The sequence below is a fragment of the Streptomyces sp. SPB162 genome, from assembly GCF_029504575.1.
Lineage (GTDB): Bacteria > Actinomycetota > Actinomycetes > Streptomycetales > Streptomycetaceae > Actinacidiphila.
The window spans coordinates 5,512,489-5,570,159 of record NZ_JAQFII010000001.1; the positions used below are offsets into that span (position 1 = coordinate 5,512,489).

At 71.3% G+C, this 57,671-nt stretch carries 48 protein-coding genes, 1 pseudogene and 1 riboswitch (2 of these 50 only partly in view); of the genes and pseudogenes, 35 read left to right on the forward strand and 14 right to left on the reverse strand.

Annotated elements, in window-relative coordinates; genetic code table 11:
• Positions 1-2,046, reverse strand: partial view of a glycogen debranching protein GlgX gene (glgX, locus tag M2266_RS25040; protein WP_277440216.1) — the 5' portion only. The gene continues 294 nt to the left of window position 1, outside the view; 2,046 of the gene's 2,340 nt are visible here — the first part of the coding sequence; it begins with the start codon at positions 2,044-2,046; its stop codon lies off the left edge, out of view.
• 282 nt (positions 2,047-2,328) lie between these two features.
• On the opposite strand from glgX, the gene M2266_RS25045 reads away from it, so the two are divergent.
• The 4 genes from M2266_RS25045 to M2266_RS25060 all read left to right on the forward strand — a co-directional run bounded on the left by M2266_RS25045 (position 2,329) and on the right by M2266_RS25060 (position 6,828).
• A complete protein-coding gene (locus tag M2266_RS25045; RefSeq protein WP_277440217.1) occupies positions 2,329-3,573 on the forward strand; it encodes an Ig-like domain-containing protein in 1,245 nt (414 codons plus the stop codon).
• A 421-nt stretch (positions 3,574-3,994) separates the two neighbouring features.
• Positions 3,995-5,170, forward strand: a complete 1,176-nt coding sequence (locus M2266_RS25050; protein WP_277441344.1) for an Ig-like domain-containing protein — start codon at positions 3,995-3,997, stop codon at positions 5,168-5,170.
• Positions 5,171-5,248: 78 nt separating this feature from the next.
• Positions 5,249-6,016 (forward strand): enoyl-CoA hydratase-related protein, encoded by a 768-nt coding sequence (locus tag M2266_RS25055; protein WP_277440218.1) that lies wholly within the window; start codon positions 5,249-5,251, stop codon positions 6,014-6,016.
• Between the two features lie 317 nt (positions 6,017-6,333).
• The gene (locus tag M2266_RS25060) at positions 6,334-6,828 is read left to right on the forward strand and encodes an ATP-binding protein (protein WP_277440219.1); all 495 of its coding nucleotides are present in this window, start codon (positions 6,334-6,336) and stop codon (positions 6,826-6,828) included.
• A gap of 333 nt (positions 6,829-7,161) precedes the next feature.
• On the opposite strand, the gene M2266_RS25065 is transcribed toward M2266_RS25060, so the two are convergent.
• Both M2266_RS25065 and M2266_RS25070 read right to left on the reverse strand, forming a co-directional pair.
• Positions 7,162-7,641 (reverse strand): thioesterase family protein, encoded by a 480-nt coding sequence (locus M2266_RS25065; RefSeq protein WP_277440220.1) that lies wholly within the window; start codon positions 7,639-7,641, stop codon positions 7,162-7,164.
• Between the two features lie 2 nt (positions 7,642-7,643).
• Positions 7,644-8,288: a TetR/AcrR family transcriptional regulator gene (locus M2266_RS25070; RefSeq protein ID WP_277440221.1), complete on the reverse strand. Its 645-nt coding sequence runs from the start codon at positions 8,286-8,288 to the stop codon at positions 7,644-7,646.
• 106 nt (positions 8,289-8,394) lie between these two features.
• On the opposite strand from M2266_RS25070, the gene M2266_RS25075 reads away from it, so the two are divergent.
• Positions 8,395-8,607, forward strand: a complete 213-nt coding sequence (locus M2266_RS25075; protein ID WP_250977832.1) for an EF-hand domain-containing protein — start codon at positions 8,395-8,397, stop codon at positions 8,605-8,607.
• Positions 8,608-8,828: 221 nt separating this feature from the next.
• On the opposite strand, the gene M2266_RS25080 is transcribed toward M2266_RS25075, so the two are convergent.
• The 6 genes from M2266_RS25080 to gcvT form a co-directional block, all read right to left on the reverse strand.
• Positions 8,829-9,566, reverse strand: coding sequence for a GAF and ANTAR domain-containing protein (locus M2266_RS25080; protein ID WP_277440222.1), 738 nt, complete (start codon positions 9,564-9,566; stop codon positions 8,829-8,831).
• Positions 9,567-10,103: 537 nt separating this feature from the next.
• Positions 10,104-10,541: an STAS domain-containing protein gene (locus M2266_RS25085; protein ID WP_277440223.1), complete on the reverse strand. Its 438-nt coding sequence runs from the start codon at positions 10,539-10,541 to the stop codon at positions 10,104-10,106.
• A 233-nt stretch (positions 10,542-10,774) separates the two neighbouring features.
• The gene (locus M2266_RS25090) at positions 10,775-12,142 is read right to left on the reverse strand and encodes an L-serine ammonia-lyase (RefSeq protein ID WP_277440224.1); all 1,368 of its coding nucleotides are present in this window, start codon (positions 12,140-12,142) and stop codon (positions 10,775-10,777) included.
• Between the two features lie 138 nt (positions 12,143-12,280).
• Positions 12,281-13,549 carry a serine hydroxymethyltransferase gene (glyA, locus tag M2266_RS25095; protein WP_277440225.1) on the reverse strand — a complete coding sequence of 423 codons (1,269 nt, stop codon included), beginning with the start codon at positions 13,547-13,549 and terminating at the stop codon, positions 12,281-12,283.
• A gap of 49 nt (positions 13,550-13,598) precedes the next feature.
• Positions 13,599-13,976, reverse strand: a complete 378-nt coding sequence (gene gcvH / locus M2266_RS25100; RefSeq protein ID WP_277440226.1) for a glycine cleavage system protein GcvH — start codon at positions 13,974-13,976, stop codon at positions 13,599-13,601.
• Positions 13,977-14,031: 55 nt separating this feature from the next.
• The gene (gcvT, locus tag M2266_RS25105; protein WP_277440227.1) at positions 14,032-15,162 is read right to left on the reverse strand and encodes a glycine cleavage system aminomethyltransferase GcvT; all 1,131 of its coding nucleotides are present in this window, start codon (positions 15,160-15,162) and stop codon (positions 14,032-14,034) included.
• Positions 15,163-15,347: 185 nt separating this feature from the next.
• Positions 15,348-15,443, reverse strand: a riboswitch (glycine riboswitch).
• 154 nt (positions 15,444-15,597) lie between these two features.
• Between gcvT and M2266_RS25110 the strand changes: the two genes are divergently transcribed.
• The 3 genes from M2266_RS25110 (at position 15,598) to M2266_RS25120 (ending at position 18,004) form a co-directional block, all read left to right on the forward strand.
• Entirely contained in the window at positions 15,598-16,260 is a 663-nt protein-coding gene (locus M2266_RS25110; RefSeq protein ID WP_277440228.1) for an AAA family ATPase, read from the forward strand.
• Positions 16,261-16,331: 71 nt separating this feature from the next.
• A complete protein-coding gene (locus M2266_RS25115; RefSeq protein ID WP_277440229.1) occupies positions 16,332-17,084 on the forward strand; it encodes an enhanced serine sensitivity protein SseB in 753 nt (250 codons plus the stop codon).
• A gap of 158 nt (positions 17,085-17,242) precedes the next feature.
• Positions 17,243-18,004, forward strand: a complete 762-nt coding sequence (locus M2266_RS25120; RefSeq protein WP_277441345.1) for an enhanced serine sensitivity protein SseB C-terminal domain-containing protein — start codon at positions 17,243-17,245, stop codon at positions 18,002-18,004.
• Between the two features lie 21 nt (positions 18,005-18,025).
• Here M2266_RS25120 and M2266_RS25125 read toward each other — a convergent pair whose 3' ends face one another.
• Positions 18,026-19,555: a DUF885 family protein gene (locus M2266_RS25125; RefSeq protein ID WP_277440230.1), complete on the reverse strand. Its 1,530-nt coding sequence runs from the start codon at positions 19,553-19,555 to the stop codon at positions 18,026-18,028.
• A gap of 305 nt (positions 19,556-19,860) precedes the next feature.
• On the opposite strand from M2266_RS25125, the gene M2266_RS25130 reads away from it, so the two are divergent.
• The 7 genes and pseudogenes from M2266_RS25130 (at position 19,861) to M2266_RS25160 (ending at position 28,293) form a co-directional block, all read left to right on the forward strand.
• The gene (locus M2266_RS25130; RefSeq protein WP_277440231.1) at positions 19,861-20,853 is read left to right on the forward strand and encodes an ABC transporter permease; all 993 of its coding nucleotides are present in this window, start codon (positions 19,861-19,863) and stop codon (positions 20,851-20,853) included.
• Between the two features lie 69 nt (positions 20,854-20,922).
• The gene (locus tag M2266_RS25135; protein WP_277440232.1) at positions 20,923-22,734 is read left to right on the forward strand and encodes an ABC transporter substrate-binding protein; all 1,812 of its coding nucleotides are present in this window, start codon (positions 20,923-20,925) and stop codon (positions 22,732-22,734) included.
• Positions 22,735-22,840: 106 nt separating this feature from the next.
• Positions 22,841-23,839, forward strand: coding sequence for an ABC transporter permease (locus M2266_RS25140; RefSeq protein ID WP_277440233.1), 999 nt, complete (start codon positions 22,841-22,843; stop codon positions 23,837-23,839).
• A pseudogene (locus M2266_RS25145) lies at positions 23,836-24,946 on the forward strand (ABC transporter ATP-binding protein). The gene M2266_RS25140 and the pseudogene M2266_RS25145 overlap by 4 nt, the downstream one beginning before the upstream one ends.
• 26 nt (positions 24,947-24,972) lie before the next feature.
• Positions 24,973-26,046 (forward strand): dipeptide ABC transporter ATP-binding protein, encoded by a 1,074-nt coding sequence (locus M2266_RS25150; RefSeq protein WP_277440234.1) that lies wholly within the window; start codon positions 24,973-24,975, stop codon positions 26,044-26,046.
• A 91-nt stretch (positions 26,047-26,137) separates the two neighbouring features.
• Complete coding sequence (locus M2266_RS25155) at positions 26,138-27,556, forward strand: M1 family metallopeptidase (RefSeq protein ID WP_277440235.1); 1,419 nt, start codon at positions 26,138-26,140, stop codon at positions 27,554-27,556.
• Positions 27,557-27,615: 59 nt separating this feature from the next.
• Positions 27,616-28,293, forward strand: a complete 678-nt coding sequence (locus M2266_RS25160) for a trimeric intracellular cation channel family protein (protein WP_277440236.1) — start codon at positions 27,616-27,618, stop codon at positions 28,291-28,293.
• Between the two features lie 24 nt (positions 28,294-28,317).
• Here M2266_RS25160 and M2266_RS25165 read toward each other — a convergent pair whose 3' ends face one another.
• Positions 28,318-29,061 carry an SDR family oxidoreductase gene (locus M2266_RS25165; RefSeq protein ID WP_277440237.1) on the reverse strand — a complete coding sequence of 248 codons (744 nt, stop codon included), beginning with the start codon at positions 29,059-29,061 and terminating at the stop codon, positions 28,318-28,320.
• A gap of 137 nt (positions 29,062-29,198) precedes the next feature.
• On the opposite strand from M2266_RS25165, the gene M2266_RS25170 reads away from it, so the two are divergent.
• The 17 genes from M2266_RS25170 (at position 29,199) to M2266_RS25245 (ending at position 50,121) form a co-directional block, all read left to right on the forward strand.
• Positions 29,199-30,062, forward strand: coding sequence for a thioesterase family protein (locus tag M2266_RS25170; protein ID WP_277440238.1), 864 nt, complete (start codon positions 29,199-29,201; stop codon positions 30,060-30,062).
• A 34-nt stretch (positions 30,063-30,096) separates the two neighbouring features.
• Positions 30,097-31,263, forward strand: coding sequence for a cysteine desulfurase family protein (locus M2266_RS25175; protein ID WP_277440239.1), 1,167 nt, complete (start codon positions 30,097-30,099; stop codon positions 31,261-31,263).
• Positions 31,264-31,452: 189 nt separating this feature from the next.
• Positions 31,453-32,451, forward strand: coding sequence for a tRNA 2-thiouridine(34) synthase MnmA (mnmA, locus tag M2266_RS25180; RefSeq protein ID WP_346780930.1), 999 nt, complete (start codon positions 31,453-31,455; stop codon positions 32,449-32,451).
• Complete coding sequence (locus M2266_RS32455; RefSeq protein ID WP_346780960.1) at positions 32,342-32,593, forward strand: aminomethyltransferase beta-barrel domain-containing protein; 252 nt, start codon at positions 32,342-32,344, stop codon at positions 32,591-32,593. Before mnmA ends, M2266_RS32455 begins: the two co-directional genes overlap by 110 nt.
• A gap of 32 nt (positions 32,594-32,625) precedes the next feature.
• Positions 32,626-33,156 (forward strand): TIGR00730 family Rossman fold protein, encoded by a 531-nt coding sequence (locus M2266_RS25185; protein ID WP_277440240.1) that lies wholly within the window; start codon positions 32,626-32,628, stop codon positions 33,154-33,156.
• Complete coding sequence (locus M2266_RS25190; protein ID WP_277440241.1) at positions 33,153-33,842, forward strand: SDR family oxidoreductase; 690 nt, start codon at positions 33,153-33,155, stop codon at positions 33,840-33,842. Before M2266_RS25185 ends, M2266_RS25190 begins: the two co-directional genes overlap by 4 nt.
• 52 nt (positions 33,843-33,894) lie before the next feature.
• On the forward strand, positions 33,895-34,905 hold the full coding sequence (locus tag M2266_RS25195; protein ID WP_277440242.1) for a methionine synthase: 1,011 nt from the start codon (positions 33,895-33,897) through the stop codon (positions 34,903-34,905).
• A 17-nt stretch (positions 34,906-34,922) separates the two neighbouring features.
• Positions 34,923-37,085 (forward strand): NAD-dependent DNA ligase LigA, encoded by a 2,163-nt coding sequence (gene ligA, locus M2266_RS25200; RefSeq protein WP_277440243.1) that lies wholly within the window; start codon positions 34,923-34,925, stop codon positions 37,083-37,085.
• A gap of 220 nt (positions 37,086-37,305) precedes the next feature.
• Positions 37,306-39,441, forward strand: coding sequence for a bifunctional diguanylate cyclase/phosphodiesterase (locus M2266_RS25205; protein ID WP_277440244.1), 2,136 nt, complete (start codon positions 37,306-37,308; stop codon positions 39,439-39,441).
• Between the two features lie 139 nt (positions 39,442-39,580).
• Positions 39,581-39,877: an Asp-tRNA(Asn)/Glu-tRNA(Gln) amidotransferase subunit GatC gene (gene gatC, locus M2266_RS25210; protein WP_138354932.1), complete on the forward strand. Its 297-nt coding sequence runs from the start codon at positions 39,581-39,583 to the stop codon at positions 39,875-39,877.
• Between the two features lie 5 nt (positions 39,878-39,882).
• Positions 39,883-41,376, forward strand: a complete 1,494-nt coding sequence (gene gatA / locus M2266_RS25215; RefSeq protein ID WP_277440245.1) for an Asp-tRNA(Asn)/Glu-tRNA(Gln) amidotransferase subunit GatA — start codon at positions 39,883-39,885, stop codon at positions 41,374-41,376.
• Entirely contained in the window at positions 41,373-41,612 is a 240-nt protein-coding gene (locus M2266_RS25220) for a hypothetical protein (RefSeq protein WP_277440246.1), read from the forward strand. The genes gatA and M2266_RS25220 overlap by 4 nt, the downstream gene beginning before the upstream one ends.
• Positions 41,613-41,623: 11 nt before the next feature.
• Entirely contained in the window at positions 41,624-43,132 is a 1,509-nt protein-coding gene (gene gatB / locus M2266_RS25225) for an Asp-tRNA(Asn)/Glu-tRNA(Gln) amidotransferase subunit GatB (RefSeq protein ID WP_277440247.1), read from the forward strand.
• Positions 43,133-43,318: 186 nt separating this feature from the next.
• A complete protein-coding gene (locus M2266_RS25230) occupies positions 43,319-45,547 on the forward strand; it encodes an MMPL family transporter (protein WP_277440248.1) in 2,229 nt (742 codons plus the stop codon).
• A gap of 453 nt (positions 45,548-46,000) precedes the next feature.
• Positions 46,001-46,588, forward strand: coding sequence for a hypothetical protein (locus tag M2266_RS25235; RefSeq protein ID WP_277440249.1), 588 nt, complete (start codon positions 46,001-46,003; stop codon positions 46,586-46,588).
• Between the two features lie 185 nt (positions 46,589-46,773).
• The gene (locus M2266_RS25240) at positions 46,774-46,998 is read left to right on the forward strand and encodes a hypothetical protein (RefSeq protein WP_277440250.1); all 225 of its coding nucleotides are present in this window, start codon (positions 46,774-46,776) and stop codon (positions 46,996-46,998) included.
• Positions 46,999-47,034: 36 nt separating this feature from the next.
• Positions 47,035-50,121: a helix-turn-helix transcriptional regulator gene (locus M2266_RS25245; RefSeq protein WP_277440251.1), complete on the forward strand. Its 3,087-nt coding sequence runs from the start codon at positions 47,035-47,037 to the stop codon at positions 50,119-50,121.
• Here the strand turns inward: M2266_RS25245 and M2266_RS25250 are convergent.
• The 3 genes from M2266_RS25250 to M2266_RS25260 form a co-directional block, all read right to left on the reverse strand.
• Positions 50,102-50,263 (reverse strand): DUF6191 domain-containing protein, encoded by a 162-nt coding sequence (locus M2266_RS25250; RefSeq protein WP_277440252.1) that lies wholly within the window; start codon positions 50,261-50,263, stop codon positions 50,102-50,104. The two genes, M2266_RS25245 and M2266_RS25250, sit on opposite strands and share 20 nt — an antisense overlap.
• Positions 50,264-50,280: 17 nt before the next feature.
• Positions 50,281-51,444: a PQQ-dependent sugar dehydrogenase gene (locus M2266_RS25255; protein WP_277441346.1), complete on the reverse strand. Its 1,164-nt coding sequence runs from the start codon at positions 51,442-51,444 to the stop codon at positions 50,281-50,283.
• A 225-nt stretch (positions 51,445-51,669) separates the two neighbouring features.
• Positions 51,670-52,713 (reverse strand): aldo/keto reductase, encoded by a 1,044-nt coding sequence (locus M2266_RS25260; RefSeq protein ID WP_277440253.1) that lies wholly within the window; start codon positions 52,711-52,713, stop codon positions 51,670-51,672.
• 87 nt (positions 52,714-52,800) lie between these two features.
• Here M2266_RS25260 and M2266_RS25265 point away from each other — a divergent pair, with 87 nt between their 5' ends.
• From M2266_RS25265 to M2266_RS25275, 3 genes are all read left to right on the forward strand, one after another.
• Positions 52,801-53,754 carry a 2-hydroxyacid dehydrogenase gene (locus M2266_RS25265; protein WP_277440254.1) on the forward strand — a complete coding sequence of 318 codons (954 nt, stop codon included), beginning with the start codon at positions 52,801-52,803 and terminating at the stop codon, positions 53,752-53,754.
• Positions 53,755-54,031: 277 nt separating this feature from the next.
• Entirely contained in the window at positions 54,032-56,872 is a 2,841-nt protein-coding gene (locus M2266_RS25270) for an EAL domain-containing protein (protein WP_277440255.1), read from the forward strand.
• A gap of 198 nt (positions 56,873-57,070) precedes the next feature.
• Positions 57,071-57,671, forward strand: the start of a protein-coding gene (locus tag M2266_RS25275) for an acetolactate synthase large subunit (RefSeq protein ID WP_277440256.1). Its footprint extends 1,277 nt past the window's final position; the window shows 601 of its 1,878 coding nt (coding positions 1-601); the start codon lies at positions 57,071-57,073; its stop codon lies off the right edge, out of view.

The window sequence follows — 57,671 nt, forward strand, 5'->3', positions numbered from 1 at the left end:
CATGCCGATGGTGTGCGACGGGGCGAACCAGTCGTCGTCGGTCATCTCCCGGCCGTCGGCGGTGAACCAGCTGAGGTCCGGCAGGCCGCCGGGGGTCTGGGAACGGCCGGAGAAGAAGGCGCGGCGGCGCAGCACCGGGTGGGCGCGGCGCAACGCGATGAGGCGGGCGGCCAGGGTGCTCAGGCCCTGCCAGTCGGGGTCGTCCAGGAGTGACCAGTCGATCCAGCTGATCTCGTTGTCCTGGCAGTACGCGTTGTTGTTGCCGCCCTGGGTGCGGCCCATCTCGTCGCCGGCCACCAGCATCGGGACGCCGGTGGACAGCAGCAGCGTCGAGAGCAGGTTGCGCAACTGGCGGCGGCGCAGGGTGTTGATCCCCGGGTCGGTGGTCGGGCCCTCGGCGCCGCAGTTCCAGGAGCGGTTGTCGTGGGTGCCGTCGTTGTTGTCCTCGCCGTTCGCCTCGTTGTGCTTGGACTGGTAGGAGACCAGGTCGCGCAGGGTGAAGCCGTCGTGCGCGGTGATGAAGTTGACCGAGGCGTAGGGGCGCCGGCCGCCCCAGGCGTACAGGTCGCTGGAGCCGGAGAGCCGGTACCCGAGGTCGCGCACGTCATGCTGGGCGCCGCGCCAGAAGTCGCGCACCGCGTCCCGGTAGCGGTCGTTCCACTCCGTCCACAGCGGGGGGAAGGCGCCGACCTGGTAGCCGCCCATCCCGACGTCCCACGGCTCGGCGATCAGCTTCACCCGCCGCAGGACCGGGTCCTGGGCGATGACGGCGAGGAAGGGGGAGAGCATGTCGACGTCGTGCATGGAGCGGGCGAGCGCCGCCGCGAGGTCGAAGCGGAAGCCGTCCACCCCCATCTCCGTGACCCAGTAGCGCAGCGAGTCGGTGATGAGCCGCAGCACGTGCGGCTGCACGACGTGCAGGGTGTTGCCGCAGCCGGTGTAGTCGGCGTAGCGGCGCGGGTCGTCCTGCAGCCGGTAGTAGCCGCGGTTGTCGATCCCGCGCAGCGAGAGCGTGGGGCCCTGCTCACCGCCTTCGGCGGTGTGGTTGTAGACGACGTCCAGGATCACCTCGATACCGGCCGCGTGCAGGGCGCGCACCATCCGCTTGAACTCGCCCACCTGCTCCCCGCGGGTGCCACCGGCCGTGTAGGCGGCGTGCGGGGCGAAGTAGCCGACGGAGTTGTAGCCCCAGTAGTTCTTCAGCCCGGCCCGCTCCAGGTGGTCCTCGTGGGCGAAGTGGTGGACGGGCAGCAGTTCGACGGCGGTGACGCCCAGCCGGGTGAGGTGCTCGATCGCGGCCGGGTGCGCCAGCCCCGCGTAGGTGCCGCGCAGCTCCTCGGGTATGCCGGGATGGCGCTTGGTGAAGCCCTTGACGTGCAGTTCGTAGATGACGGAGTCGGACCACGGCGTCTTGGGGCGGTGGTCGTCGGACCAGTCGTCGTCATCGTGGACGACGACGCCCTTGGGCACGAACGGGGCCGAGTCCCGGTTGTCGCGGACGGTGTCGGCGATCTGTCCCTCCGGCCAGTCGCGGACGTGCGCGTAGACCTCGGGCGGCAGCGTGAACTCCCCGTCCACCGCGCGGGCGTACGGGTCCAGCAGCAGCTTGGCGGGATTCCAGCGAGCCCCGGTCCACGGGTCCCAGCGCCCGCTGACCCGGTAGCCGTAGCGCTGTCCCGGCAGCACGCCGGGCACGAAGCCGTGCCAGATCTCGTGCGTCAGCTCGGTGAGCGGCGCCCTCGTCTCGGTGCCGTCCGCCTCGAACAGGCAGAGCTCGACGGACTCGGCGCCGCCCGCCCACAGCGCGAAATTGGTCCCCGGGCGGCCGTCGGGGCCGGTGTGGAAGCGCGCGCCGAGCGGTTCCGAACTGCCGGGCCAGACCGTACAGGGCGGGGTGGCGCCCTCGACCTCCGGATCGGGGACCGCCCCCACGGGCTGCTCCTGGGCGGGCCCCGGAACCGCCGGCGGAGGTGCCGTCCGCAGGCCGTTCGGCCTGGGGACCGCCTCGACGGCCTCCATGGCCTCGTGCTCGCGTGTCTCTGACACGTGCTCGCCTCCTGCGGCTCGACAGGATCCGGCCCTGCGCGTCCGCGGCCACGGTACGGCGGAACCCCACGCGTCCCACTAAAGCCCTGGCCGGACGCGGCCCTTCCCGGCGTCCCGTGCCGGGTCGGTGCCGTCTCCTCCTCCATTCCTTCCCATCGGGACGTGCGGAGTCACACGCGTGATCGGTGTCGTACCTGTTGCGCGGCGGTTCCCGTACAGGTGGGCGGTGGGACGTTTCCCCGGGGGTGCCCCTCTCGTTGACCCTGTGTGACGAATGTGGTGATGCGCGCCCTGAGCGCCGGGGCGGGACTGGTAGGAGCGGTAGTACTCGGCGGGCTCCTCGCCGGATGCGGGGCGGCGGGTGGCGGCAGCGGCGGCAGCGGTGGCGCGGGCGGTGACGCAGCCCGCCCCAGGGACGTCGTCCCGCAGGTGTCGGAGGCGGTCATCACCGTCACGCCGGAGGACGCCGCGCACGACGTGCTGCCCGACGAGCAGTTGCGCGTGGGGGTGGAGAAGGGCGAGTTGACGCAGGTCAAGGTGGTCGACGGCGAGGGCGTACCGGTCGCCGGCACCCTCGCGGAGGACCGGGGCGGATGGGTGCCCACGGGCAGACTGGCGTTGTCCACCCAGTACACGGTCGACGCCTACGCGGTGGACCGGCAGGGCCGGCGCGCAGCCAAGCACGTCGTGTTCACGACGCTGGTGCCCAAGCACAAGTTCATCGGCTTCTACACGCCCGAGGCCGGATCCACCGTCGGCACCGGCATGATCATCACCGTCAACTTCAACCGGCCGGTCACCGACCGTGCGGCGGTCGAGCGGGCGATCACCGTCCACACGCAACCCGCGGTGGACGTCGCTCCGCACTGGTTCGGCAGCCGGCGCCTCGATCTGCGCCCGAAGAGGCACTGGCGGCCCGGCACCGACGTGACGATGTCGCTGCACCTGCGGGACGTCGAGGGCGCCGAGGGCGTGTACGGCACCCAGGACAAGGACGTCCGGTTCACGATCGGCCGCGACCAGCGGAGCACCGTCGACGCGGAGGCGCACACCCTCACCGTGCGGCGCGGCGGCCAGCTGTTCAAGACGCTGCCGATCTCGGCCGGCAGTCCTGAGCACCCCACCTACCAGGGCACGATGGTGATTGCCGAGAAGTTCGCACTGACGCGGATGAACGGCCAGACCGTCGGCTTCGGCGGGGAGTACGACATCCCCGACGTCCCGCACGCCATGCGCCTCACCCGCTCCGGCACGTTCCTGCACGGCAACTACTGGGCCGCGCCCGGGACCTTCGGCGTCACCAATACGAGCCATGGCTGTGTGGGGCTCGCCGATGTGAAGGGCGGCCGCTCCACGACGCCGGCGGGGTGGCTCTTCGAGCACTCGCTCGTCGGTGACACGGTCGAAGTGATCAACTCCCATGACCGCACGGTCGCGGCGGACAACGGCATGGGCGGCTGGAATCTCAGCTGGTCGCAGTGGCGCGCGGGTGCCGCCCTGCCCCAGGAGGCCGGCTCCTCCTCCTGACGCGGCTCGCTCCGCGCCCCTCTCCGGGCCCGGTCCGCCCCCGGTCGACAGCCGGGTGGAGGGCCGGGCCCGGAGCCCGTTCCGGAAGCGGTTCCGGAGCCGGATCCTGCCTCGCGCCGCGTTCACAGCCGACTGGGACTGAACGGTGACAATCCCGTGTCACCGGCCCTACCTTGCGTGTGATTATCTGTCGTTTGCGTGAGCACTATGCGCGCAGAAGCCCCAGCGGCTCTGCAGCGGCCACGTGCAGGGGGGTCAAGGTCGGATCGGCCGGGCAGAATCGCTACCAGAGTGCCGTAGTCGGGCATTCCGGACGCGTGGGGGCGGCCGTGTGAAGGGGAGCAGAGAGTTGAAGCCGATACAGGCGGCGCCGGGCGCCAGGCAGACGTTGCTGGCACTGGCGCTGGGGGCGGTGCTGTTGATGACCACCGCGTGCGGTGGCGGCGGCAGCGGTACGAACAGCGGTGGCACCGGCGGCACCGGTGGTGCCAAGCCGGCCGGCGCGCAGGCCGGCACGAGCGCGGACACCAAGGCTTCAGCCGCCGTGGTGACCATCACGCCGAAGGACGGCGCGAACAACGTGGCCACCAACGGTGCCCTGAAGGTCACGGCCGCCAGCGGCAAGCTCAGCTCCGTCATCGTCAAGGACGACAAGGGCACGGCCGTCAAGGGCGACATAGCCGCCGACGGCGCCAGCTGGACTCCGGACGGGCACCTGGGCACCTCCACCAAGTACACGGTGGACGCGATCGCCAAGGACAACGACGGCCGCGAGTCCGCCAAGCACGCGGTGTTCACCACGATCACGCCGAAGGATTCCTTCGTGGGCTTCTACACGCCGGAGGACGGCCAAACCGTCGGCGTCGGCATGGAGGTCTCGCTCAACTTCAACCGGGCGATCACCGACAAGAAGGCCGTCGAGGCGGCCGTCCAGGTCACCGCTTCGCCCTCCGTCCCCGTCAAGGGCCACTGGTACGGCAACCAGCGGCTGGACCTGCGCCCCGAGAAGTACTGGGCGGCGGGCACCAAGGTGACGCTGAGCCTGCGGCTGGACGGCGTCGAGGGCGCCCCCGGCGTCTACGGCAAGCAGTCCAAGGACGTGAAGTTCACCGTCGGCCGTAGCCAGGTCAGCGTGGTCGACGCCGCGAAGCACACCATGACCGTCAGCCGCAACGGCTCGGTGATCCGCACTATCCCGATCAGCGCGGGCGCCCCGGCGAACCCCACGTACAACGGCAAGATGGTGATGACCGAGAAGTACGACGTGACCCGGATGAACGGCGACACGGTCGGCTTCGGCGGCGAGTACGACATCAAGGACGTGCCGCACGCGATCCGTCTGACCAACTCGGGCACCTTCATCCACGGCAACTACTGGGCAGCCAAGTCGATCTTCGGCAACTCCAACACCAGCCACGGCTGCGTGGGGCTCTCCGACACCCGCGGCGCCGGTGACCCGTCCACCCCGGCCGCCTGGTTCTACAACCAGTCGATGGTGGGCGACGTCGTCCAGGTGGTCAACTCCAAGGACAAGACCGTGCAGTGGTACAACGGCCTCAATGGCTGGAACCTCTCCTGGAGCGAGTGGACCAGCTGACCGCCGACCCGCTGATGTGACCTCCGTCGCCGGGCGGGCCTGTTCTTCGGGCCCGCCCGGCGAAGTAGTCTCCGAATCATGACTGTGAGCCTCGAAGTCGCCGAAGGCGTCGGCACGATCCGCGTCGACCGCCCGCCGATGAACGCGCTGGACATCGCCACCCAGGACCGGCTGCGGGTGGTCGCGGAGGAGGCGGGGCGGCGCGACGACGTGCGCGCCGTGATCGTCTGGGGCGGGGAGAAGGTGTTCGCCGCCGGCGCGGACATCAAGGAGATGCAGGCCATGTCCTACGAGGACATGGTCGACCGCTCGCGCGCCCTGCAGGAGTCCTTCACCGCGGTCGCCCGGATCCCCAAGCCGGTGGTCGCCGCGGTCACCGGCTACGCACTGGGCGGCGGCTGCGAGCTCGCGCTCTGCGCCGACATCCGCATCGCGGCCTCGAACGCGAAGCTGGGCCAGCCGGAGATCCTGCTCGGTCTGATCCCGGGCGCCGGCGGCACCCAGCGGCTGACGCGCCTGGTGGGCCCCTCCCGGGCCAAGGATCTGATCTTCACCGGCCGGATGGTGAAGGCCGAGGAGGCGCTCGCCATCGGCCTGGTCGACAAGGTCGTTCCCGCGGAGCAGGTCTACGCCGAGGCGCACACCTGGGCCGAACGCCTCGCCCGCGGCCCCGCCTACGCGCTGCGCGCGGCGAAGGAGGCGGTCGACGGCGGCCTGGAGACGGACCTGGAGACCGGACTGACCATCGAACGCGCCCTGTTCGCCGGGCTGTTCGCGACGGCCGACCGCGAGACGGGCATGCGCAGCTTCGTCGAGGACGGGCCGGGCAAGGCGAAGTTCAGGTAGGCGCGCCCCGAAACGGGTCGGGTGCGGGTCCGCCGTGGCCCCGTACCCGACCCGTCGCACCTCTTTCGGGGGCTGTTGGGATTGCGCCGACCGGGTGGCAAGACCTTAAAGCAACCTTAAGCAGGTCTTAAGAAATCCGGACCCGCGGTGCCTCGTAGCTGATCGTCAACAGTCCATCACTGCAGGTCACTGCAGCTTCTGGCGGGCGATGGATGCCTATGGCATATGCCTGAACACGCTTGTGGAGCCCCTCATTCCGGTCGGCCAATTCCGCCGGATCCACCCCGAACCGCCTCTCGTGCGGCCATGATGAACGCATGGCGGGCCGGGGAGCATCCGAGCAACCGCAGCGGGTGAGCATCGCCGCTGCGGAGTGGCCGTCGGTGGTGGCCGACGAGACGGCCGCCAAAGCCCTCGATCTGGTCGGGGACCTGTCCGTGGAAGAGGTCCGGCTGACCTCGCGCCCCGAATCCGCGTCGACCGCGCGCCGGCTCTCCGTCTCGGTGCTGCGCCAGTGGGCACTTCCGCAACTCGCCGACACCGTCGAGTTACTGGTCTCCGAACTGGTCGGCAACGCCGTTCGGCACACCGGCGCCCGCACCTTCGGCATCCGGATGCTGCACCGCCGCGGCTGGATCCGCGTCGAGGTCCGCGACCCTTCGCGGGCGCTGCCCTGCCTGCTGCCGGTCCGCGAACTCGACATCAGCGGCCGCGGCCTCTTCCTCGTCGACAAGCTCTCCGACCGGTGGGGAGTCGACCTCCAGCCACGCGGCAAGACGACATGGTTCGAGTTGCGCGTCCTGGACCGCTGAGAGCCGCTGGGGGCAGCTGGGACCGCCGCGCCCCGTTCTCCGTACCAACGCGAAGAGGCCCTCTGGTGTCGTTGTACGACACCGTGAGGGCCTCTTCGTACCGCCGCGGAGCAAGGGGGGGGTGTGGTCCGCGGCGCTTGAGGAACGGCTCAGCCCGGGTCAGGGGGGCCGTTGGCACCGACTCTGACACAGGGGACGGGCGGCGGGCAAACCCTTATTTAGGACAATAGATAGTATTAGTCACTAATTGCTTGCGTATGAGGGAGTGAACTGTGCCACTTGCCTTGTAAACAGCGAATAAGAAGTAACTCGATCTTGCTTTCGAACGACTCGCTAGGCAACGGGACGTATCGCGTCCGTGTCCATCAGGGGGATCGCGGCCGCGCGCAGCGCGTCGCTCAGCGGGCTGGGGCGCAGGGTGGCCGGGTCGAGCTTGACCTGGGCCCGGCGCCCCGACGCGTGCACGGTCGCGTGGTCGGCGGAGAGCAGGCGGAAGCCGTAGACGATGCTGGTGCGCCCCAGGTGCTCGATCCAGATGTGCACGGCCGCGTCGCCGGCGCCGAGGATCGGCGCGAGGTACTCGATCCGGAACTCGCGGACCGCGAGGAATGTGTCGTCGTACTGGGTGCGCTCGGCTGTGTACGACCAGCCCCGGTCGACCCAGTAGGCGGTGATCGCGCGCTCGACGAAGAGCGCGTAGCGGGCGTTGTGGACCATTCCCAAGGCGTCGAGATCGTCGAAGTGGATCTGGACGGGGAAGATCTGCGCGGTCGGCGCCTGTGCGGTGGCCGGCGGCTGTGCGGTGGTCGTCATGATCAGCTCTCCGGGAGGATCGAAGGGTCGGTGCAGCAGGATCTGAGCCGTTCCAGGACGGCCCGGTGCGCTTGGGGGAAGACGGTGGCCCGGTCCATGAGCCGTGAGCGGGTGACGACGGCCTCGCCGAGCGCGTCGATCTCGAACGTCAGCTGCGCGGCGTCCACGTCCGCCCGCAGCTCGCCCAGGGCGATCGCCTCCTCGACGAGGTCCTGGATGTACCGCACCCACTCGGTGATCGACTGCGCGACGCGGTCGCGCACGGCGCCGGGCCGGTCGTCGAACTCCGTCTGCACGGCGGCGAAGAAGCAGCCGCCGGGCAGCACGTCCTCGGCGTAGAAGGCCAGCCGCGCCTCGTGCAGGGCGAGCAGTCGCCGCACTCCGGCCGGCGCGTCCTGTGCGGGCCGCATCACGAGCGCGGCCCACTGCTTGCGGGCCCGGTCGACCACGTCGAGCTGGAGCTGCTCCTTGTCCCGCCAGTGCGTGAACAGCCCGGACTTGCTCACCCCGAGCGTGCCGGACAGTCGGGCCAGGGAGAGCCCGTCCAGTCCGTCCACGGACGCGAGCGCCACCGCGGTGTCCAGCACGGCGTGCCGCGTCCGCTCGCCGCGTACGCGCCTGCCGTCGGGCCGCTCGCTGTCTGCCATGTCATCACCGTAACAGAAAGACGACCGACCGGTCGCACTTATTGTTCGGTCCGGAAATCCCGATAATCTGAGCTCGTCAATCAGGCACAGAGAAGGGGCGGGTCACGTGGCGGACATCGAGGCAGCGAAGAGGGCTTTCGATCGGTATGACCTCGACAAGGACGGTCAGATCACCGCGGCCGAGTACAAGAAGGTCATGGCCGAGCTCGGGGACTTCTACACCACCGAGTCGGTCGCTCAGGCCGTGATCAACGCCGACGACACCGACGGTGACGGGCAGCTCTCCTGGGACGAGTTCTGGGCCAAGCTGCAGGGCTGACGTCCGTGGGTCCGGGGCTGACGCCCATGAGCGGGGCCCGGCACCTGAGGTGCCGGGCCCCGCTCTTCGTCCCGGCCCGGCGTCGAGGGAGACCGAAGCGCCGGTGAGGTCCGGGAGGTCGACGCACGCCTGGCACAGCCCACATCATCCGCCATGGGTCCGTCCTGCGGACGGGCACGCTCACGACCGTGCGTGTGGCGGCCCCGGGGGAGCTCGCGGGGTCAGCTCCGGCCGTTGGGCAGGGACCCCGTCTCCACCACGAGCTGGGCGAGTTCGGAGAGCCGCTGATGGTGGCTGCGCGCGTGCGCGCGCAGCATGGTGAACGCCTCGTCGGGGCTGGTGCCGTGCTGGACGGCGAGGACCCCCTTCGCCTGCTCGATGATGGTACGGCTGACCAGGGCGGTGCGAAGGTGGACGGATTCGTCCGTGTGGCGGTGCAGCTGATGGCGGAAGTACAGGCCGGACGCGGCCGCGTCCGCGAGTGCCCGTCCGAGACGGATGTCCTCCGGGGCCATGGGCGGGGCGCTCGCCTGCAGGAACAGGACGCTGCCGAGGACGGTGGAGTGGTAGCGCAGGGGCGCGGTGGCCGCGGTGCGGAATCCGGCGGCGCGGGCCAGGCCGACGAAGGTGGGCCAGCGGGGTGTGGGGCCGACCAGCCGGGTGGGGCCGAGGGACTCGGCCGTGCGACAGGTGTCGAGGGCCGGCCCCTGAGTACACGCCGCGCGCAGCAGTTGCCGCGGGGCAGCGGACGGTGAGGACACGGCGGCCGGTGTGAGGAGCGGGCCGGCGGGCTGCGCGCGGAAGACTATGACGCAGTCCGCGTGGAGAAGCTGCTCGCAGCGGGTAGCCATGGCGTGCAGGTAGTCGGATTCATCCAGATCATGGCGGTTCACATCGGCCAGCTCGACGAAGGTCCGCGTCAGCAGCCGCTCGCGCTGTGATTGCTCCCGCTGTGTCATGTATCCCGCCATTCGAGGTCGCCGTCCAGAGTCGTCGCGCCGGAGCCCTGGTGGGGCGGGGGCGGCGAGGCGGATAGTCGCAGGGCGGGCTCCGACAGAAGTCCGGTCGTCCTCCGAGCCTCCGCGCGGCCCGCCGCCGCTTCCGACGGCGGGCCGCGACCGTCCGGAGGCCGGGCTCCCCTTCTGGAGCCCCCGAACGGGATGTCCCTCATCGGTGGTGTCCGCGGAGCCTGCGGGAGGTGGCTCGACACGGGGCCGACACGATGGGGACGTGCCGGATTCTCGCGCTCACCAACAGGCGGGAGGCACCGAACCCGGCAGTCACAGCGGAAGTGGATTCGACGATCCCTGGGGAGACGCCGTCCATCGAAACAACGCCTGCCGGGGTGTGGGGCGGGCCCGTCAACGGCAGCGTAGAACGCCTGGGCGCCGTCAGCAACCGGCGGTTGGCCCTCTGTAGCCACCGTCGAACCGGACGGGCGCGGCACCGCGCGGAGGGGCTCCGCGTGCGCGGCGGCGTGCTTGGGCCGCCTGGCGTCATGGCCCGTCACGGCCCCGGTCGCGGGAGGGGACGGTGGCGATGAGGGCCTGCTGGAGCGTGCCGACGGGAGCCAGGACCGTGGAGAGGTCCGCGGCCGACAGCAGGCGCAGGTGCGACGGGCGCACGCAGATCACGGCGAATCCGCCGCCGCGTTCGAGCGCCCGTCTGCGGGCCCTGAGCAGGACGGACAGGATGCTGCAGTCGAAGAACCGGGTGGACCGCAGATCGATCACGATGCGAGGGCTCCTGGCGGTGGTGGCGATGTCCAGGGTCTGACGGAGAGCGGGCGCGGCGAGAAGGTCGAACTCGCCGCGCAGCGTGATCAGGGTGGGTCCGCCGAGTCGGCGGACGTCGATGTCCGAGGCAGGCGCCTGCGGCCTGTCGGCGAGTCGGGCGGCGACGCATCTCAGGGAGATGTGGTCGAGCTCGTGCATGGCGGACCTCCGGGCGCAGCGGGCCCCGTATCCGAGTACGGGGCATCGCGATCTACACCGGGGTCTTGGGGTGATGTGGTTCAACTCTAAATACGGACAGGTGCGCAGAACCGTACCTGCAGCAGACGTATGACCCGTACGGATGAAGAAGGGTCAAACCGCTTGCATTGCGGCACGACTCACGGTGCTCGTCCCGTCGCTCCGTATCACCGCCGAGGCCGGCCGGCGGCCGGTCAGCACTCGATGACGTTGACCGCGAGGCCGCCGCGCGCCGTCTCCTTGTACTTGACCTTCATGTCGGCGCCGGTCTCCTTCATGGTCTTGATGACCTTGTCGAGGGAGACGTGGTGCCGGCCGTCGCCGCGCATCGCCATCCGGGCGGCCGTGATGGCCTTCACCGCTGCCATGCCGTTGCGCTCGATGCACGGGATCTGGACCAGGCCGCCGACCGGGTCGCAGGTCAGGCCCAGGTTGTGCTCCATGCCGATCTCGGCCGCGTTCTCGACCTGCTCGGGGGAGCCGCCCAGGACCTCGGCGAGGGCGCCGGCCGCCATCGAGCAGGCGGAACCGACCTCGCCCTGGCAGCCGACCTCGGCGCCGGAGATGGAGGCGTTCTCCTTGAAGAGCATGCCGATCGCGCCGGCGGCGAGCAGGAAGCGGACGACGCCCTCCTCGTCGGCGCCGGGCACGAAGTTCATGTAGTAGTGCAGGACGGCCGGGATGATGCCGGCCGCGCCGTTGGTGGGCGCGGTGACGACCCGCCCGCCCGCCGCGTTCTCCTCGTTGACGGCCATCGCGTAGAGGGTGACCCACTCCATCGCGAGCGCCTTCGGGTCGCCCTCCACCCGCAGCTGGCGGGCGGAGTTGGCAGCGCGGCGGCGGACCTTGAGGCCGCCGGGGAGTATGCCCTCGCGGGACATGCCGCGCGCGACGCACGCCTGCATGACGCCCCAGATCTCCAGCAGACCGGTACGGATCTCGGCCTCGCTGCGCCAGGCCTTCTCGTTCTCCAGCATCAGGGCGGCGATCGACAGGCCGGTGTCGCGGGAGAGCCGCAGCAGTTCGTCACCCGTGCGGAAGGGGTGGCGCAGCACGGTGTCGTCGAGCTTGATCCGGTCCTCGCCGACCGCGTCCTCGTCGACGACGAACCCGCCGCCGACCGAGTAGTACGTCTTCTCCAGGAGGGGCGCGCCGTCCGTGTCGTAGGCGAAGAGCGTCATGCCGTTGGCGTGGTACGGCAGGGAGCGGCGGCGGTGCAGGATCAGCTGGGACGAGGCGTCGAAGTCGATCTCGTGGGCACCGAGCAGGTTGAGCCGGCCGCTGGTGCGGATACGTTCCACCTCGTCGTCGACGCTCTCGACGTCGACCGTGCGCGGGGAGTGGCCCTCCAGGCCGAGCAGGACCGCCTTCGGGGTGCCGTGGCCGTGCCCGGTGGCGCCCAGCGAGCCGAAGAGCTCGGCGCGGACGCTCGCGGTGTGGGCGAGCAGGCCCTCGTTCTTGAGCCGGTGGGCGAAGATCCCGGCGGCCCGCATGGGGCCGACGGTGTGCGAGCTGGACGGGCCGATGCCGATCGAGAACAGGTCGAAGACCGAGATGGCCACGGGAAGACTCCTTGATTGCGCAGACGCCGTTGTCTGCCGGGTGGTGCGCGGGACAGGTGGTGCCGGGGGCATGGTGCGGGGCACCGGCTCACGTTCCAGTGTGCGCGGTGCCCCGACCTGACGCGTACGACGGACTGATTACAGTCCGGGGTACAGCGGGTGCTTCGCCGCCAGGGCGGAGACGCGGGCGGACAGGCTCTTGGCCAGGTCCTCGTCGAAGGCCGGCTTGAGGGCCTCGGCGATGATGTCGGCGACCTCGGTGAAGTCCTCGGTGCCGAAACCGCGGGTGGCCAGCGCCGGGGTGCCGATCCGCAGGCCCGAGGTGACCATCGGGGGACGCGGGTCGTTCGGGATGGCGTTGCGGTTGACCGTGATGCCGACCTGGTGGAGCCGGTCCTCGGCCTGCTGCCCGTCGAGCTCGCTGCTGCGCAGGTCGACCAGGACCAGGTGCACGTCGGTGCCGCCGGACAGCACGGAGACGCCGACCTCGGTCAGGTCCGGCCGGACCAGCCGCTCGGCGAGGATCTTGGCGCCTTCGAGGGTACGGACCTGGCGGTCCTTGAACTCGTCGGTGGCCGCGGCCTTGAAGGCCACCGCCTTGGCCGCGATCACGTGCTCCAGCGGGCCGCCCTGCTGGCCGGGGAAGACCGCGGAGTTGATCTTCTTGGCGTACTCGGCCTTGGAGAGGATCACGCCACCGCGCGGGCCGCCGAGGGTCTTGTGGGTCGTGGTGGTGACCACGTCCGCGTACGGCACGGGGGAGGGGTGCAGCCCGGCCGCGACCAGGCCCGCGAAGTGGGCCATGTCGACCATCAGGAGGGCGCCGACCTCGTCCGCGATCCGGCGGAACTCGGCGAAGTCGAGCTGGCGGGGGTAGGCCGACCAGCCCGCGATGATCAGCTGCGGACGGTGCTCCTTGGCGAGGCGCTCGACCTCCTCCATGTCGACGAGGCTGGTCTTCTCGTCGACGTGGTAGGCCGCGACCTTGTAGAGCTTGCCGGAGAAGTTGATCTTCATGCCGTGGGTGAGGTGCCCACCGTGCGCCAGGTCCAGGCCGAGGATGGTGTCGCCCGGCTTGATCAGGGCGAACATCGCGGCCGCGTTGGCCTGGGCGCCCGAGTGCGGCTGCACGTTCGCGGCCTCGGCGCCGAACAGCGCCTTGACCCGCTCGATGGCGAGCGTCTCGATGACGTCGACGTGCTCGCAGCCGCCGTAGTAGCGGCGGCCGGGGTACCCCTCGGCGTACTTGTTGGTGAGGACCGAGCCCTGGGCCTCCAGGACGGCGACCGGCGCGAAGTTCTCCGACGCGATCATCTCGAGGGTGGACTGCTGGCGGTGCAGCTCGGCGTCGACGGCGGCGGCGACGTCCGGGTCGAACTCATGAAGGGAGCTGTTCAGGAGCGACATGGGATCTTCCTGGTCGAGGTCGGGATCACGGAGCGGGGTCCGGGAGGGCTCAGCTGCCGGTGAAGGCGGAGTACTCCTCGGCGGAGAGCAGGTCCGAGGGCTCCTCCGCCGTCTTCACCTTGAACAGCCAGCCACCCTCGAAGGGGGCCGAATTGACGAGGGAGGGGTCGTCGACGACGTCCTGGTTGATCTCCGTGACCTCGCCCGTGACGGGGGAGTACAGGTCGCTGACCGACTTGGTCGACTCCAGCTCGCCGCAGGTCTCGCCGGCGGTGACGACGGCTCCGACCTCCGGGAGCTGGACGAAGACGACGTCGCCGAGCGCGTCGGCGGCGTGCGAGGTGATGCCCACGGCGGACACTCCGGCCTCAGAGGCGGAGAGCCACTCGTGCTCCTTGCTGTAGCGCAGCTGCTGGGGGTTGCTCATAACGGAATTCTCCCGGATGTGAAGGTGTGCTCGCGCAGGGGGTGGGCGGGGTCGGTCAGCGCTGACGCTTGTAGAAGGGCAGCGCAACCACCTTGTGCGGCTCTTGAGCGCCGCGGATGTCGACGGCCACGCCCTCCGTGCCGGGCGCGGCGTACTCCGCGTCGACGTAGGCGATGGCGATCGGCTGTCCGAGGGTCGGGGAGGGCGCGCCGGAGGTGACCTCGCCGATCACGGTGCCGTCTGCGGCGGTGACCGGGTACCCGGCGCGCGGTACCCGACGGCCCTCGGCGACCAGTCCGACCAGCTTGCGCGGCGGCTGCTCGGCCGCCCGCTCGGCGGCGGCGGTGAGCGCGGCGCGGCCGACGAAGTCGCCCGGCTTGTCGAACTTCACGACGCGGCCGAGGCCGGCGTCGAACGGCGTGGTGGCGGTGGTCAGCTCGTGCCCGTAGAGCGGCATGCCGGCCTCCAGGCGCAGCGTGTCGCGGCAGGACAGGCCGCACGGGATGAGGCCGACGCCGGCGCCCGCCGCGGTGATCGCCTTCCACAGCGACTCGGCGTGCTCGGGGGCCACGAAGAGCTCGAAGCCGTCCTCGCCGGTGTAGCCGGTACGGGCGATCAGCGCGGGGACGCCCGCGACCGTACCGGGCAGCCCGGCGTAGTACTTGAGCCCGTCCAGGTCGGCGTCGGTGAGGCCCTTCATGATGCCGGGCGACGCGGGGCCCTGGACGGCGATCAGCGCGTACGCGTCGCGGTCGTCGCGGACCGTGGCGTCGAACGCCGCGGCGCGCTCGGTGACGGCGTCCAGCACGACCTGGGCGTTGCCCGCGTTGGCGACGACCATGAACTCCTCGTCGCCCAGGCGGTAGACGATCAGGTCGTCGACGATCCCGCCGTCCGCGGCGCAGATCATCGTGTAGCGGGCCCGGCCGACGGCCAGTGCCGAGATGTGGCCGACGAGGGCGTGGTCCAGCGCCTCGCCCGCCTGCGGTCCTGTGACGGTGATCTCGCCCATGTGCGAGAGGTCGAACAGGCCGGCGCGGGTGCGGACGGCGGTGTGCTCGTCCCGCTCGCTGGCGTAGCGCAGCGGCATGTCCCAGCCGGCGAAGTCGGTCATCGTCGCGCCCAGCGCGCGATGCAGGGTGTCGAGCGCGGTACGGCGCGGGGCGTCGTGGGGCGGCTGGCTCATCAGGCGGGCTCCCGGTGCAGACGTGGCGAGACTCTCATGGCAAGGACAAAGGATGACGAAACCCCGAAGGAAGGGGCCTCCCCATCTGTCATCGGAACCTGAGAGGTTCACCGCGGCCCTGGGGCCCCGGCTTGCACCTTGGGTGGGACGGGTCGTGAACGGACCCGTCCGCTTTTCAGATGTGCCTCGCCCGCGCGGTGACTGTGCCTGAGAGATTCAAGGGAGGACTTGCTCCTTCGGCGCCCTGCTCATGATGGCAGGGACTCTCCCGCGCGGCCTCGAACGGCCAGTATGCAAGTTGTGGCGCTCATCATTGCACGCGGCGGAAGCGACCGGACCTCTGGGGATTCCCTTTACTTGCCATTACCCTCTCTTTACTGCCACTGGCCGGATTCCATGAGGCCGGGCGGGGTGGGACGGGGGGAGGCGGGGGCCGTGCAGGGGGACGAGTGGGCGGCCGGGACGACGCTGCGCTACCCGGCGGGGGACGTGCTGGTCGTGTCGGGGCTGCCGGGCAGCGGCAAGAGCACGCTCATGCGGCGCGCGGTCGACGAGCGGGACGGGTCCGGCCCCGCCCAGGACGGCGCGGTCCGCCGGATCGACTCGCAGGACGTACGGCTGCACTGGGAGGCACTGATGCCGGCCCTGCTCCCGTACGCGGCGTACCGCCCGCTGGTGCGGCTCGACCACTACGCGCGGTTGCGCCGGGCGCTGCGCACCGGCGCCAGCCTCGTCGTGCACGACTGCGGCTCGCTGGCCTGGGTGCGGCGCTGGCTGGCCCGCGACGCCCGACGCCGCGGGCGGGGGCTGCACCTGCTGGTGCTGGACGTCCCGGAGGACGCGGCCCGGGCCGGCCAGCTCGCGCGCGGCCGGATGGTGTCCGGGTACGCGATGGCCCGGCACCGCAGGGCCGCCCGGCGGCTGGTGGCGCTGGCCGGCCCCGGCGGACGGCCCGACGGCTGCGTCTCCGCGCTGCTCCTGGACCGGTCCGCGGCGGGCGCCGTGCGGCGGATAGTCTTCGGCGGCGTGGCGGTCCCCTGGGCCTCCCCGACGGCCGTCACCGCGGATCAGGGCGGCCGCCGACCCGGCAACCGCTAGGGTTCTGTCGTCGAAGTGGCGGCATCCGCACCGGCAGACCTTCCAGGCCCTACCCCGCGAGGCACAGCGCAGTGAACACGCAGCTTCCCCCGCAGCACTCGACCGGCACCTGGCCCGCCAACGAACTCGAAACCGTGCTCGAGGCGAGCGTCGGCGTCCCGGGCGCGAGCGCCCGGCTCCTCGAGGTGCTCGGCCGCTCCCCGCTGTGGGTGCCGCTGCCCAACGGCGGCGGTCCCGACAGCCGGGACCTGGACCTGCCGTCCTTCGAGATCGACGGCACCTTGTACATACCGGTCTTCAGTTCCGAGCAGCAGTTCCTGCGGGCCGCCCAAGGGATGGCCTGCACCGTCGCGCCGGCCCGGGAGTTCGCCCGGGGGCTGCCTCCGGAGGTCGGCATCGCCGTCAACCCCGGCGGGACGGCCGGGATCCCGCTGCCGCCGCCCGCCGTCCAGGACCTCTGCCGGTCCGACCGCGACCCGCGCATGCCGACCGGCGGCCGGGTCCGGCTGTGGGAGCCGGAGCCGGACGACGAGCCGGTGGACTTCCTCGCGGCGGCGGCGGGCGAGTTCGCGGTCACCCCGGTGGTGCTCTCCGCGCGGCGCGCCGTGGCCAGCGTGGAGGGCGCACCGCCGCAGCTTTTCATCGGCGTCGAACTCGACCGCTGGCAGGACCAGGACCGGGCCGCCGCCATGGACGCTCTCGGCCGCGCTCTCGGCGCCGTACCACTGCGGCTGCCGGTACAGCTGATTCTGCTGGACATCGCGCAGGACCCCGTCGGTGACTGGATGCTGGAGCGGGTCAGGCCCTTCTTCGGGCGGGACTGAGGACGTGCGCTGTCTGCGGGGGCGTACAACCTGGTTTGATGGCGGGCGGTGCACAGGTGTGCGCCGCACCCGGTGACACCGGAGGCGGAGAGAAGGGGCGGACCCACGTGATCGCGGGCGCGCAAGGCGGTGCGGCGGCAGCCGGCCACGTCGAGCAGATGCTTCGGCAGGTGGCGCCCGGACGATTCGACGCCTACGAGGACCTGCTGGTGTCGCTGGCCGGCGGCCAGGTCTGGATGCTGCTGTGGCACGGCTCACCCGGCTCGCCCGACGCCCAGTACGGGAACATGGAGATCGACGGCTACGGCTACGCGCCGGCCGTCACCTCCGCCCAGGAGCTCTCCGCCAGTGGCTGGAACCGGGCCCACGAGGTCGTGCAGGGCCGTGACATCGCCACCGCGCTCTTCCCCGAGCGCTGGGGACTGTGGCTGAATCCGCACGCCCCGGGCGGCGGCGTCGGCATCCCCTGGCTCGACCTGCGCCGGATCGCCACCGGCCTCGACCGGCTGCCCGCGGGGCCGCTGCAGATCGGCGAGCCCGCCCTGCAGATCCCGCAGTTCTACGCCCTGCTCTCGCAGCACGCCCACCGGACGCCGGCCGTACGGTCGCTGCGCCGCGCCTGGGTGCAGCCCGCACTGGGCGAGCCGTACCTCGCCATCGGCCTGGACATGTACGACTCCTCGGCCCAGGCGGTGGAATCGGTACGGCTGATGATGCAGCAGTCAATCAGCGGAGTGCCGGAGGGGCTGGCGGTCTCCACGGTCGCCATGGCGGACGAGTACGACCCCGTCGCCATGTGGATGCGGACGAACGGCCAGCCCTTCTTCGACCGCGAGGCGCACGGCGCCTCGGGCCCGGCCCCCGCGGCCGCCTGGGGCTGGCCGCAGCAGGGCTGGCCACAGGGCCAGGCGCCGCGCTGACGCCTCCGGCACCGGGCGGCGTTACGCGCCGGTCAGCGCCGCGCCGATGAGGCCGAGCGGCGGGCTGCCGAGGTCCAGCAGCGCGCCGTGGAAGCGTTCCAGCGAGAAGCCGGAGCCCCAGTCGCGGCGGGCCTTCTCGCGCAGCCGCATGATCTCCAGCTTGCCCCAGGTGTAGCGACCGTAAGCGGCGTCGAAGGTGCCGCGGCGGGCTTCGGAGGCGGCGCCGGCGCGCGCCAGGTGGGCGTCGCGCACGAACAGTTCGGTCGCCTCGTCGACCGTCAGCGCGCCGGTGTGCAGACCGATGGCGCAGGAAAGCCGGGTGACGCGCACCAGCGCCTCCAGGGCCACCCCGATGGCGAACCGCGGGTCGCGGGCCCGGAAGCCCTCCTCGAGGCAGACCTCCTCGACGTAGTGGGCCCAGCCCTCGCAGAAGGACAGCGAGTGCAGGACCCGCCGTACCGGCGTGGGCGCGCGGCGCAGCGAGCGGCCGTGCGCGAAGTGGCCGGGGGCGACCTCGTGCACGGTGATCGACGGAAGGCTGGTGCGGCTGAAGACGGTCAGCCACTCCTCGCGCTCGGTTTCCGGCCATTCGGGCTCCGGGGGAGTGACGTGGTACCAGGAGGCGGCGTCGGGTTCCCCGGGCGCCGCCCAGGACATCATCGCCATCGCCCAGCGGCGGGAGGCCGGTGCGGGACCGACCTGGCAGTCGCCGTCCAGGTGCGGCGCCAGCCGCTTGGCCCGGGTGAACTCGATGACCTCCTCGGTCAGCCGGGCGGCCTCCGGGATGACGCCGTCGGCCGCGGGGTGGTCGGCGAGGAGCTCCGCGATCAGCTCGTCGATGTCGCGGCGCGGATCGAGCGCGCGGCAGGACTCGGTCAGCAGTTCCGTCAGCCGGTCCCGTTCGCGGGCCGCCTCGTCCGCCAGCGCCGTCAGGTCCACGGGCAGGCCCTCCTGACTGCCCATCAGGGCCGCCAGCGCTTCCCCGCCGAGCCGCGGGTCCGGGTCGCCGGTCCTGGCCGCGCGGTCCACGTGCGCCACCAGCCGCTCGTGCGCGGGGAGCGCCGCGGCGGCCTCGGGGCCCTGGTCCGGGTGGAGTCCCGCGGCCAGCCCGCGCACGGCGCCGAGGAGCGCGGTCGCGACCGGCGCGCTCACGCGGTCGAGGGAGGTGACGGCGGCGTCCACCGCCTCCGGCCACTGCGCCAGATGCTTGAGCCGGGCGGCGGCCCGCTCCTCGCGCGGGGCGTACTCCCGGTCGTAGCAGGCCAGTTCGAGGTTGGACAGATGGAGGTACGGGTCGCGGCGGTGCAGCTCCAGCTCGCCGTACTGGACCCGCAGCGACTCCTCGAAGACGGACAGGTGCGCGTCGTCATGGTGCTCGCGCGCGCCGTCCGGCGCCGTGCGCCCGCGCCGGGCGTGCGCGAGGGCGGACAGTCCGCGCCGGACACCGGCCGGCGACAGATCCTGCACCCGCCCGTCGTACTCGTGCAGACCGGCCATTTCACGGACGGTCGGGATCATCAGGTCGCACACCGCATGCAGCCGATCATTCATGAGCCGACGTTACCTCCCGGCCCGACGTCCCATAACGGACGGTGATTCACCAGATCACAGTTGCGCATCCATTCGTTGTGAGGTCTGGCGGGTGATCGCGGACTGGATGAAGACTCTCGCCGCAAGGGCTCTCGGCCCCGGCGAAAGACCTGCTCCGCCTGCACCAACAGCACCGCCTGCACCGCCTGTTTTCCCTGCTCAAACGCAAGGCACAGCACAGCAGCACGACTGATGAGTGAAGAGCAAAGCCGCTACAGCGGCGGGCGCGCGCCGGTTATCCGCCGGCGAGAGGGGTCAGTTTCACCATGACCGCACCGATTCACGACACCGCCGAGACGTCTATCGCCGACGTCACCGCCGATGTTCCCGTGACGGCCATCGAAGGCCGGTCCCCGGGTCGCATCGCCTGGATTCGCTTCAAGCGCGACAAGGTCGCGCTGGCCGGCGGAATGATCGTCGTATTCCTGGTCCTGGTCGCGGTTTTCGCCCCGCTGATCGTGAATGCGCTGGGCCATCCCCCGAACGACTTCCACGAGGACAGGATCGACCCGCTCTTCGGCACGCCGACGGGTAAATGGGGCGGTATGAGCTCGGACTTCCTCCTCGGGGTCGAACCGGTCAACGGCCGGGACGTCTTCAGCCGGATCGTCTTCGGGGCCCGGGTCTCCCTGCTCGTCGCCTTCCTGTCCGCCATGGTCGCCGTGTTGCTCGGCTCGGTCTTCGGCGTCATCGCCGGCTACTTCGGCGGGTGGATCGACGCCTGCATCAGCCGGGTGATGGACCTCCTGCTGGCCTTTCCGCAGCTGCTCTTCATCATCGCGCTGACCCAGGTGGTGCCGAACGAGCTCTGGGGGTTCACCGGCTCGGGTGTGCGGATGGCCGTGCTGGTGGCGGTGATCGGCTTCTTCGGCTGGCCGTACATCGGACGCATCGTCAGGGGCCAGACGCTGTCCCTGCGCGAGCGCGAGTACGTCGAGGCGGCGCGCAGTCTGGGCGCCGGCCGGACCTACATCCTCTTCAAGGAACTGCTGCCCAACCTGGTGGCCCCGATCACCGTCTACACGACGCTGATGATCCCCACCAACATCCTGACCGAGGCCGCGCTGAGCTATCTGGGCGCGGGTGTGAAGCCTCCCACGCCGTCCTGGGGAGCCATGCTCTCGAAAGCCGTGACCACCTACCAGGACGACCCGGTGTTCATGCTGGCCCCCGGCCTGGCGATCTTCATCACCGTGCTGGCCTTCAACCTCTTCGGGGACGGCGTGCGTGACGCGCTGGACCCCAAGGGCAACCGCTAGCAGCCAACAGTCCCGAATCCGCCCCTGCCGTACGGGCGGAGCCACCTTTCCCCTGGCCCGTCGGCCGACATGGCGCGGACCGCGATTCACGGAGGTTGCAGAACAGTGACATCCCCACGTTCGTCGAGACGCAGGCTGGCCGCAGGAACGGTCCTCGTGGCCGCGACCCTGCTGGCCTCCGCGGCATGCAGCGGCAGCGACAAGAAGACCGACGGCGGTGACAACAAGGCCGCGGGCTTCAACGCCGCGACCACGGGGGTCGCCCACGCGTCGGACAAGGCCGGCGGCACGCTGAAGTTCATCGGAACGCAGGATGCCGACTCCTGGGACCCCCAGCGCGGTTACTACGGATTCATGTGGGACTTCGCCCGCTACTACACCCGCACGCTCGTGACGGCCGCGCCCAAGCAGGGCAGCGGCAGCACCGAGCTGGTGCCGGACCTGGCCACGGCCAAGGGCGAGGTCTCCGACGGCGGCAAGCAGTACAAGTACACGCTGAAGGACGGGATCACCTGGGAGGACGGGACCCCGATCACCTCCAAGGACATCAAGTACGGCATCGAGCGGATCTGGGCGCAGGACGTCATCTCCGGCGGCCCGATCTACATCCAGCAGGTGCTCGACCCGAACAAGGAGTACAAGGGTCCGTACAAGGACACCGACCCGGCGAAGCTCGGCCTGAAGGCCATCGAGACGCCGGACGACAAGACCATCGTCTTCAAACTGCCCAAACCGAACGGCGACTTCGAGCAGATGCTCGCCATTCCCTCGGGCGCGCCGGTGAAGGCGTCGCAGGACACGAAGGCCAAGTACGGCCTGAAGCCGTTCTCCTCGGGCCCGTACAAGTTCGAGTCGTACACCCCGAACAAGTCCCTGAACCTGGTCCGCAACGACAAGTGGAAGAAGGACTCGGACACGGTCCGGAAGGCGCTTCCGGACCGTATCGAGGTCACCTTGACCACGAACTCGGACGACATGGACAAGCGCCTGATCAAGGGCGACTACGACGTGGACATCAACGCGACCGGTGTCGGCCAGGCCTCGCTGAGCGACGCGCTGAAGAATCACAAGGACAATCTCGACAACGCCCAGACCGGCTTCATCCGGTACGCCGTGTTCCCGGAGAAGGTCGCCCCGGTGGACAACATCCACTGCCGCAAGGCGATCATCTACGCGGCGGACAAGAAGTCGCTGCAGACGGCGCGCGGCGGCCCGCAGGCCGGTGGCGACATCGCGCCGAACATGCTGCCGCTGGGCATCAAGGGCTCGGACGCGAAGTACGACCCGTACGGCGCGCTCCAGAACAACGGCGCACCCGACCTGGCGAAGGCCAGGGAGGAACTGAAGGCCTGCGGAAAGCCGGACGGGTTCTCGACCACCATCGCGGTCCGCAACAACAAGCCCAAGGAGATCGCCACCGCGGAGGCGCTCCAGGAGGCGCTGTCCAAGGTCGGCATCAAGACCCAACTGGACCAGTTCGACGGAGCGCAGACCTCCGGCATCATCGGCGCCCCGAAGATCGTGAAGGCCAAGAACTACGGCATCATCATCATGGGCTGGGGTGCTGACTTCCCGACCGGTCAGGGCTTCTCGCAGCCGCTGGTCGACGGCCGGTTCATCCTGCAGAGCGGCAACAACAACTTCTCCGAGATCAACGATCCGGCGATCAACACGCTGTTCGACAACGCCATCGCCGAGACGGACCCCGTCAAGGCCGGCGACATCTACAAGCAGATCAACGAGAAGGTCTCCGAGGCCGCCGTATACCTGCCCTTCGTGTACGACAAGACCGTCACCTGGCGCAGCACCCGGCTGACCAACGTCTACACGGCGGACGCCTACAACGGCCGCTACGACTACGCCTCGCTGGGCGTCCAGTAATCCCCGTCACGTACCGGTGCCACACCCGCTAGGCACGAAGGGCAGGTGATGGTCGCGTGTGGCGGCCCGGGGACGACCTCCCCGGGCCGCCGCCGGGCCGAGCGCAGTGCTTGCATATCTCATTCGGCGGCTGTTCGCCGTCATCCTCATGTTGCTGGTCATCGCCCTGGTGACCTTCGGGATCTTCTTCCTGATCCCCAAGCTGACCGGCAGCGACCCTGCCCTCTACTTCGTCGGCAAGCAGACGGACCCGGCCTCCATCGAGGGAATCCGCAAGAAGATGGGCCTGGACGACCCCGTCCTGGTGCAGTACGTCAAGTTCGTGTGGGGCCTGCTGGCGGGGCGTGACTACGCCAACGGCACCGACGTCACGCACTGCGCCGCGCCGTGCTTCGGCTACTCCTTCAAGACCGAGCAGGAGGTCTGGCCGCTGCTGATGGACTGGCTACCGGTCACCCTCTCCCTGGCGGCCGGCGCGGTGGTCCTCTGGGTCATCGGCGGCGTCGCCACCGGCGTGCTGTCCGCCCTCAAGCGCGGTTCCGTCTGGGACCGTTCGGCGATGAGTGTGGCGCTGGCCGGAGTCTCGCTGCCGGTCTACTTCACCGGCCTGCTCTCGCTCGCGATCTTCGTCTACGGACTGGACTGGCTCAACGGCGAGTACGTCGACTTCGGTACGGACCCCAGCGCCTGGTTCGGCGGCATGATCCTGCCCTGGATCACCCTCGCCTTCCTCTTCGCCGCGATGTACGCGCGGCTGACGCGCGCCACGATGCTGGAGGTGCTGGGCGAGGACTACATCCGCACGGCCCGTGCCAAGGGCCTGCGCGAACCCGTGGTCATCGGCAAGCACGCCATGCGGTCGACGATGACGCCGATCCTGACCATCCTGGGCATGGACCTCGGCGCGCTGGTCGGCGGAGCGGTGCTCACCGAGTCCACGTTCAACCTGCACGGACTCGGCTACAACGCGGTGAAGGCCATCAGCGACCGCGACCTGCCGGTGATCCTCGGCGTCACGCTCCTGGCCGCCTTCTTCGTGGTCCTCGCCAACCTCATCGTGGATGTGCTCTACGCCGTGATCGACCCCCGGGTGAGGCTCTCATGACGGACATCCCCCTCCAGAAGGGCGACTCGACCGGGGAGGCCGGACCGCATGTGCCGGTCCTGTCCCGTCCGTCGACGGCGTTCCTGGACGTACGCGACCTGAAAGTGCACTTCCCGACCGACGACGGGCTGGTGAGGTCCGTCGACGGGCTCTCCTTCCAGTTGGAGAAGGGCAAGACCCTCGGCATCGTGGGCGAGTCCGGCTCCGGGAAGTCCGTCACCTCGTTGGCCGTTCTGGGCCTGCACCGCGTCGGCCAGTACGGTCGCAACAAGGCCCGGGTCTCGGGGGAGATCTGGCTGAACGGCAAGGAGCTGATCTCCGCGGCCCCGGACGAGGTGCGGCGGTTGCGCGGCCGCGACATGTCGATGATCTTCCAGGACCCGCTCTCCGCGCTGCACCCGTACTTCAGCATCGGGGCGCAGCTCTCCGAGGCGTACCGGATCCACCACGACGTGTCGAAGCAGGCCGCCAAGGCGCGGGCGGTGGAGATGCTGGACCGAGTGGGCATCCCGCAGCCGGACAAGCGGATCTCCGACCATCCGCACCAGTTCTCCGGTGGTATGCGGCAGCGCGTCATGATCGCGATGTCGCTGATCAACAACCCTGAACTGCTGATCGCGGACGAGCCGACCACCGCCCTGGACGTGACCGTGCAGGCGCAGATCCTCGACCTGATCCGCGACCTGCAGAAGGAGTTCGGCTCCGCGGTGGTCATCATCACGCACGACCTGGGCGTGGTCGCCGAACTGGCCGACGACATCCTGGTGATGTACGGCGGCCGGTGCGTCGAGCGGGGCACGGCGGAGAAGATCTTCAGCGCGTCCCAGCACCCGTACACCTGGGGCCTGCTGGGTTCGATGCCGCGCATGGACCGGGAGCGCACCGAGCGGCTCAACCCGATCAAGGGCTCACCCCCCAGCCTGATCAACCTCCCCTCGGGCTGCGCCTTCCACCCGCGCTGCCCGTAGCGCGGGGCTGACCGGCGGCTCCAGCGAAGCGCTCGTGCCTGAGCTGCGGGAGACGGTGCCCGGACACTTCGCCGCGTGCCATCTCGGCGGCCAGGAGCGCGACCGTATCTGGACCGAAGAGATTGCGCCGAAGCTGTGAAGGGCGAGGTTGTGCCGGACGACGACATGAGGATTCCGCGGCAGGCGAGCCCCGGCGCCGAGCCGCTGCTCAAAGTGACCGGTCTGGTGAAGCACTTCCCGATCACCCACGGCGTGCTGCGCCGGCAGGTCGGCGCGGTCCAGGCGGTGGACGGCATCGACTTCTCGGTGCTGCCCGGTGAGACGCTCGGCGTGGTCGGCGAGTCGGGCTGTGGCAAGTCCACCATGGGGCGGCTGGTCACGCGGCTGCTGGAGCCGACCGGCGGGAAGATCGAGTTCCAGGGCCGGGACATCACGCACCTCGGCACGTCGGGAATGCGGCCGATGCGCCGCGACATCCAGATGATCTTCCAGGATCCGTACTCCTCACTGAACCCCCGTCACACGGTCGGCACGATCGTCAGCGCTCCGTTCAAGCTGCAGGGGGTGAAGCCCGCGCAGGGTGTGAAGAAGGAGGTGCAGGGGCTCCTGGAGCTGGTCGGGCTCAACCCGGAGCACTACAACCGCTACCCGCACGAGTTCTCCGGCGGGCAGCGGCAGCGCATCGGGATCGCGCGGGCGCTCGCGCTCAAACCGAAGCTGGTCGTGGCGGACGAGCCGGTCTCGGCGCTGGACGTCTCCATCCAGGCGCAGGTGGTCAACCTGCTGGACGACCTGCAGAGCGAGCTCGGGCTGACGTACGTGATCATCGCGCACGACCTGTCCGTCATCCGGCACGTCTCGGACCGCATCGCGGTGATGTACCTCGGCAAGGTCGTCGAGGTCGCGGACCGCGAGGCGCTCTACGCGCGGCCGATGCACCCGTACACCACCGCGCTGCTGTCCGCGGTGCCGGTTCCGGACCCGAAGCGGCGTACCGCCCGGCAGCGGATCCTGCTCACCGGCGACGTGCCGTCGCCGATCAACCCGCCGTCCGGCTGCCGCTTCCACACCCGCTGCTGGAAGGCGACCGAGGTGTGCTCCGCGCAGGAGCCGCCGCTGATCGCGCTGGAGACGGGACACGAGGTGGCGTGCCACCACCCGGAGAACGCTCCGAAGGACGCACCGGGGGATGCTCCGAAGGACGCTCCGGACATCGGTAATCAGCCAACAGGCCTTTAGTGCATGACGACTTAGCGAAAAGTCATGGTCATGGCGAGGGGGGAGGGTGCAGAGTCGGCGCGTCACTGTTCGCGCTCGAAGGGCAGACCCCATGGCACCCTCCCGCCCGGCCCGACTCCTCGGCTCCGCACTCGCTGTCATCAGCGTGTCGGCCTGTCTGATCTCCGGCGCCCCACCGTCGGCCGCCGCGTCCCACCACCCCGCGCCCGGCGCCCCGGGCATCGGGGACCCGTACTTCCCGCAGCTCGGCAACGGCGGCTACGACGTCCAGCACTACGGGCTCGACGTCTCCTACGACCCGACCAGTGACCGGCTCGACGGCCGGACGGCCGTCACCGCGCGCGCCACCCGGAACCTCTCCACCTTCGACCTCGACCTGCAGCAGCTCACCGTCACCTCGGTCAGCGTGGACGGTAAACCGGCGCGGTTCACCCGCAGCGGCGACGAGATCGTCATCACCCCGCGCCACGCACTGCGCAAGGGGCAGGAGTTCACCACCACCGTCGTCTACGGCGGAGTGCCGGAGCCGCTCAGCGGCCCCATCGTCTTCGGCTCCAACTACGGCTGGATGAAGACCACCGACGGCGTCTTCGTCGCCTGCGAGCCGAACGCCGCCTCCACGTGGTTCCCCGGCAGCGACCACCCGTCCGACAAGGCCACCTTCGACATCCGGATCAGCGCCCCCAAGGGCCTCAAGGGCGTCTCCAACGGCGTGCTGACCTCCCAGTACGACAAGGGCTCGCGCACCATCTCCACCTGGCGCGAGTCCCGGCCGATGGCCACCTACCTCGCGACGGCCACCATTGGGAAGTTCGACGTCAAGACCGGGACCACGCCCGGCGGCATACCGATCTACGTCGCCACCGACCCGGTCCTCGCCAACGGCCCGGTGGACGTCTACGCCGTCACCGCGGAGGCCACCGACTACTGGTCCCAGGTCTTCGGCCGCTACCCCTTCGAGGAGACCGGCGCGATAGTCGACGACATGCCGGAGGCCGGCTTCTCACTGGAGGTGCAGTCCAAGCCCGCCTACTCCGCCGTCCGCAGCGAGGGCACGATCGTCCACGAACTGGCCCACCAGTGGTTCGGCGACTCGGTCAGCGTCGACCAGTGGAAGGACATCTGGCTCAACGAGGGCTTCGCGACCTACGCCCAGTGGCTGTGGACCGAGCACCGCGGGACCCGCTCCGCCCACGACGCGTTCCTCGCCGCGTACAACGCGCGCCCCGCCACCGCCGCCTTCTGGCAGATCGACGTCGCCGACCCACAGCGCGACACGATGTTCGCCGACGCCGTCTACACCCGCGGTGCGATGACGCTCGAGATGCTGCGCGAGCGGATCGGTGACCCGGCCTTCTTCAAGCTGCTCAAGACCTGGACCTCGCAGCACCGCTACGGCAACGCGCACACGGCCGAGTTCACCGCGCTCGCCGAGAAGGTCTCGGGGCAGCAGCTGGACGACCTCTTCGGCACCTGGCTCTCCACGAAGGGCAAGCCGACCCTGCCGTAGGAGAACGCCTCCAACCCTGCCGTCGGAGGACCCGGTCCCGCCGTAGGAGAACATATGGCGTGATCTCGGATCTCTTCTCCCCCTCCGTCCAGCACACGCTCGACATCGTCGGCATCTTCGTCTTCGCGATCTCGGGCGCGCTGGCCGCCGTCCGCAAGAACTACGACGTGTTCGGCATGGCCGTACTCGCCGAGGTGACCGCGCTGGGCGGAGGGATCCTCCGCGACCTGATGATCGGCGCGGTGCCGCCCGCCGCCTTCAGCGACCTCGGGTACTTCAGCACCCCGCTCTTCGCGACGGTGCTGGTGTTCTTCCTGCACCCCGAGGTCGAGCGGATCAACACCACCGTCAACGTCTTCGACGCCGCCGGGCTCGGCCTGTTCTGCGTCGCCGGCACCGTCAAGGCACACGACTACGGCCTCGGTCTGGTTCCGTCCGCCGCCCTGGGCCTCGCCACGGCGGCGGGCGGGGGTGTGCTGCGCGACCTCCTCGCCAACGAGGTGCCGTCCCTGCTCCGCTGGGACCGCGACCTGTACGCGGTGCCCGCCATGGCCGGCGCGATCATGGCGGCGCTGCTGATCAGGTTTGACGCGCTCAACGGCGTCACCAGCGGCGCCGCCGTCGTCAGCGCCTTCGTGCTGCGGCTGTGCGCCATGTACTTCGGCTGGCGCGCGCCCCGGGCCTGGCACCGCAGGAGCAGGGCGACGAGCGAGGAGGAGGCGGGGGAGGCGGTGTAGCGGTGGGGGACGGCGTAGGGGCGCCTACCGGCCCAGCGCCGCGCCACCGTTGATGTGCAGGATCTGGCCGGTGACGTACGCCGCCTCGGGGGAGGCGAGGTACCGGATGGCCGCCGCGATCTCGTTCGGGGTGCCGGGCTGCCCCGTCAGGGTCTGGGAGACCCGCGACGCGACGAAGTCGGGCGTCGCCCGGTCGCCGAAGAACTCGGTATCACCGACGAAGCCGGGTGCCACGGCGTTGGCCGTCACCCCGTCGGTGCCCAGCCGCTGCGCCAGCTCGAAGGTGTAGGCGTGCAGGGCCGCCTTGGCGCCGCCGTAGGAGCCGGGGCCGCGCAGCGCGGCGATCGAGGACAGGTGCACGATGCGTCCGCCCGGCCGCCGGAGCTGCGGCAGCAGCGCCTCGGTCAGCAGCACCGCGGTGAGCACGTTGGCCTCGAAGTTCCTGCGGTAGCCGGCCGCGATGCCCTCCAGCGTTCCGTCCGTGGCCGAGGCGACGTTTCCGCCCGCGTTGGTGACGATCACGTCGACCGGGCCGTCGCCCTCGATGAACCGCGCCGCCTCCCGGACCTGCTCCGGGTCGCCGAGGTCGGCGGCGGTCCAGCTGACCAGCCCCTCCCCGTGCGTGGCGTTGAGCTTGTCCGCCGTCTCCCGCAGCAGCTCGGCGCGCCGGCCGATGATGACGACCCGGTCGCCGTCGGCGGCGAACGCCTCCGCGGTCGCGAGCCCGATGCCTGTGCCGCCGCCGGACACCACTACACGTCGTCCCACTGTGCACTCCGTCATGTATATGAACCCGAGTCATGTACTTGGTTGGAAACTAGGGAGCGGGCCCATCTGTGTCAAGGGCGTTGCAGACAGGGGCCAGTTCTGGACAAGGCGGGGCTACTCGTGGGTAACATGCGGCCATGGCACATGCGACAGCTCAGGCGACCATCGGCGACAGCGAATTCGACCGGGACACGGCGGTCGTCCCGCGACCCGGCGAGCCGGGCGTCTACGACGCCGACCTCTCGGCGGGCTGGACCATCATCCAGGCCGTCAACGGCGGGTACCTGCTCGCCGTGATCGGCCGCGCCCTCCAGCAGGCGCTGCCGCACTCCGACCCCTTCACCGTCACCGCGCACTACCTCACCGCGTCCCAGCCGGGCCCCGCGACGGTCCGCACCGAGACCGTCCGCGCCGGGCGCACGCTCTCCACCGGCCAGGCGTCGCTCTTCCAGACCGACTCCGAGGGCCGCGAGGTCGAGCGGATGCGCGTCGTGGCGGCCTACGGCGACCTCGACGCGCTGCCGGACGATGTGCGCACGACCGCCGCCGTACCGCCGATACCGCCCTACGGGGAGTGCTTCGGCGCCGACGCGGCGCCCGCGGGCAGCACCGCCATCGACGGCTCGACCGCCATCATCCAGCGCCTCGACCTGCGGCTCGACCCCGCTACCGCCGGCTGGGCGATCGGCGCCCCCTCCGGCAAGGGCGACATGCGCGGCTGGCTCGGACTGGCCGACGGCCGCGACCACGACCCGCTCTCCCTGCTGCTCACGGTCGACGCCCTGCCGCCGACCGCCTTCGACCTCGGCATCAAGGGCTGGGTGCCGACCGTCGAGCTGACGGTGCACATCCGCTGCCGCCCCGCGCCGGGACCGCTGCGCGTCGCCATCACCACGCGCAACCTGGCCGGCGGCTTCCTGGAGGAGGACGCGCAGGTCTGGGACAGCGCGGACCGCCTGGTCGCGCAGTCCCGTCAGCTCGCTCGTGCCCTTCTGGCCTGACGCGGGCCCGTACGACCGTAGAATCGGCGTCATCATGGCCTACCTCGACCACGCCGCCACCACGCCGATGCTTCCGGAGGCGGTGCGGACGATGACCGCGCACCTGACGGTCGCCGGCAACGCCTCCTCGCTGCACGCACCCGGGCGGCGAGCCCGGAGAACCGTCGAGGAGTCCCGGGAATCGCTCGCCGAGGCGCTCGGCGCCCGCCCCAGTGAGATCGTCTTCACCGCCGGTGGGACCGAGTCCGACAACCTCGCCGTCAAGGGCCTGTACTGGGCGCGCCGGGCCGAGGACCCGCGTCGGGTCCGGGTGCTGGCCAGCCCCGTCGAACACCACGCGGTCCTGGACGCCGTCGACTGGCTCGTCGAGCACGAGGGCGCGCGCGTCGAGTGGCTGCCGGTCGACGCGAGCGGCCGGGTGCACGCGAACGCGCTGCGCGAGGCGATCGAACGCGACCCCGGAACCGTCGCCCTGGCGACCGTGATGTGGGCCAACAACGAGGTCGGCACGATCATGCCGGTGCGCGAGCTGGCCGCCGTCGCCCGCGAGCACGGCGTCCCGCTGCACGCGGACGCGGTGCAGGCGTTCGGCCAGATCGAGGTCGACTTCGCGGCCTCCGGCCTCGACGCCATGACCGTGACCGGCCACAAGGTCGGCGGCCCCTACGGCATCGGCGCGCTCGTGCTGCGCCGCGAGCACACCCCTGTCCCGCTGCTGCACGGCGGCGGCCAGGAGCGCAGCCGCTCCGGCACGCTGGACGTCCCCGCCATCGCCGCCTTCGCGACGGCCGGAACGCTGGCCGCCGAGCGGCACGAGCGGTTCGCCCACGAGGTCGGCGCGCTCCGCGACGATCTGGTGAGGAAGGTCATCGCGGCCGTCCCGGAGGCCGTGCTCAACGGCGACCCGGCGCCGGCCGGCCGGCTGCCCGCCAACGCGCACTTCTCGTTCCCCGGCTGCGAGGGCGACTCCCTACTCCTCCTCCTCGACGCCCAGGGCATCGCCTGTTCCACCGGCTCCGCCTGCACGGCGGGCGTCGCCCAGCCCAGCCACGTCCTCATCGCGATGGGCCACCCCGCCGACCGCGCCCGCGGCTCACTGCGCTTCTCCCTGGGCCACACCACGACCCAGAACGAGATCGACGCCCTGGCAGCGGCGATCGGCCCAGTGGTGGACCGCGCCCGCAAAGCCGGCCTGAGCTAAGGGCTGTCCCGTGATCCCTGGTGGATCAGCGCGCTCACGGGCGAACGGCGCCCCTTTCGCAACCCGCCCCAGAGCACTAGCCGGATCACCTCGCCGCGGGCAGATCGGGAGCGGTGGAGGGCACGCTCACGTCCCGCGCGTGGAAACCCGTCGAACCTCGCCGGAGGCGCGTCGTACTCTGGAGGGGTTATGACTGACTCTCCCCGCGACGCTCGTCGCCTGCGCGTTCTGGCCGCCATGAGCGGCGGCGTCGACTCCGCGGTCGCCGCGGCCCGCGCCGTCGAGGCCGGCCACGACGTCACCGGTGTCCATCTGGCCCTCTCGGCGAACCCGAAGTCCTTCCGGACGGGCGCCCGCGGCTGCTGCACGGTGGAGGACTCCCGTGACGCCCGGCGCGCGGCCGACGTCATCGGCATCCCGTTCTACGTGTGGGACCTGGCGGACCGCTTCCGTGAGGACGTCGTCGACGACTTCGTCGCGGAGTACGCGGCCGGCCGCACGCCCAACCCCTGCCTGCGCTGCAACGAGAAGATCAAGTTCGCGGCGCTGCTGGACAAGGCCATCGCGCTGGGCTTCGACGCCGTCTGCACCGGTCACTACGCGACCGTCGTGGTCAACGACGACGGCACCCGTGAGCTGCACCGCGCCTCGGACGCCGCGAAGGACCAGAGCTACGTGCTCGGCGTGCTCGACGAGCGCCAGCTCGCCCACGCGATGTTCCCGCTCGGCGACACCCTCACCACCAAGGACGAGATCCGTGCCGAGGCCGAGCGCCGCGACCTCGCCGTCGCCAAGAAGCCGGACAGCCACGACATCTGCTTCATCGCCGACGGCGACACCCAGGGCTTCCTCGCCAAGCACCTCGGCAGCGCCGAGGGCGAGATCCTGGACGAGGACGGCGCCACCCTCGGCACCCACAGCGGAGCGTTCGGCTTCACCATCGGGCAGCGCAAGGGCCTGCGCATCGGCACCCCCGCCGACGACGGCAAGCCGCGCTACGTCCTGGACATCTCGCCGGTGAACAACACCGTCACCGTCGGCCCCAGTCGAGGCGCTCGACGTCACCGCGCTCACCGCCATCAGGCCCCGCTGGTGCGGCACCCCGCCCACCGGCCGCGCCACGTACACCGCGCAGCTGCGCGCCCACGGCGAGGACGTCCCCGTCACCGCCGAGCTGGTCGACGGTGAGCTGCTGGTCGACTTCGACGGCGAGCCGGTCCGGGGCATCGCACCGGGTCAGGCCGTGGTGCTCTACGACGGCACCCGCGTCGTCGGCTCCGCGACCATCGCCACCACACAGCGCGCCCGCGCGGACGCCGCCCGCGCCTGAACCCGCGCGAGCCGCCTCGTAGGGTGGCGGCCATGAACATCTGTGTTTTCATGTCCGCCGCCGACCTCGACGAGCGCTACACCGTACCGGCCCGCGAGTTCGCCGGGCTGATCGGCAGCGGTGGCCACACCCTGGTGTGGGGCGGGTCGGAGTCCGGCCTCATGAAGGTCGTCGCGGACGGCGTGCAGGAGGCGGGCGGCCGGCTGGTCGGCGTCTCCGTGGAGTTCCTGCACAAGCTGGCGCGCGAGAACGCCGACGAGATGGTGATCACCACGGACCTCGCGGAGCGCAAGGCGCAGCTGCTGCTGCGCTCGGACGCGATCGTCATCATGGTCGGCGGCACGGGCACCCTGGACGAGGCGACCGAGATCCTCGAGCTGAAGAAGCACGGCCTGCACGCCAAGCCGGTCGTGCTGCTGAACGCGGCCGGATTCTACGACGGCCTCAAACTGCAGTTGCAGCGAATGGACGCCGAAGGCTTCCTGCCGCTGCCCCTGAGCGACCTGGTCTTCTTCGCCGAGGACGGCGCCGAGGCCATGGCATACCTGGAGGAGAACGCGTGAGCACGCATCTGATCACTGGCGCCGGTTCCGGCATCGGCGCCGCCGTCGCCCGGCGGCTGCTGGACCGCGGCGACGAGGTGCTGCTCCTGGCGCGGGACGCCGGACGGGCCAAGGAACTGGCGGCGCGCTTCGAAGGCGCCCGCACCCTGGTCGGCGACCTGGCGGACCCGGCGCGTCTGTCGTGGGCCTTCGCCCACCAGCCGATGCCGGACCGGCTCGACTCGCTGCTGCACATCGCGGGCGTCGTCGAGCTCGGCGGGATCGGGGAGCTGACCGCGAAGGTCTGGCAGCAGACGCTCGCCGTCAACCTGATCGCACCGGCCGAGCTGACCCGGCTGGTCCTGCCCCAGCTGCGGATGTCGCAGGGCCACGTGGTCTTCGTGAACTCCGGGGCCGGGCTCGCCGCGCACGCGAACTGGGGGGTGTACGCGGCGAGCAAGCACGGCCTGAAGGCGGTGGCGGACTCGCTGCGACAGGAGGAGCACGGGAACGGCGTACGGGTGACGAGCGTGTACCCGGGCCGCACCGCCACCCCGATGCAGGAGAAGGTGCACCACCAGGAGGGCGCGGAGTACGACGCGTCGCGCTGGATCGACCCGGAGTCGGTGGCGACCGCGATCCTCACGGCGATCGACCTGCCGCGCGACGCGGAGATCAACGACCTGACGATCCGCCCGGGGCGCTGAACCCCGCTGTGGGGTGGGAATCCGCGGGCAGCGCGTCTCGTACGCTTCGCGTGTGAGTACGGATACGAAGTTCACGCTGCCCGCCGGTGCCGCCACCGGCGTCGGGTCGATGCCCGGAGGGGATGCGCGGGAGGCCGCGCGGATCGCCACCGAGGCGGTGGGAGCGCTGCCGTTCCTTCCGGAGCTGCCCGCGCGGGGGCCCGGTGCGGACATGATCGGGCGCTCGCTCGGTCTGCTGGTCGACCTGTACGCCAGGGTGGAGCCCAGCGGATGGCGGTTCGGGGACCGGCCGGGGCGGGACAGCCGGCGGGCCGTGGCCTGGCTGGGGGAGGACCTGGACGCACTGGAGGAGTTCACCCAGGGGTTCCAGGGGCCGCTCAAGGTGCAGGCCGTCGGGCCGTGGACGCTGTCCGCTTCCGTCGAGCGGCCCAACGGCGAGGCCGCCCTCGGGGACCCCGGCGCCGTCCGGGACCTGGCCGGCTCGCTCACCGAGGGGCTGCGGCTGCACCTGGCGGACCTACGCCGCCGGGTGCCCGGCGGCGAGCTGGTGCTGCAGCTGGACGAACCGTCGCTGACGGCCGTGCTGCGCGGGCAGGTGCGGACGGCGAGCGGGTATCGGACGTACCGGGCCCCCGACCGCCAGGTCGTCGAGGACACGATCCGCGGCCTGATCGAGGCCGCCGGCGTGCCGGTGGTCGTGCACTCGTGCGCGCCGGACGTCCCGTTCCGGATGCTGCGGCGGGCCGGGGTCTCGGGTGTCTCGTTCGATTTCTCCTTGTTGACGGAGAGTGAGTGGGACGCGTTCGGCGAGGCGGTCGAGGGCGGCACGGCGCTGTTCGCCGGTGTCGTGCCCGGCACGGACACCGGATTGTCGGACCCTGCCGGTAGCGTGAGTGGTGTTCGGGCGCTGTGGCGCAGGCTGGGGCTGGATCCGGGGGCGCTGGGCACCTCTCTGGCCGTCACCCCCTCCTGCGGTCTGGCGGGGGCCTCGCCGGCCTATGCCCGTGCCGCTCTGGTGCACTGCGCCAAGGCGGCACGATCGCTCGTCGACAACCCTGAGTGAGGAAGGACAGGACCGCCGTGGACATTCCTGCCGAAGTGCGCGAACAGCACGCTCAGTTGGCCGAGCAGGTCGAGGAGCACCGCTTCCGCTACTACGTCAATGACGCGCCGGTCGTCAGCGACGCCGACTTCGACCAGCTGCTGCGGCGGCTGGAGGCGATCGAGGAGGAGCATCCGGGGCTGCGCACCCCGGACTCGCCCACCCAGAAGGTGGCGGGGGCGTACCAGACGGACTTCGCCTCGGTGAAGCACCGCGAGCGGCTGCTGTCGCTGGACAACGCGTTCGCCGACGAGGAGCTGTCGGCCTGGGCCGACCGGGTCGCCGCCGAGCTGCAGGGCATCGCGTACCACTTCCTGTGCGAGCTGAAGGTGGACGGCCTCGCCGTCAACCTCACCTACGAGCACGGCCGGTTGACCCGCGCCGCGACCCGCGGCGACGGCCGGACCGGCGAGGACATCACGCCGAACGTCCGCACCATCTCCGACATCCCGGACCGGCTCACCGGGGACCGGATCCCGGAGCTCGTGGAGATCCGCGGCGAGGTCTACTTCCCCGGCGAGAAGTTCGAGGCGCTCAACGCGCGCCTGGTGGAGTCCGGCGACAAGCCGTTCGCCAACCCGCGCAACGCCGCCGCCGGCAGCCTGCGGCAGAAGGACCCCCGGGTCACCGCCTCCAGGCCGCTGCACATGGTGGTGCACGGCATCGGCGCCCGCGAGGGCTTCGACATCGACTGCCAGTCGCACGCCTACGAGCTGCTGCACGAATGGGGCCTGCCGACCGCGACGCACAACAAGGTCGTCGGCTCGCTCGACGAGGTGCGGGAGTTCATCGCCTACTTCGGCGAGCACCGGCACGACGCGGTGGAGCACGAGATCGACGGCGTCGTCGTCAAGGTGGACGAGATCCCGCTGCAGGGCCGGCTCGGGTCGACGTCCCGGGCGCCGCGGTGGGCGATCGCCTGGAAGTACGCGCCCGAGGAGGTCAACACCAAGCTCCTGGACATCCGGGTGGGCGTCGGGCGTACGGGCCGTGTCACTCCGTACGCGGTGGTCGAGCCGGTCACCGTCGCGGGCTCCGAGGTCGAGTTCGCGACCCTGCACAACCAGGCGGTCGTGAAGGCCAAGGGCGTCTTCATCGGCGACACGGTGGTGCTGCGCAAGGCCGGCGACGTCATCCCGGAGATCCTCGGCCCGGTGGTGGATCTGCGGGACGGCAGCGAGCGCGAGTTCGAGATGCCGTCCGAGTGCCCTGACTGCGGTACGGCGCTGCAGCCGATGAAGGAGGGGGACATCGACCTGCGGTGCCCCAACGCCCGGTACTGCCCGGCGCAGTTGCGCGAGCGGATCTTCTACCTGGTAGGCCGCAAGTGCCTGGACATCGAGAACTTCGGGTACGTGGCGTCCGCCGCCCTCACCCAGCCGCTGGAGCCGGCGGAGCCGCCCCTGAGGAACGAGGGCGATCTGTTCGACCTGAAGATCGAGGAGTTGCTGCCGATCCGGTCGTACGTCATGGACCAGAACACCGGTCTGCCCAAACGGGATCCGGAGACCGGTGAGGAGAAGATCGTCACCTTCTTCGCCAACCAGGAGGGCGAGCCGAAGAAGAACGCGCTGGCCATGCTGGAGAACATCGCCGCGGCCAAGGAGCGGCCGCTCGCGCGGATCCTCACCGGGCTGTCGATCCGGCACGTCGGCCCCGTCGCGGCCGAGGCGCTGGCCAGGGAGTTCCGGGACCTGGACCGCATCAAGGACGCCGAGGAGGCGGAACTGGCGGCGGTGGACGGGGTCGGCGGGACCATCGCCGCGTCGGTCAAGCAGTGGTTCGCCGAGGACTGGCACCTGGAGATCATCGAGAAGTGGCGCGCCGCCGGGGTGAAGTTCACCGAGGAGGGCTCGGACGAGGGCCCGCGCCCGCTCGAAGGCCTCACCGTCGTCGTGACCGGCACCCTCGCCGGCCACACGAGGGACGGCGCGAAGGAGGCGCTGACCTCGTTGGGGGCGAAGGTCGCCGGGTCGGTCTCCAAGAAGACGTCCTTCGTGGTGGTGGGGGAGAACCCCGGCTCGAAGTACGACAAGGCCGTCCAGCTCAAGGTCCCGGTCCTCGACGAACCGGGCTTCGCGGTGTTGTTGACGGAGGGTCCGGAAGCCGCCAGAGGGGCTGCGGTCAACCCGGACGAATAACCGGACGCCCATCACCCGTTCGGCCTATATCCACACCTTCCGGGTGCACGGATCCCATTCGGGCAACCACCGTCGATCGGTGCCCGGCGCAGCCTTCTGCGGCCTACTGTTGAGAGGCGCGCTGGAAGGGCATGAACCTTCCAGCAACCTTTACGGGTTTCCGCCGTGGGCACGGTCGCGGTGGACCCAGGTGTCGCACCAGGTTGCGAGAGGGACGGGAATGGAACCGACGGAGGGCGCCGCACCGGCGCAGCGGCTGCGTTGGCCGGCCGCGCCGGTACTCCCCTCGGCGGTCTTACGCACCGCGGTGGTGACCGTCGCGGGACTCGCGCTGGCGGCCGGCGTGGTGGAGGCCGTCCATGAGGGCCGGGCACTCTTCCCCGGCGGCACGGTCGGCTGGGCGTTCGCCGTCCTCACCGGCATCATCGTCGGCCACCTCGTGGCGATGGGCCGCGACCGCTGGTGGGGCGGGACCGGCTCCGGCGCGGCGCTCACCCTGGCGATGCTGCTGCTCTACGGTTGGATGCCGTCGGTGCTGGTCAGCCTGGCCGTCGTGGTGCTGGTCGGTGCCGCGCGCCGGCACCGGTGGCGGCAGGCGCTGCTGCACGGCGCCGTGGACATACTGGGCGTCGGCACGGCCTCGCTGACCCTCGCCTGCTTCAGCGTGCACCCCTCCGTGGCCACCCCCTGGCACCCCGAGGACTGGGGTCTGGCGGCCGGTCCCGCGCTCGTCGTCACCGCTCTGGCCTATCTGACCGCCACGCGTGCGCTGCTCTGGTTCGCGGTCGCCCCGCGCGGCGGCGGTCTGCCGACGGTGGCCCGCACCGCGCTGATGCGCCAGGGCATGGTGGGCGTCGCCCTGCTGGGACTCTCCCCGCTGATCCTGGTCGTCGGCTGTGACATGCCGGTCCTGCTCCCGCTGTTCGCCGTCCCGCTCATCGCCCTGGACTCGACGCTGTGGATCGCGCACGCCCGCGCCGAGGAGCAGTTGCGCGACCCGCTGACCGGGCTGCCCAACCGCCAGTGGCTGCTGGAACGGGCGTGGATCGCGCTGGACGACGCGGAGCGCAAGGGCGAACGCACCGCGCTGATCCTCATCGACCTCGACAAGTTCCGGTCGGTCAACGACACCCTCGGGCACCTGGCGGGCGACCGGCTGCTGCTCCAGGTCGCCGACCGGCTGCGGCTCGCGCTGCCGCGTGGCGCCGAGGCGGCCCGGCTGGGCGGCGACGAGTTCGCCGTCCTGCTGCCCTGCTGCGACTCCCCGACCCGCGCCCAGCGCATCGCCCGCGCCCTGGTGGCGGCCCTCGGCTCACCGCTGAGCCTGGACGGGCTGACCCTGGTGCTGGAGGCCAGCGCCGGCGTCGCCGTCTTCCCCGACCACGCGGTGGACGCCGAAGGACTGCTGCGCCGCGCCGACGTGGCGATGTACCAGGCCAAGCGCGACCGCAGCGGCGTCGAGGTCTACGAGGCGACCCGCGACGGCAACACCCCGGACCGGCTCGGCCTGTTGGGCGACCTGCGCCGGGCGCTGGACACGGGCGACGTCGAGCTGCACTACCAGCCGAAGGTCTGCTTCGACGGGAAGATCGCCGGTCTGGAGGCGCTGGTGCGCTGGGAGCACCCGCAGCGCGGCCGGGTCAATCCCGAGGAGTTCATCGCCATGGCGGAGACCTCCGGGCTGATGCCCCAGCTGACGGAGTACGTGCTGGAGACGGCGCTGGGCCAGGTGGCCCGCTGGCGCAAGATGGGTCTGGACGTACCCGTCGCGGTGAATGTCTCGCCGCGCGATGTGCACAGCCCCGGCTTCGCGGGCGCGGTCGCCGCCCGGCTGGCCCGGCACGGCGTCCCGCCCGGCTCGCTGCAACTGGAGATAACCGAGCACGTCCTGCTGGAGGACCCGCAGCGGGCCGCCGACACCATGGCCGGGCTCACCATGCACGGGGTGAAGATGTCGCTCGACGACTTCGGCACCGGCTACTCCTCCCTGGTCCACCTGCGCAAACTGCCGGTCAGCGAGTTGAAGATCGACCGCTCGTTCGTGGCCCGGCTGGTCCTCGACAACGAGGACGCCGAAATCGTCCGCTGCACCGTCGACCTCGCACATTCCCTCGGGCTGCTCGTCGTCGCCGAGGGCGTGGAGGACGACGAGACCTGGGAGCGGCTGCGGGACCTGGGCTGCGACGCCGTCCAGGGCTGGCTGGTCGCCGCCGCGATGCCGCCCGACGAGGCCACCGCCTGGCTGCGCGCCCGCGAGCACGGCTGGCGGCGCCCCAACGCGCTGGAGCGCGAGCCGGAACCGGAGCACGCACCGGTGGCGGACGCGGACCAGCCCTCCGGGCAGGCCGTGACGTAGTACGGGCCCGTCAGAGCCCGCCCACCGCCGCCGCCGCGCCGCGTCGGCCGCCCCCGGTGGTAACCGTTTCGTCGCCAGGGGGTCCGCCCCCATAGGATTGGCCGCGAAACCATCGAACTCACCCCCAGAGGATCGCTGCATGCCTGGCATCACACGCGAGGAGGTCGCCCACCTCGGCCGGCTGTCGCGTCTTGAGCTGAAGGACGAAGAGCTCGACCACTTCGCCGAGCAGCTCGACGTGATCATCGGCGCGGTCGCCCGCGTATCCGAGGTGGCCGGCGAGGACGTCCCCCCGACCTCCCACGCGCTGCCGCTGACCAATGTCATGCGCCCGGACGAGGTCCGGCCGTCGCTGACCGCGGCCGAGGCGCTCTCCGGCGCCCCGGCGCAGGAGCAGCAGCGCTTCAAGGTGCCGCAGATCCTGGGGGAGGACTAATCACCATGACCGACCTGACCCGGCTCACCGCGGCCGAGACCGCGGCCGCCATCGCCACCGGCGAGGCTTCCGCCGTCGACGTCGCCCAGGCCCACCTGGACCGCATCGGCGCCGTCGACGAGAAGGTGCACGCCTTCCTGCACGTCGACACCGAGGGCGCGCTCGACGCCGCCCGCGCGGTCGACGAGCGGCGCGCCAAGGGCGAGAAGCTCGGCCCGCTGGCCGGCGTCCCGCTCGCGCTGAAGGACATCTTCACCACGAAGGGGATCCCGACCACCGTCGGCTCCAAGATCCTCGAAGGCTGGATCCCCCCGTACGACGCGACGGTGACCAAGCGCCTCAAGGACGCCGGCATCGTCATCCTCGGCAAGACCAACATGGACGAGTTCGCCATGGGGTCCTCGACCGAGAACAGCGCCTACGGGCCGACCGGCAACCCGTGGGACCTCACCCGGATCCCCGGCGGCTCCGGCGGCGGCTCGTCCGCGGCGCTCGCCAGCTACCAGGCGCCGCTCGCGATCGGCACCGACACCGGTGGCTCGATCCGCCAGCCCGCGGCCGTCACCGGCACGGTCGGCGTCAAGCCGACCTACGGCGGCGTCTCCCGCTACGGCATGGTCGCGTTCTCGTCCTCCCTCGACCAGGGCGGGCCCTGCGCCCGTACGGTCCTGGACGCGGCGCTGCTGCACGAGGCGATCGCCGGCTACGACCCGCTGGACTCGACGTCCATCGACGCACCGGTCCCGTCCGTCGTCGAGGCGGCCCGCAACGGCAACGTGCAGGGCATGCGGATCGGCGTCGTCAAGGAGTTCGGCGGCGAGGGCTACCAGGCCGGCGTCATGCAGCGCTTCAACGAGTCCGTGGAGCTGCTGCGCGAGCTGGGCGCCGAGATCGTGGAGATCTCCTGCCCGTCGTTCAAGCTGGCGCTGCCCGCGTACTACCTGATCGCGCCCTCCGAGGCCTCGTCCAACCTGGCCCGCTTCGACGCCATGCGTTACGGCCTGCGGGTCGGCGACGACGGCACGAAGTCCGCCGAGGAGGTCACCGCGCTCACCCGCGAGGCCGGCTTCGGCGACGAGGTCAAGCGCCGCATCATCCTCGGCACGTACGCGCTCAGCTCCGGCTACTACGACGCGTACTACGGCTCGGCGCAGAAGGTCCGCACGCTGATCTCGCGCGACTTCGAGGCCGCCTTCGGCACGGTCGACGTGCTGGTCTCGCCGACCACCCCGACCACCGCGTTCCCCATCGGTGAGCGCGCGGACGACCCCATGGCGATGTACCTCGCCGACCTGTGCACCATCCCGTCCAACCTGGCGGGCAACGCGGCGATGTCGATCCCGTGCGGCCTGGCCCCCGAGGACGGACTTCCGGTCGGGCTGCAGATCATCGCCCCGGCCATGGCCGACGACCGGCTCTACCGGGTCGGTGCCGCGGTCGAGGCCGCGCTCACCGGACGATGGGGCCACCCGCTGCTTGAGGAGGCACCCGCGCTGTGAGCACGTTGAAGAAGGCCAAGGGCTTCAAGAAGAGCAAGCTCGGCTTGTACGTCTCGATCGGCACCACGATCTTCGGCGCCGTGAGCACCATGAAGCAGGCGCGCAACGCCAGGGGCGACAACGACCGGCTGATGCTGGCCGACGCCGTGATCAGCGCCGCCGCTATCGCCACCGGCCTGGCGCTGCTCGTCCGCGAGCTGCGCAGCCTCGCCGACGACGACGTCCTGGCGGACTGAGAGGTATAGGAATGACCGTCACGGACCTGGAGTCCTACGAGGACGCCCTGTCGGTGTACGACCCGGTGATGGGCCTTGAGGTCCACGTCGAGCTCGGCACCAAGACCAAGATGTTCTGCGGCTGCTCGACCACCCTCGGTGCCGAGCCCAACTCCCAGACGTGCCCGACCTGTCTGGGCCTGCCCGGCTCGCTCCCGGTCGTGAACGCGATCGGCATCGAGTCGGCCATCAAGATCGGTCTCGCGCTGAACTGCGAGATCGCGACCTGGTGCCGCTTCGCGCGGAAGAACTACTTTTACCCGGACATGCCGAAGAACTTCCAGACCTCGCAGTACGACGAGCCGATCGCCTTCAACGGCTATCTGGACGTCGCGCTGGAGGACGGCGAGACCTTCCGCGTCGAGATCGAGCGCGCCCACATGGAGGAGGACACCGGCAAGTCCCTCCACGTCGGTGGCGCGACGGGCCGTATCCACGGCGCCTCGCACTCGCTGCTCGACTACAACCGGGCCGGTATCCCGCTCATCGAGATCGTCACCAAGCCGATCGAGGGCGCGGGGTCGCGCGCTCCCGAGGTCGCCAAGGCGTACGTCGCCGAGCTGCGCGAGCTCATCAAGGCGCTGGACGTGTCCGAGGCGCGCATGGAGCAGGGCCAGATGCGCTGCGACGTGAACCTGTCGCTGCGCCCGCACGGCCGTGAGGCGTTCGGCACCCGCTCGGAGACGAAGAACGTCAACTCGCTCCGTTCGGTCGAGCGCGCCGCGCGCTACGAGATCATGCGGCACGCGGCGGTGCTCAACTCCGGCGGCACGATCGTGCAGGAGACCCGGCACTTCCACGAGGAGGACGGCTCCACGACGGCCGGCCGCATCAAGGACAACGCCGAGGACTACCGGTACTTCCCGGAGCCCGACCTCGTCCCGATCGCCCCGGCCCGCGAGTGGGTCGAGGAGCTGCGGGCCGGTCTTCCCGAGCTGCCCCGGGTCCGCCGGGACCGGCTCAAGACCGAGTGGGGCATCTCCGACCACGAGATGCAGTCGGTCCTCAACGCGGGCGCGATCGACCTGATCACCGCGACGATCGACGAGGGCGCACCGGCCGACCAGGCCCGCAAGTGGTGGATGGGCGAGCTGGCCCGTGCCTCGAACGAGACGGGCAAGGAGCTGGCCGACCTCGGTGTCTCGCCGGCGCAGGTCGCCCGGGTGACGGCATTGGTCGCCGAGGGCTCGCTCAACGACAAGCTGGCCCGCCAGGTCCTCGAAGGCGTCCTCGCGGGTGAGGGCGGTCCCGACGAGGTCGTGGAGAAGCGCGGTCTGAAGGTCGTCTCCGACGAGGGCGCGCTGGGCGCGGCCGTGGACGAGGCGATCGCGGCCAACGCGGCCGTCGCCGACAAGATCCGCGGCGGCAACCTCGCGGCGGCCGGCGCCCTGATCGGCGCGGTCATGAAGCTGACCCGCGGCCAGGCGGACGCCAAGCGCGTCCGGGAGCTGGTGCTGGAGAAGCTCGGCGTGCAGGGCTGACCGCACGGTCGACGTTCTGCGCACGCGGTGGAAGGGCGGTCCCGGAAGGGGCCGCCCTTTCGTTGTGAGTAAGCGCACGAAACACCCAAAGGATCATTTGTCGCTGTAAGAGTGGACGGCTGTACCTGAAGTGTTCTTTGAGGGCCATTCCCTGAAAGATCCACCCAAGATCCCAGGGAAGCAGGCATGGCCGCACTCGCCCGGTGGTGTCTCCGCCGTCGTCTCACCGTCGTTCTGCTGTGGATCGCCGCTCTCGCCGGCCTCACCGCCGGCGCCGCCCTCGCCGGCTCCGCCTACTCGAACGACTACGAGATACCGGGCACCGAGTCCGGCCGCGCGGTCACCCTGCTGGAGCAGGCGTTCCCGCACCAGGCGGGCGACTCGGACACGATCGTCTGGCACACCGAGGGGAACGCCGCCGGCGGCGTCCGTGCCGACGGCGTCGAGCAGCGGATGACCAGGACCCTGGACACGATCGCGAAGCTGCCGGGCGTCGCTTCCGTGACCAACCCCTACGGCGCCGAGAGCGCCGGCCGCATCAGCCATGACGGCCGGACCGCCTACGCCGACATCACCTTCGACCGTGCGGCCGACGACATCGCCGCCGGGCAGGCCGAGGCCGTCGTGGACACCGCGAAGGCAGCCGGGGGCGACGGGCTACGGGTCGAGCTCGGCGGCATCGCCGTCGCGGCCACCGAGGGCGACAACTCCCACCTCAGCGAATTGATCGGGATCGGCGTCGCCGCCGTGGTGCTGCTGCTGGCCTTCGGGTCCTTCGCCGCCATGTGCCTGCCGATCGCCACCGCGCTGATGGGCGTCGGCACCGCGTACCTGGGGATCGAGCTGCTCGGCCACGTGATGACCGTGGCCGACTTCGCACCGATGCTCGGCCTGCTCATCGGCCTCGGCGTGGGCATCGACTACGCGCTGTTCATCGTCACCCGGCACCGCAGAGGCCTCAGACGCGGCCTGCCGGTGCGCGAAGCGGCCCAGCAGGCCGTCACCACGACCGGCCGCGCGGTGGTCTTCGCGGGCGGCACGGTCTGTGTGGCGCTGCTCGGCATGCTCATCCTGCGGCTCAGCTTCCTCAACGGGGTCGCCGTCGCGGCGGCGCTCACCGTCGTGCTGACGGTGGCCGCCTCGGTCACCCTGCTGCCCGCCCTGCTGTCGATGATCGGCATGAGGGCGCTCAGCCGCCGGGAGCGGCGGCAGCTGACCGAGCACGGCCCGCAGCCCGAGCTGCCCACCGGGCTCGCCGCCCGCTGGTCCGCCTTCGTGGAACGGCACCCCAAGGTGCTCGGCGCGCTGGCCGCGGCTGTGATGCTCGTCCTGGCGCTGCCCACGTTCTCCCTGCACCTCGGCACCTCCGACCAGGGCAACAACCCGGTCAGCAGCACCACCCGGCAGGCCTACGACCTGCTCGCGGACGGCTTCGGCCCCGGCACCAACGGGCCCCTGACCCTCGTCGCCGACGTCCAGGGCGCGGACGCCCGGTTCGCCCTCGACGAGCTGCCGCGGACCCTGCGTGACACCCCGGGCGTCGCCTCCGTGACCGCGACGACCGTCAGCGGCGACACCGGCGTGATCACCGTCGTGCCGGACACGGCGCCGCAGTCCCGGGACACCTCGGAGCTGGTGAACCGGCTGCGTGACGACGTGCTGCCGCGGGCCGAGGACGGCACCTCGCTCCAGGTGTACGTGGGCGGCCCCACCGCGAGCTACGACGACTTCGCCTCCGTCATCGTCGGCAAGCTGCCGCTGTTCGTCGGCGCGGTCGTCGGCCTCGGCTGCCTGCTGCTGCTCCTGGCGTTCCGGTCGATCGGCATCCCGCTGAAGGCGGCGGCGATGAACGTGGCCGCGGTCGCGTCGTCCTTCGGGATCGTCGTCGCGATCTTCCAGTGGGGCTGGGGGAGCGAGTTCCTGGGCCTGGGAGCGGCCGGGCCGATTGAGCCGTTCCTGCCGGTGATCATGGTCTCGGTGCTCTTCGGACTGTCGATGGACTACCAGGTCTTCCTGGTGAGCCGGATGTACGAGGAGTGGCTGGAGACCCGGGACAACCGGCGTGCGGTACGGGTCGGGCTCGCGGAGACCAGCCGGGTGATCAACTCGGCCGCGATCATCATGATCGCGGTCTTCCTGGCCTTCGTGCTCAGCGGTGACCGTGTCATCGCCATGTTCGGCATCGGCCTCGCGGCGGCCGTCGCGCTGGACGCGTTCATCCTGCGCACCCTGCTGGTGCCGGCGCTCATGCACCTGCTCGGCGGCGCCAACTGGTGGCTCCCGGCGTGGTTGGACCGCCGGCTGCCCAGGATCAGCATCGAACCACCGGCCGGCCCGGCTCCGGCCCCCGTCCAGCCGTCCGTCCGGCTGCCCGGACCCCGGGCGGCCGAACGGGAGCGCACGCCTACTTCCTGAGCATCGGGTTGCCGAGCGCGGCCGTGCCCTTGGCGTCGATCATGACATGGCCGGGAGAGAGGTCGCCGTGCACGACCGAGCGGCCGGAGGGAGTGGCGGAGCCCGACGTCGGCGAGTTGCTCCGCGACGCCTGGCACGCAGGTTCTCCCCCAGCTACCGCTGGGGGTGCCCCCAGTTGTCGGGCTCACCCCAGTGCGTCCAGTACAGGGGTGACCCTCCGCCGTGCGATCGCACGCCCCAGACGCCGCCGGGCCCGCCCTCCGGGCGGACACCGCCAGTTTGACGACACGACCCAGACCCCTGGAGTCCCGCGAAGAGCAGTGCGGCCAGGGGGAGTTCAGGTTGCCGCCGCCGGCTCGGGCGGGCCAAGCGCAGGTGCCAGGCCGTAACAGAGGGATCGCACTCAGCGAGCTCTCAGGTTCCTCTCAGAAACGGAACCTACGGTTTCGTCCCATGGACACCACGAAGACCGACGCACTGGACAAGGCCCCCACCGTTCCGGAGACGGAGACCCCGGACGTACCCGCGCAGGTCGTCGTCGACCCGGAGACCCGTGACGAGGACGGTCTCGAGGACGACCTCGAAGAAGACAACCGCGACAAGGACGGCGCTGACGGCGAACCGGCCGGGACGCCGTCCGCGCCCGGTCTGGCGGCCGCCGCCGGATCGGTCGTCGCGGTCGGGCTCGGCCTGTCGTCGCTCACCGGTACCTGGATCGGCGACCTCATGCAGGACCGTCAGCAGCTGATCGGCAACATCAAGTCCTCCGGCGGCACCCCGCACGCCCAGCTCGCCGCCGCGTACGGCACTCCCTGGCACACCGTGGCCCTCTTCAACGGCATCTTCGCCGTGGTCGCCATCCTGGTCGCGGCCGTCGTCCTGTTCCGTCCCGGCCGGCCCGCGACGGCGGGGAACCACTGGAGCCAGGCGCTCGCGTGGGGCGGACTCATCCTCGGCGCGCTCGGCCTGCTGATCGCCGGTGTCATGTGGTTCGACGTCTTCACGGACCTGCCGCTGCTCCCGGCGTCGTCCGCGTCGTGATCCGGAGCCTCCTTACGTCCTGCGGACCGTCTTCGCGGGCGGACTAAGGCCCCCCGCACCCGCGCGGCACCCGGCCTAAGGACCCCCGGCGGCCGGAGTTCGGGCAGCTGCCCGATGTGGCGCACCCCCCTCGGAGACGAAGCTTGGCGCAGCGGAACAAGCCGCTGAGCCAAGGGGAACACACCATGTACGAGCTCGAACTCCACCGGGTCCGCGCCACCGAACTCCAGCGTCGGGCACGGAACGAGAACCAGGCCCGCGCGGTCGTCGCCGTCCGCCGCGGCGAGCGTCAGGCCCAGCGCCGGGCGCAGCGCGCGGCACGCCGTGAGGGGCGGGTGATCGCGGACACCGGCCGGGTGGGTCGCGTACTGCGCGGCGTTCGCGGCGTACGGCACCACGCGGCGTCTTAAGTGATAACCGGTACTGCGCTGTCGGACCGCCATGGGATGCTCAGCACCGTGCAGACCCAGTCCGTCAGTCCCGTCTTCGTCGGCCGCGACCGCGAGCTGACCCGCCTCGCCGACGCGCTCGCCCGCGCCCATGCGGGCGAGCCGCAGGGCCTGGTCGTCAGCGGTGAGGCCGGCGTCGGCAAGACCCGCCTCGGCGAGGAGTTCCTCGCGGCCGCCACCGCGGCGGGCGCGGTGGCGGCCGTCGGCGGCTGTGTGGAGATCGGCGCGGACGGTCTGCCCTTCGCGCCGGTGTCCACGGCGCTGCGCTCGCTGTACCGGCAGCTCGGGGACGAGCTGACGGCCGCGGCCGGCAACCAGGCGGGCGAACTGTCGCGGCTGCTGCCGGAGCTGGGCGAGCACCACACGGTGCCGCGCGACGGGCGCGACTCGCAGGACGACGACGGCCGGGTGCGGCTCTTCGAGCTCACCGCCCGGCTGCTGGAGCGGGTGGCGGCGGACCGCACGGTCGTCCTCGTCCTGGAGGACCTGCACTGGGGGGACCGCTCCACCCGCGAGCTGCTCGCCTACCTCTTCCGGTCGCTGCACCGCGGCCGGCTGCTGATCGTGGCCACCTACCGGTCCGACGACATTCACCGCAGGCACCCGCTGCGCCCCTTCCTCGCCGAACTGGACCGGCTGCGCACGGTCGGCCGGATCGAGCTGTCCCGGTTCAGCCGTGCGGAGGTCTGCAGCCAGATCACCGGCATCCTGGCCGCCGAGCCCGACGGCGACCTGGTGGACAAGGTCTTCGACCGCTCCGACGGCAACCCGTTCTTCGTCGAGGAACTCGCCGTCAGCATCCAGCAGGGCTGCAGCCACGGCCTGAGCGACTCGCTGCGCGACCTGCTGCTCGTGCGCCTCGAAACGCTCTCCGAGGACGCCCAGCGCGCCGCGCGGATCGTCGCCGAAGGGGGCACCACCGTCGAGTACCCGCTGCTGGCGGCCGTCGCGGGGCTCGGCGAGGACGAGCTCATCGAGGCGCTGCGCGCCTGCGTCGGCGTCAACATCCTGCTGCCCTCCGAGGACGGCGACGGCTACCGCTTCCGGCACTCCCTGGTCCGCGAGGCGGTCAGTGACGATCTGCTGCCGGGTGAGCGCAGCCGGATCAACCGCCGGTACGCCGAGGCACTGGAGGCCGGCCCCGGTCTGGTCCGCAACGACGAGCGGGCCGCCAGGCTGGCCAGCTACTGGTACTACGCGCACGACCCGGCGAAGGCGCTGCCCGCTGTGCTGCGCGCCTCCGTCGAGGCCCGCCACCGCCATGCCTACGCCGAGCAGCACCGGCTGCTGGAGCGGGCGCTGGAGCTGTGGGAGGACACCCCCGAGGAGATCCGCGCCGAGCTGCGTCCCGCGGACTACGCCGAGGTCTACCCGCCGTGCGGCTGCCACCCCGACGCCCCGCTGCGCTTCCTGGACCTGCTCGCCGAGATCACGGTCGCCGCCCGGCTGAGCGGTGAGCCCGAACGGGCCTTCGCCGTGGCCAAACGCGCGCTGCGGCTGGTCGACGAGGCGGAGGACGCGCTGCGCGCCGCCTGGTTCCGCGCCCAGCGCTCCCGGCTGGTCCAGGACCTGGGCCGCGGTGACGGCTGGGAGGACGTGTCCCGCGCCCAGGAGCTCCTGCGCGGCATGCCGCCGTCGGCCGTCCACGCCGACGTCCTCGCCTTCGCCGCCGCCTGGATGATGATCCACAAATCCGGCGAGGAGGCCATCGCCACGGCGGAGCGGGCCGTGGACCTGGCCCGCCTGGTGGACGCCCGCGAGACGGAACTGCACGCCCGGCTGACCCTCGGACTGCTCCTCGCCGACTCCGGGGACGTGGAGGGCGGCCTGGCGCTGGCCGAGGACGTCTGCCGCGAGGCGCGCGAGCTCGGGCTGCCCGGACTCACCGGCCGCGCCCACGGCAACCTCGCCTCGGTCCTGGAGGGCGCGGGCCGGTCCCGGGACGCCCTCGCCGTCGCGTCCGAGGGCATCGAGCGCGTCCGCGAGATCGCCACCCGCAACGTGCGGGCCTACCTGCGCGGCAACGAGGGGGAGTCGCTGTTCTCCCTCGGGCTGTGGGAACGCTGCGAGGCGGCCGTCCAGTGGTCCCGCCGCAACGTGTCGGGGCGGATGGCGGCCGGCGGCCAGGCGATATACCTGGGCTTCCTCGCGCTGCGCCGCGGACAGGACGCGGCGGCCGACGAGCACGCGCAGGACGCGCGGGACAGTTTCGTGCACGACACGCAGCCGCAGCACCTGGTCCCCATCCGGACGCTGACGCTGGAGATCGCCGTCCGGCGCGGCCGATTCGACGAGGCGCGCGCGGTCCTGGCCGACGCGCTCGACGCGGGCTTCGTGCCCGGCACCTCGCGCTACTGGTGGCCGCTGTTGGCCGCCGGAGCCGCCGCCGAGGCGGACGGCCCCTGGATGACGGTCGACGACCGGGACCGCGCCGCGCACCTGCGGCGCATCCGCGAGAGCGCGTCCGCGCTGCCCCGGCTCGCGCCGGTCTGGGAGGCGTACGCCCTGCTCGTCGAGGCGGAGCTCGCCCGCGCCGAGGGCCGGGCCGCGCCCGAGCTGTGGGCGGCGGTGGTCCGCGCCTTCGAACCGGTGGAGCGCCCGTACGAACTGGCCCAGAGCCGCTACCGGTGGGCGGAGGCGCTGCTGGCCACCGGGCACGAGACCGGGGAGGCACGGGAGGCCAGGGCGAGCCGGGAGGAAGCCGGCGCGCTCCTCATGCTCGCCCACACGGCCGCCGCCGCGCTCGGCGCGCGCCCGCTCTCCGACGAGGTCGCGCTGCTCGCCCAGCGCGCCCGGCTCTCGCTGCACGAGCCGGACGGCCGGGAGGGCGCGCGGGCGCACCCCGTCGCGGAGGAGCCCGCCGACCCGGCCGAGGCGCTGGGGCTGACCTCGCGGGAGCGCGACGTGCTGCGGCTGGTCAGCGACGGGCGGACGAACCGTCAGATAGCCGAGGAGCTCTTCATCTCGCCGAAGACGGCGAGCGTGCACGTCTCCAACATCCTGGCCAAGCTCAACGTCTCGGGGCGCGGCGAGGCGGCGGCGCTGGCGCACCGACTGCGGCTGTTCACCGTTCCGTCCGTATGACGACCGTCCCGGAGTCGAGGTCTATCGACCCGCGTCCGGGATCGTTGTCGCCGGTGTCCTCGCGGGACAGCGCCAACCGGTTCCGCTCGTCGTCGGTGTGCTTGCGCCCCGGCGCGAACAGCTCCTCGACAGGGTTGAACATCGAGCACCTCCCCGGTGTCAGCCGACCTTCAGCCGCAGGATGCGGTCGTCGCCGGGCTTGGCAACGCCCCGCCCGTCGGTGTTGCTGGTGGTCAGCAGCAGGCTGCCGTCCTCCACCGCCACCACGGTACGCAGCCGCCCGTAGGTTTTCGTGAAGAACGCCTGCGGGGCCGCGGCGGCCTTCGTGCCGTCCAGCGGGACGCGCCACAGCCGCTCGCCCTTCAGCGACGCCATCCAGATGCCCCCGGCGGCGTAGGCGATGCCGCTGGGGGAAGCCTCGTCGGTGTGCCACTGCACGACCGGGTCGACGTATCCGGCCCGGTGCGCCTGGCCCTCGACGACCGGCCAGCCGTAGTTCCTGCCCGGCTCGATGAGGTTCAGCTCGTCCCAGGTGTTCTGCCCGAACTCCGCCGCCCACAGCCGGCCCTGCGCATCCCACGCCAGGCCCTGCACGTTGCGGTGGCCGTACGAGTAGATGACGGAGTCGGCCTCGGGGTTGCCGTGCGCGGGCTGCCCGTCCGGGGTCATCCGCAGGATCTTCCCGCCCAGCGACGTCTTGTCCTGGGCCAGCGGCCGGTTCCCACTCTCACCGGTCCCGGCGTAGAGCATCTTGTCGGGGCCGAAGGCGATCCGGCCGCCGTTGTGGTTGGTGCCGCTGGGGATGCCGCGCAGGATCGTGTCGGGCGCCCCCAGCTGCTGGCCCACCGGCCGGGAGGGGTCGTAGAGCATGCGCGCGATGCGGTTGTCGTCGGCGGTGGTGAAGTACGCGTACACCAGGCGGTCCGAGCCGAACGACGGGGAGATCGCGAGCCCGAGCAGGCCGCCCTCGCCGCCCGGCGTGCCGCCGGCCACCCCCGGCACCGAGCCGACCTCGGCGGTCTTGCCGGTCACCGGATCGGTCCTGAGGATCTTCCCGGTGTCCCGGGAGGCCACCAGCAGCGCCCCGTCCGGGAGTTCGGCCACCCCCCACGGCGTGGTGAGGCCGGTGGCGACGGTTCCGGTCACCGTCGCCGTCCCGGTCGCGGGCGCGGCGGACTCGGAGGCCGGGGAGCCGGTGGTCGCCGTGGGGCCGGCGGCCGGGGTGGTGGTGGCCGGCGGCTTGGTGGTCGGTGGGTCCGGGACCCCGCCGTCGGGGGACGAGCAGCCCGCGAGCAGCGCGGCGGCGGCAAGCACGGAGGTCACGGCGGTCGCGGTGGTGGTACGGCGGTGCACGGCGGGTCCTCCCTCGTGGTGTCCCGCGTCGGCATCACCGGGCTGCGCCCCGTGGTGCCGACGCCGATTGGGACGGCGGGGACGACCCCCGGGGAATTGCAGCACACAAGGGGTCCGCGCCGCGCGAATCTTCCGGGTTCTTCCGCGCGCCTCCGGCTGCCGGCGACCCCTCGGGTCGGGGCCCGGCCCGCGCGGTCAGTCCCAGGAGCCCCGTACGGCGGGCAGCCCGGCGATCTCCGCGAAGTCCGCCGGCTCCAGCCGCAGCGCGGCCGCCCCCGCGTTCTCCGCCGCCCAGCGCTCCCTCTTCGTACCCGGTATCGGGACCACCGAGGGCCCCTGGCCGAGTATCCACGCCAGCGCCACCTGGGCCGGGGTCGCGCCGAGCCGCTCCGCGATCCGCCGAAGGCCCGCCACGATCGGCTGGTTGGCGGCCATCATCTCGGCCGTGAAACGCGGATGACGGGCCCGCAGGTCGTCCGGTTCGAAACCCTGCCCCGGGGTGAGGGTGCCGGTGAGGAAGCCGTTGCCGAGCGGCATCGCCGCCATGAACCCGACACCGCGCGCGGCACACCACGGAAGCAGCGTCTCCAGCGCCTCGGTGGACCACACCGAGAGCTCCGCCTGCACACAGCTCACCGGGAACACCTGCTGCGCGCGCACCAGTTGCCGGATCGTCTCCTCGTGCATGCGCCCGCCCGTCTCCCGCCGCCACCCCTCCACGGACGCGCCGCGCGAGCCCCCCTTGTTCGTCCGCCGGTTCCCGCGCGCTCCGACCGCGCAGAACCCGAGCGAACGCACCTTGCCCGCCGCCACCAACTCCGCCATCGCGCCCCAGGTCTCCTCGACCGGGACCTCGGCGTCGATCCGGTGCAGCTGGTACAGGTCGATGACATCGGTCTGCAGCCGCCGCAGCGACGCGTCGCAGGCCCGCTTGACGTAGCCGGGGCGCCCGTTGGCCACGATGTGCTGCTCGCCCACCAGCAGACCGCACTTGGTGGAGACGAACGCGTCCTGCCGCCGCTCCCGCAGCACCCGCCCGATCAGCAGCTCGTTGGTGAACGGGCCGTACATGTCGGCCGTGTCGAGCAGGGACGACCCATGGTCCAGTGCCGTGTGCACCGCCCGGAGGGACTCCTCACCGTCCTGCCGCGAAGCGCTGTACGCCCAGCTCATGGGCATGCATCCCAGGCCCACGGCGCCCACTTCGAGAGCTGCTGCACCGATTGTCCTGCGCTCCACCTGGCCTGCCCTCCTCACGACGCCCCGACAGGGGCGTGGACCAAGGTAACGTCCCCCTCGGACAGTGCGTCGCATAGCCTCCTGACCATGGCTGACACGTTGCAGAACCACCGGCCCCAGGTCTGGTTGCCCATTCCGCCCGCGGAGCTCGGCCCGCTGCCCGCGGACCTGGACTACGTCTTCTGGGACGGCGCCGACGCATACCCGGCGGATCCGTCGACCGCCGCGTTCTACGTCGTCCCGTACATGAAGGGGGCGGAGGTCGCCGGACGGCCGCTGCCGCGGATGTCGGGCCTCCGCGTCGTACAGACCCTGAGCGCGGGCACCGACCACGTCGCCGGACACCTCGGGCAGCTGCCGCCTGGCGTGCGCCTGTGCAACGCGCGGGGCGTGCACGAGGCGAGCACCGCGGAACTCACCCTCACGCTCATCCTCGCCTCGCTGCGCGGTATCCCGCGCTTCGTGCGCGGCCAGGACGCGGAGGAGTGGCACGACGGCTTCTACCCCGCGCTCGCCGACAGGAGCGTGCTGATCATCGGCTACGGCTCGATCGGCAGCGCCATCGAGGACCGGCTCACGCCGTTCGAGTGCGACGTCGTCCGCGTCGCCCGCAGCGCGCGGCCCTCCCCGCGCGGCCCGGTGCACTCCCTCGCCGAACTGCCGGAACTGCTGCCGCAGGCCGATGTGGTGGTGCTCTCCACCCCGCTCACCGAGGCGACCAGGGGACTGGCCGGAGCGGAGTTCCTGTCCGGGATGAAGGACGGCGCGCTGCTGGTGAACGTCGCGCGCGGGCCCGTGGTTGACACCAAGGCGCTGCTGGCCGAACTGGAGTCCGGACGACTGCGGGCGGCACTCGATGTCACGGACCCGGAACCGCTGCCCGCCGGACACCCGCTCTGGCACGCGCCGGGCCTGCTCATCAGCCCGCACGTCGGCGGCAGCACCTCCGCCTTTCTCCCCAGGGCCAAGCGGCTGCTGCGCGCTCAGTTGTTCCGCTTCGCCACAGGGGAGCCGCTGCACAACGTGGTCACCACCACCTGACGCCGCAGGCGGAGGGCGGGTGGCACCCCGTGACTGCGCTGCGTACTGGTGATCTTCCCTGCGGTTACGCTGTGTAGAGGAACTATGTCCCTGAGTGACGGGTCTGGTGTATCGTCCCGACCGGGGGACGCGTCACGGACGCCCGGGGGTTGCACGCGGGTGACGGCGGCGCGCGAAAGGTCAGCAAGCAAGGGGGGCGACGGGTGATGCACTGCCAATGGGGAGACGACCTGACGCGGTACCGCGGCGTACCGCGACAGTTGTCCGGGGCCACGCGGTGAGCTCCACCGGGGCGGTGATCGCTCAGCCGCCCGCCCATGCCGGCCGGGCCGGGCTCGTGCCCCAACTCCTGGTCGCCGCCCTCTGCGGGGGTTACGCGACCGGCGCGGCGGTGGGGTGGGGATCGACCTGGCTCGCGGACATCATGGGCGACTTCGGGCTCGCCGCCGCCGCGGCCGCGGCCGGTGTCTCCTCGTTCGTCTACGCGCGGACCCTCAGGGGCCGCCAGCGGCCCACCTGGTTCCTGTTCGCCGGCTCATCCGCCATGGTGGCGCTCGGCAACGGAACCTGGGGATGGTACGAGGTGGTGCTGGACGGCACACTGCCGCAGACGTCGATCGCCGACTTCTTCTTCCTGCTCTTCGCCCCACCGGCGATCATCGGCCTGCTGATGCTCGCCAAGCGCCCGGTGACCCGGGCCGGCTGGGTCTGCCTGGGCCTCGACGCGTGGCTCGTCGGCGGCTCGCTGCTCACCCTGGCCTGGAGCCTCGCCCTGGCGAACGACGCGAGCCTGGAGGGGCTCAGCGCCGCCCAGGCCGCGCTCCGGCTCGCCTATCCGCTGCTTGACATCGCGCTCGCCAGCATGGTGCTGGCGCTGCACTTCCGGCGCTCCCCGGCGAACCGGGTCGCGGTCAACACCGCCATCGCCGCCCTGGCGCTGACCGTGCTGTGCGACGCGCTCTTCCGCTCCCCGCTCTGGCGCGAGCACTACCAGTCCGGCCACATCCTGGACGCCGGGTGGTTCGCCGGCTCCATGCTCCTCGCGTACGCCCCCTGGGCGGGCCGGCGGAACGCCGCGCGGCAGGACCCGCGCTCCCTCGCACACTCCAGCCGCAAGGTAGCGGGCTCGCTGGCCGCGCTCGTCCCGTACCTGGCGGCGGCCGTCTGCACCCTGGGCATCCTGTACAACGTGATCGACGGCCGGAAGACCGACCACGTGGTGCTCTTCACCGGCTGCACCGTCGTCCTCGCCCTCGTCGTGCGCCAGGGCATCATGCTGCTCGACAACATCGCCCTCACCCAGGAACTGGCCCAGAAGGAGAACCACTTCCGGTCCCTGGTGCAGGGCTCCAGCGACGTCATCATGATCGCCGCGCCCACCGGGGTGCTGCGCTACGTGAGCCCCGCCGCCCGGGGCGTGTACGGGCGGGACGCCGGGGAGATGGTGGGCACCGAGCTCGCCTCGCACATCCACCCCGAGGACCTGGGGCGGGTGGTGCACGAGGTCCGCAGGTTTCTCGCCGCCTCGCCCGCCGCGGAGCCCGCTACGCGCATCGAGTGCCGCATCCGCGCCGGACGCGGCCGGGACGGCGGCGGCTGGCTCAATGTGGAGTCCAGCGTCAACCGCTACCAGGGCGGGCTGATCTTCAACAGTCGCGACGTGACCGAACGGGTGCGCCTGCAGGCCCAGCTCCAGCACAACGCGTCGCACGACCCGCTCACCGACCTGCCGAACCGGGCGCTGTTCACCGAGCGGGTGAGCCGGGCACTCGGCGGCCGCCGCAGCGGCGACGGCGAGGCGGCGGTGCTCTTCGTCGACCTCGACGGTTTCAAGGCGGTCAACGATACGGTCGGCCACCAGGCCGGCGACGAGCTGCTCGTCCAGGCGGCCAGGCGGCTCCAGGAGTCGGTCCGCTCGGGGGACACGGCGGCACGTCTGGGCGGCGATGAATTCGCCGCCCTCATCTGTGGCGGGAGTGCCGACCGGCGGCTGCGGGAGTACCAGATCCACGAGATCGCCGACCGGCTGCGGTCCGCGCTCTCCCAGCCGTACCGCGTGGAGTCCGGCGAGGTCCGGGTCGCGGCCAGCATCGGCGTCGCGTTCGCCGAGCCGGGGATCACCCCCAGCGAGCTCATGCGCAACGCGGACCTGGCGATGTACCGCGCGAAACAGGCGGGCAAGGGCCGGGTCGAGATGTACGCGCCCCAGATGCAGGCCGACGTGGTGCGCAGGGCCGAACTGGCCACCCGGCTGCGCAACGCCCTGCACGACGGGGAGTTCACCCTCCTGCACCAACCCGTGGTCGAGCTGCGGACCGGCCGGGTCGCGGCCGTCGAGGCGCAAGCCCGCTGGCGCTCCGCCCAGGGCATCCTCTTCACCCCCGCCGAGTTCCTGCGGGTGGCGGAGGACACCGACCGCACCGCGGAGCTGAGCCGCTGGCTGCTGCAGGAGGCGGTCGAGCAGGCCGCGCTGCGGCACGGATCCGGCCACGCCGTGCCGGTGGCCGTCCGGATGTCCGTCCGTCGGCTGATGCACCGGGACCTGCCGCCCGGCAGCATCGAGACGCTGCTGAGCCGCCATGAGCTGCCGACGGGCGGCCTGGTGCTGGAGCTGACCGACAACGACCCGCGGATCTCCCTGGAGGAGCTGGAGCGCAGGCTGTCGGCGCTGCGCCGCCTCGGTGTCCAGATCGCACTGGACGGCTTCGGCACCGGCTACGCCGCGATGACCGCGCTGCGCCGCCTCCCGGTGGATCTGCTCAAGATCGACCGCAGCTTCGTCGAGGGGATCGTCGAGTCCGCGCGGCTGCACAAGATCACCGCGGGCATGCTGCGGATCGCCGAGGACCTGGGCATCCGCACCGTCGCGGACGGGGTGGACCGGCCCGAGCAGGTCGTCGCGCTGCGCGCCATGGGCTGTACGCACGGCCAGGGCCTGGCGTTCTCCGGCCCGCTCGACGAGCACCGGCTGCGGGGCTCGCTGACCCGCGGCGGCTACCCCGTACCGCATGGCTCGGTGGCCCTGACCGGCGGCCCGCTGCCCGTGCGCCACAACGGCACCACCGGTTCGGGTGACGCCCTCTGCTCAAATGCTGAGACGCCCGTCCCACCCGCTTGACACTCCGAGGGGTCCAGGGAGAGGGTCGTGTCCATGCGCACCCGAATTCTCGTACTTGGAAAGCGCGTCGGCTGACCGGGGCCCACCACCGCCTTGGAAAACGCACCGACGCGCTCCCCTCGCTTGCCTGACGGCACGAGGGGTTTTTTGTTGCCTGGCACCCAGAAGAAAACTCATCTTCGAGAGAAGAGAACGCAGATGACCGAGCAGGCCACCGGGGCCCCCCATCCGCAAGCGCGGGCCCGCAGCGGGGGACAGCAGCCCACCACCCCAGAGCGCATGACGGGCGCGCAGTCCCTCATCCGCTCGCTCGAGGCGGTCGGCGCCGACACCGTATTCGGTATCCCTGGCGGTGCGATCCTGCCGGCCTACGACCCGCTGATGGACTCCGTCAAGGTCCGCCACATCCTGGTCCGCCACGAGCAGGGGGCCGGCCACGCCGCCACCGGCTACGCGCAGGCCACCGGCCGGGTCGGCGTCTGCATGGCCACCTCCGGGCCGGGCGCCACCAACCTCGTGACCCCGATCGCCGACGCCCACATGGACTCCGTCCCACTGGTCGCGATCACCGGCCAGGTCGCCTCCAAGGCGATCGGCACCGACGCCTTCCAGGAGGCGGACATCTGCGGCATCACGATGCCGATCACCAAGCACAACTTCCTGGTGACCAGGGCCGAGGACATCCCCCGGACCATCGCCGAGGCGTTCCACATCGCCGCCACCGGCCGTCCGGGCCCGGTCCTCGTCGACATCGCCAAGGACGCGCTGCAGAACCAGACGACCTTCTCCTGGCCGCCGC

Excerpts from the sequence above, each read along its gene's own strand:
- M2266_RS25050 (WP_277441344.1), top strand. The coding sequence starts at position 3,995 with ATGACCACCGCGTGCGGTGGCGGCGGCAGCGGTACGAACAGCGGTGGC.
- M2266_RS25125 (WP_277440230.1), bottom strand. The coding sequence starts at position 19,555 with ATGAATGATCGGCTGCATGCGGTGTGCGACCTGATGATCCCGACCGTC.
- M2266_RS25055 (WP_277440218.1), top strand. The coding sequence starts at position 5,249 with ATGACTGTGAGCCTCGAAGTCGCCGAAGGCGTCGGCACGATCCGCGTC.
- M2266_RS25230 (WP_277440248.1), top strand. The coding sequence starts at position 43,319 with ATGGCCGCACTCGCCCGGTGGTGTCTCCGCCGTCGTCTCACCGTCGTT.
- M2266_RS25245 (WP_277440251.1), top strand. The coding sequence starts at position 47,035 with ATGCTCAGCACCGTGCAGACCCAGTCCGTCAGTCCCGTCTTCGTCGGC.
- gatC (WP_138354932.1), top strand. The coding sequence starts at position 39,581 with ATGCCTGGCATCACACGCGAGGAGGTCGCCCACCTCGGCCGGCTGTCG.
- M2266_RS25150 (WP_277440234.1), top strand. The coding sequence starts at position 24,973 with ATGAGGATTCCGCGGCAGGCGAGCCCCGGCGCCGAGCCGCTGCTCAAA.
- M2266_RS25070 (WP_277440221.1), bottom strand. The coding sequence starts at position 8,288 with ATGGCAGACAGCGAGCGGCCCGACGGCAGGCGCGTACGCGGCGAGCGG.
- M2266_RS25170 (WP_277440238.1), top strand. The coding sequence starts at position 29,199 with ATGGCACATGCGACAGCTCAGGCGACCATCGGCGACAGCGAATTCGAC.
- gcvH (WP_277440226.1), bottom strand. The coding sequence starts at position 13,976 with ATGAGCAACCCCCAGCAGCTGCGCTACAGCAAGGAGCACGAGTGGCTC.
- M2266_RS25065 (WP_277440220.1), bottom strand. The coding sequence starts at position 7,641 with ATGACGACCACCGCACAGCCGCCGGCCACCGCACAGGCGCCGACCGCG.
- M2266_RS25130 (WP_277440231.1), top strand. The coding sequence starts at position 19,861 with ATGACCGCACCGATTCACGACACCGCCGAGACGTCTATCGCCGACGTC.
- M2266_RS25205 (WP_277440244.1), top strand. The coding sequence starts at position 37,306 with ATGGAACCGACGGAGGGCGCCGCACCGGCGCAGCGGCTGCGTTGGCCG.
- M2266_RS25045 (WP_277440217.1), top strand. The coding sequence starts at position 2,329 with ATGCGCGCCCTGAGCGCCGGGGCGGGACTGGTAGGAGCGGTAGTACTC.
- M2266_RS25175 (WP_277440239.1), top strand. The coding sequence starts at position 30,097 with ATGGCCTACCTCGACCACGCCGCCACCACGCCGATGCTTCCGGAGGCG.
- M2266_RS25265 (WP_277440254.1), top strand. The coding sequence starts at position 52,801 with ATGGCTGACACGTTGCAGAACCACCGGCCCCAGGTCTGGTTGCCCATT.
- M2266_RS25085 (WP_277440223.1), bottom strand. The coding sequence starts at position 10,541 with ATGCACGAGCTCGACCACATCTCCCTGAGATGCGTCGCCGCCCGACTC.
- M2266_RS25135 (WP_277440232.1), top strand. The coding sequence starts at position 20,923 with ATGGCGCGGACCGCGATTCACGGAGGTTGCAGAACAGTGACATCCCCA.
- mnmA (WP_346780930.1), top strand. The coding sequence starts at position 31,453 with ATGACTGACTCTCCCCGCGACGCTCGTCGCCTGCGCGTTCTGGCCGCC.
- glyA (WP_277440225.1), bottom strand. The coding sequence starts at position 13,549 with ATGTCGCTCCTGAACAGCTCCCTTCATGAGTTCGACCCGGACGTCGCC.
- M2266_RS25060 (WP_277440219.1), top strand. The coding sequence starts at position 6,334 with ATGGCGGGCCGGGGAGCATCCGAGCAACCGCAGCGGGTGAGCATCGCC.
- gatB (WP_277440247.1), top strand. The coding sequence starts at position 41,624 with ATGACCGTCACGGACCTGGAGTCCTACGAGGACGCCCTGTCGGTGTAC.
- M2266_RS25120 (WP_277441345.1), top strand. The coding sequence starts at position 17,243 with ATGCTTCGGCAGGTGGCGCCCGGACGATTCGACGCCTACGAGGACCTG.
- M2266_RS25080 (WP_277440222.1), bottom strand. The coding sequence starts at position 9,566 with ATGACACAGCGGGAGCAATCACAGCGCGAGCGGCTGCTGACGCGGACC.
- M2266_RS25185 (WP_277440240.1), top strand. The coding sequence starts at position 32,626 with ATGAACATCTGTGTTTTCATGTCCGCCGCCGACCTCGACGAGCGCTAC.
- M2266_RS25240 (WP_277440250.1), top strand. The coding sequence starts at position 46,774 with ATGTACGAGCTCGAACTCCACCGGGTCCGCGCCACCGAACTCCAGCGT.
- M2266_RS25155 (WP_277440235.1), top strand. The coding sequence starts at position 26,138 with ATGGCACCCTCCCGCCCGGCCCGACTCCTCGGCTCCGCACTCGCTGTC.
- M2266_RS25235 (WP_277440249.1), top strand. The coding sequence starts at position 46,001 with ATGGACACCACGAAGACCGACGCACTGGACAAGGCCCCCACCGTTCCG.
- gcvT (WP_277440227.1), bottom strand. The coding sequence starts at position 15,162 with ATGAGCCAGCCGCCCCACGACGCCCCGCGCCGTACCGCGCTCGACACC.
- gatA (WP_277440245.1), top strand. The coding sequence starts at position 39,883 with ATGACCGACCTGACCCGGCTCACCGCGGCCGAGACCGCGGCCGCCATC.
- M2266_RS25250 (WP_277440252.1), bottom strand. The coding sequence starts at position 50,263 with ATGTTCAACCCTGTCGAGGAGCTGTTCGCGCCGGGGCGCAAGCACACC.